The sequence below is a fragment of the Streptomyces sp. GDS52 genome (assembly GCF_052246875.1).
Taxonomy (GTDB): domain Bacteria; phylum Actinomycetota; class Actinomycetes; order Streptomycetales; family Streptomycetaceae; genus Streptomyces; species Streptomyces cathayae.
Map to the genome: position 1 here is coordinate 907,121 of NZ_CM125966.1, position 57,671 is coordinate 964,791.

At 70.7% G+C, this 57,671-nt stretch carries 44 protein-coding genes and 4 pseudogenes (2 of these 48 running past the window's edge); 23 read left to right on the top strand and 25 right to left on the bottom strand.

Annotated elements, in window-relative coordinates; all coding sequences use genetic code 11:
• From ACTWJ9_RS04130 to ACTWJ9_RS04155, 6 genes and pseudogenes are all read right to left on the bottom strand, one after another.
• Nucleotides 1–9: pseudogene (locus ACTWJ9_RS04130) on the bottom strand (IS481 family transposase); its annotated part reaches 987 nt to the left of the window's first position; the annotation flags it as partial.
• 295 nt (nt 10–304) lie between these two features.
• Nucleotides 305–1,117, bottom strand: coding sequence for an IclR family transcriptional regulator (locus ACTWJ9_RS04135; RefSeq protein ID WP_279332670.1), 813 nt, complete (start codon nt 1,115–1,117; stop codon nt 305–307).
• Nucleotides 1,114–2,196, bottom strand: coding sequence for an ABC transporter permease (locus ACTWJ9_RS04140; RefSeq protein WP_279332671.1), 1,083 nt, complete (start codon nt 2,194–2,196; stop codon nt 1,114–1,116). Before ACTWJ9_RS04140 ends, ACTWJ9_RS04135 begins: the two co-directional genes overlap by 4 nt.
• 16 nt (nt 2,197–2,212) lie before the next feature.
• Nucleotides 2,213–3,736, bottom strand: coding sequence for a sugar ABC transporter ATP-binding protein (locus ACTWJ9_RS04145; RefSeq protein WP_279332672.1), 1,524 nt, complete (start codon nt 3,734–3,736; stop codon nt 2,213–2,215).
• A gap of 2 nt (nt 3,737–3,738) precedes the next feature.
• Nucleotides 3,739–4,869, bottom strand: a complete 1,131-nt coding sequence (locus ACTWJ9_RS04150) for a sugar ABC transporter substrate-binding protein (protein ID WP_279332673.1) — start codon at nt 4,867–4,869, stop codon at nt 3,739–3,741.
• 312 nt (nt 4,870–5,181) lie between these two features.
• On the bottom strand, nt 5,182–6,039 hold the full coding sequence (locus ACTWJ9_RS04155) for an alpha/beta fold hydrolase (protein WP_279332674.1): 858 nt from the start codon (nt 6,037–6,039) through the stop codon (nt 5,182–5,184).
• 235 nt (nt 6,040–6,274) lie between these two features.
• Between ACTWJ9_RS04155 and ACTWJ9_RS04160 the strand changes: the two are divergent.
• Nucleotides 6,275–7,405: pseudogene (locus ACTWJ9_RS04160) on the top strand (IS110 family transposase).
• Between the two features lie 86 nt (nt 7,406–7,491).
• Here the strand turns inward: ACTWJ9_RS04160 and ACTWJ9_RS04165 are convergent.
• From ACTWJ9_RS04165 to ACTWJ9_RS04175, 3 genes are all read right to left on the bottom strand, one after another.
• Nucleotides 7,492–8,403 carry a VOC family protein gene (locus ACTWJ9_RS04165; protein WP_279332675.1) on the bottom strand — a complete coding sequence of 304 codons (912 nt, stop codon included), beginning with the start codon at nt 8,401–8,403 and terminating at the stop codon, nt 7,492–7,494.
• Between the two features lie 7 nt (nt 8,404–8,410).
• Entirely contained in the window at nt 8,411–9,631 is a 1,221-nt protein-coding gene (locus ACTWJ9_RS04170) for a flavin reductase (RefSeq protein WP_279332676.1), read from the bottom strand.
• A 104-nt stretch (nt 9,632–9,735) separates the two neighbouring features.
• Nucleotides 9,736–10,971, bottom strand: coding sequence for an acyl-CoA dehydrogenase family protein (locus ACTWJ9_RS04175; protein ID WP_279332677.1), 1,236 nt, complete (start codon nt 10,969–10,971; stop codon nt 9,736–9,738).
• A gap of 214 nt (nt 10,972–11,185) precedes the next feature.
• On the opposite strand from ACTWJ9_RS04175, the gene ACTWJ9_RS04180 reads away from it, so the two are divergent.
• Nucleotides 11,186–12,034: an alpha/beta fold hydrolase gene (locus tag ACTWJ9_RS04180; RefSeq protein ID WP_279332678.1), complete on the top strand. Its 849-nt coding sequence runs from the start codon at nt 11,186–11,188 to the stop codon at nt 12,032–12,034.
• 87 nt (nt 12,035–12,121) lie between these two features.
• Here the strand turns inward: ACTWJ9_RS04180 and ACTWJ9_RS04185 are convergent, their stop codons facing one another.
• From ACTWJ9_RS04185 to ACTWJ9_RS04200, 4 genes are all read right to left on the bottom strand, one after another.
• Nucleotides 12,122–13,312: a flavin reductase family protein gene (locus tag ACTWJ9_RS04185; protein WP_279332679.1), complete on the bottom strand. Its 1,191-nt coding sequence runs from the start codon at nt 13,310–13,312 to the stop codon at nt 12,122–12,124.
• Complete coding sequence (locus ACTWJ9_RS04190) at nt 13,309–14,538, bottom strand: acyl-CoA dehydrogenase family protein (RefSeq protein WP_279332680.1); 1,230 nt, start codon at nt 14,536–14,538, stop codon at nt 13,309–13,311. The genes ACTWJ9_RS04185 and ACTWJ9_RS04190 overlap by 4 nt, the downstream gene beginning before the upstream one ends.
• Before the next feature lie 38 nt (nt 14,539–14,576).
• Nucleotides 14,577–15,578, bottom strand: a complete 1,002-nt coding sequence (locus ACTWJ9_RS04195; RefSeq protein WP_443295207.1) for an alpha/beta fold hydrolase — start codon at nt 15,576–15,578, stop codon at nt 14,577–14,579.
• A 104-nt stretch (nt 15,579–15,682) separates the two neighbouring features.
• Nucleotides 15,683–16,582, bottom strand: a complete 900-nt coding sequence (locus tag ACTWJ9_RS04200) for a VOC family protein (RefSeq protein ID WP_279332682.1) — start codon at nt 16,580–16,582, stop codon at nt 15,683–15,685.
• A 352-nt stretch (nt 16,583–16,934) separates the two neighbouring features.
• On the opposite strand from ACTWJ9_RS04200, the gene ACTWJ9_RS04205 reads away from it, so the two are divergent.
• Nucleotides 16,935–17,648, top strand: coding sequence for an IS3 family transposase (locus ACTWJ9_RS04205; RefSeq protein WP_443295208.1), 714 nt, complete (start codon nt 16,935–16,937; stop codon nt 17,646–17,648).
• Nucleotides 17,649–18,441: 793 nt separating this feature from the next.
• Here ACTWJ9_RS04205 and ACTWJ9_RS04210 read toward each other — a convergent pair.
• The 6 genes and pseudogenes from ACTWJ9_RS04210 to ACTWJ9_RS04235 all read right to left on the bottom strand — a co-directional run bounded on the left by ACTWJ9_RS04210 (nt 18,442) and on the right by ACTWJ9_RS04235 (nt 25,001).
• Nucleotides 18,442–19,455 carry a TIGR03842 family LLM class F420-dependent oxidoreductase gene (locus ACTWJ9_RS04210; RefSeq protein ID WP_443295209.1) on the bottom strand — a complete coding sequence of 338 codons (1,014 nt, stop codon included), beginning with the start codon at nt 19,453–19,455 and terminating at the stop codon, nt 18,442–18,444.
• 43 nt (nt 19,456–19,498) lie between these two features.
• Nucleotides 19,499–20,890: a dihydropyrimidinase gene (hydA, locus tag ACTWJ9_RS04215; RefSeq protein WP_388705181.1), complete on the bottom strand. Its 1,392-nt coding sequence runs from the start codon at nt 20,888–20,890 to the stop codon at nt 19,499–19,501.
• A 142-nt stretch (nt 20,891–21,032) separates the two neighbouring features.
• Nucleotides 21,033–21,506: pseudogene (locus ACTWJ9_RS04220) on the bottom strand (amidohydrolase family protein); the annotation flags it as partial.
• A gap of 42 nt (nt 21,507–21,548) precedes the next feature.
• Complete coding sequence (locus ACTWJ9_RS04225; RefSeq protein WP_279332686.1) at nt 21,549–22,835, bottom strand: aspartate aminotransferase family protein; 1,287 nt, start codon at nt 22,833–22,835, stop codon at nt 21,549–21,551.
• Entirely contained in the window at nt 22,832–23,674 is an 843-nt protein-coding gene (locus tag ACTWJ9_RS04230) for a nitrilase-related carbon-nitrogen hydrolase (RefSeq protein ID WP_443295210.1), read from the bottom strand. Before ACTWJ9_RS04230 ends, ACTWJ9_RS04225 begins: the two co-directional genes overlap by 4 nt.
• Nucleotides 23,675–23,705: 31 nt before the next feature.
• Complete coding sequence (locus ACTWJ9_RS04235; protein ID WP_443295211.1) at nt 23,706–25,001, bottom strand: RNA-guided endonuclease InsQ/TnpB family protein; 1,296 nt, start codon at nt 24,999–25,001, stop codon at nt 23,706–23,708.
• 53 nt (nt 25,002–25,054) lie between these two features.
• Between ACTWJ9_RS04235 and tnpA the strand changes: the two are divergent.
• Both tnpA and ACTWJ9_RS04245 read left to right on the top strand, forming a co-directional pair.
• Nucleotides 25,055–25,497 (top strand): annotated as a pseudogene (gene tnpA / locus ACTWJ9_RS04240) (IS200/IS605 family transposase).
• 165 nt (nt 25,498–25,662) lie between these two features.
• Entirely contained in the window at nt 25,663–25,899 is a 237-nt protein-coding gene (locus ACTWJ9_RS04245; protein WP_443295212.1) for a transposase, read from the top strand.
• Nucleotides 25,900–26,217: 318 nt separating this feature from the next.
• Here ACTWJ9_RS04245 and ACTWJ9_RS04250 read toward each other — a convergent pair whose 3' ends face one another.
• Nucleotides 26,218–27,441: an RNA-guided endonuclease InsQ/TnpB family protein gene (locus tag ACTWJ9_RS04250; RefSeq protein WP_443295213.1), complete on the bottom strand. Its 1,224-nt coding sequence runs from the start codon at nt 27,439–27,441 to the stop codon at nt 26,218–26,220.
• 289 nt (nt 27,442–27,730) lie between these two features.
• On the opposite strand from ACTWJ9_RS04250, the gene ACTWJ9_RS04255 reads away from it, so the two are divergent.
• Together ACTWJ9_RS04255 and ACTWJ9_RS04260 are read left to right on the top strand one after the other, a co-directional pair.
• Nucleotides 27,731–27,892, top strand: coding sequence for a hypothetical protein (locus tag ACTWJ9_RS04255; protein ID WP_279332690.1), 162 nt, complete (start codon nt 27,731–27,733; stop codon nt 27,890–27,892).
• 78 nt (nt 27,893–27,970) lie between these two features.
• Complete coding sequence (locus tag ACTWJ9_RS04260) at nt 27,971–28,276, top strand: hypothetical protein (protein ID WP_279332691.1); 306 nt, start codon at nt 27,971–27,973, stop codon at nt 28,274–28,276.
• A gap of 90 nt (nt 28,277–28,366) precedes the next feature.
• On the opposite strand, the gene ACTWJ9_RS04265 is transcribed toward ACTWJ9_RS04260, so the two are convergent.
• Nucleotides 28,367–28,681: a helix-turn-helix domain-containing protein gene (locus ACTWJ9_RS04265; protein ID WP_279332692.1), complete on the bottom strand. Its 315-nt coding sequence runs from the start codon at nt 28,679–28,681 to the stop codon at nt 28,367–28,369.
• A gap of 32 nt (nt 28,682–28,713) precedes the next feature.
• On the opposite strand from ACTWJ9_RS04265, the gene map reads away from it, so the two are divergent.
• Together map and ACTWJ9_RS04275 are read left to right on the top strand one after the other, a co-directional pair.
• Nucleotides 28,714–29,481 (top strand): type I methionyl aminopeptidase, encoded by a 768-nt coding sequence (gene map, locus ACTWJ9_RS04270; protein ID WP_388705197.1) that lies wholly within the window; start codon nt 28,714–28,716, stop codon nt 29,479–29,481.
• Nucleotides 29,482–29,789: 308 nt separating this feature from the next.
• On the top strand, nt 29,790–32,417 hold the full coding sequence (locus ACTWJ9_RS04275) for an ATP-dependent Clp protease ATP-binding subunit (protein ID WP_443295214.1): 2,628 nt from the start codon (nt 29,790–29,792) through the stop codon (nt 32,415–32,417).
• 230 nt (nt 32,418–32,647) lie between these two features.
• Here ACTWJ9_RS04275 and ggt read toward each other — a convergent pair whose 3' ends face one another.
• From ggt to ACTWJ9_RS04290, 3 genes are all read right to left on the bottom strand, one after another.
• A complete protein-coding gene (ggt, locus tag ACTWJ9_RS04280; RefSeq protein WP_443295215.1) occupies nt 32,648–34,471 on the bottom strand; it encodes a gamma-glutamyltransferase in 1,824 nt (607 codons plus the stop codon).
• Nucleotides 34,472–34,609: 138 nt separating this feature from the next.
• Nucleotides 34,610–34,834 carry a tautomerase family protein gene (locus tag ACTWJ9_RS04285; protein ID WP_279332697.1) on the bottom strand — a complete coding sequence of 75 codons (225 nt, stop codon included), beginning with the start codon at nt 34,832–34,834 and terminating at the stop codon, nt 34,610–34,612.
• Nucleotides 34,822–38,643 (bottom strand): amino acid adenylation domain-containing protein, encoded by a 3,822-nt coding sequence (locus ACTWJ9_RS04290; RefSeq protein ID WP_443295216.1) that lies wholly within the window; start codon nt 38,641–38,643, stop codon nt 34,822–34,824. The genes ACTWJ9_RS04285 and ACTWJ9_RS04290 overlap by 13 nt, the downstream gene beginning before the upstream one ends.
• A gap of 411 nt (nt 38,644–39,054) precedes the next feature.
• Between ACTWJ9_RS04290 and ACTWJ9_RS04295 the strand changes: the two genes are divergently transcribed.
• The 14 genes from ACTWJ9_RS04295 (at nt 39,055) to ACTWJ9_RS04360 (ending at nt 57,395) form a co-directional block, all read left to right on the top strand.
• Nucleotides 39,055–39,357: a chorismate mutase family protein gene (locus ACTWJ9_RS04295; protein WP_279332699.1), complete on the top strand. Its 303-nt coding sequence runs from the start codon at nt 39,055–39,057 to the stop codon at nt 39,355–39,357.
• Nucleotides 39,354–41,489: an aminodeoxychorismate synthase component I gene (gene pabB / locus ACTWJ9_RS04300; RefSeq protein ID WP_443295217.1), complete on the top strand. Its 2,136-nt coding sequence runs from the start codon at nt 39,354–39,356 to the stop codon at nt 41,487–41,489. The genes ACTWJ9_RS04295 and pabB overlap by 4 nt, the downstream gene beginning before the upstream one ends.
• Nucleotides 41,486–42,361: a prephenate dehydrogenase/arogenate dehydrogenase family protein gene (locus tag ACTWJ9_RS04305; RefSeq protein ID WP_279332701.1), complete on the top strand. Its 876-nt coding sequence runs from the start codon at nt 41,486–41,488 to the stop codon at nt 42,359–42,361. The genes pabB and ACTWJ9_RS04305 overlap by 4 nt, the downstream gene beginning before the upstream one ends.
• A gap of 42 nt (nt 42,362–42,403) precedes the next feature.
• Nucleotides 42,404–44,077, top strand: a complete 1,674-nt coding sequence (locus ACTWJ9_RS04310; protein ID WP_443295218.1) for a class I adenylate-forming enzyme family protein — start codon at nt 42,404–42,406, stop codon at nt 44,075–44,077.
• A complete protein-coding gene (locus tag ACTWJ9_RS04315; RefSeq protein WP_388705213.1) occupies nt 44,074–44,715 on the top strand; it encodes a mycothiol-dependent nitroreductase Rv2466c family protein in 642 nt (213 codons plus the stop codon). The genes ACTWJ9_RS04310 and ACTWJ9_RS04315 overlap by 4 nt, the downstream gene beginning before the upstream one ends.
• 118 nt (nt 44,716–44,833) lie before the next feature.
• On the top strand, nt 44,834–47,437 hold the full coding sequence (locus ACTWJ9_RS04320; RefSeq protein WP_279332704.1) for an ATP-grasp domain-containing protein: 2,604 nt from the start codon (nt 44,834–44,836) through the stop codon (nt 47,435–47,437).
• Nucleotides 47,434–48,705 (top strand): MFS transporter, encoded by a 1,272-nt coding sequence (locus ACTWJ9_RS04325; protein WP_387036847.1) that lies wholly within the window; start codon nt 47,434–47,436, stop codon nt 48,703–48,705. Before ACTWJ9_RS04320 ends, ACTWJ9_RS04325 begins: the two co-directional genes overlap by 4 nt.
• The gene (locus ACTWJ9_RS04330) at nt 48,702–49,958 is read left to right on the top strand and encodes an ATP-grasp domain-containing protein (protein WP_388705217.1); all 1,257 of its coding nucleotides are present in this window, start codon (nt 48,702–48,704) and stop codon (nt 49,956–49,958) included. The genes ACTWJ9_RS04325 and ACTWJ9_RS04330 overlap by 4 nt, the downstream gene beginning before the upstream one ends.
• An 18-nt stretch (nt 49,959–49,976) precedes the next feature.
• Complete coding sequence (locus ACTWJ9_RS04335) at nt 49,977–50,954, top strand: PLP-dependent cysteine synthase family protein (RefSeq protein ID WP_279332707.1); 978 nt, start codon at nt 49,977–49,979, stop codon at nt 50,952–50,954.
• Complete coding sequence (locus ACTWJ9_RS04340) at nt 50,951–52,219, top strand: MFS transporter (protein ID WP_443295219.1); 1,269 nt, start codon at nt 50,951–50,953, stop codon at nt 52,217–52,219. Before ACTWJ9_RS04335 ends, ACTWJ9_RS04340 begins: the two co-directional genes overlap by 4 nt.
• Complete coding sequence (gene epsC / locus ACTWJ9_RS04345; protein WP_443295220.1) at nt 52,216–52,842, top strand: serine O-acetyltransferase EpsC; 627 nt, start codon at nt 52,216–52,218, stop codon at nt 52,840–52,842. Before ACTWJ9_RS04340 ends, epsC begins: the two co-directional genes overlap by 4 nt.
• A complete protein-coding gene (locus ACTWJ9_RS04350) occupies nt 52,839–55,334 on the top strand; it encodes an ATP-grasp domain-containing protein (RefSeq protein WP_279332711.1) in 2,496 nt (831 codons plus the stop codon). The genes epsC and ACTWJ9_RS04350 overlap by 4 nt, the downstream gene beginning before the upstream one ends.
• Complete coding sequence (locus tag ACTWJ9_RS04355; protein WP_443295221.1) at nt 55,331–56,125, top strand: hypothetical protein; 795 nt, start codon at nt 55,331–55,333, stop codon at nt 56,123–56,125. Before ACTWJ9_RS04350 ends, ACTWJ9_RS04355 begins: the two co-directional genes overlap by 4 nt.
• Nucleotide 56,126: 1 nt before the next feature.
• On the top strand, nt 56,127–57,395 hold the full coding sequence (locus ACTWJ9_RS04360; protein ID WP_387040256.1) for an ATP-grasp domain-containing protein: 1,269 nt from the start codon (nt 56,127–56,129) through the stop codon (nt 57,393–57,395).
• Nucleotides 57,396–57,467: 72 nt separating this feature from the next.
• Here the strand turns inward: ACTWJ9_RS04360 and ACTWJ9_RS04365 are convergent, their stop codons facing one another.
• Nucleotides 57,468–57,671, bottom strand: partial view of a histidinol-phosphate transaminase gene (locus ACTWJ9_RS04365; RefSeq protein WP_443295222.1) — the end only. 843 nt of this gene lie beyond the right edge of the window; only the last 204 of its 1,047 coding nucleotides appear in the window; the start codon falls outside the window, past its right edge; the stop codon is at nt 57,468–57,470.

Below are 57,671 nucleotides of genomic sequence, written 5' to 3' on the forward strand. Positions count from 1 at the left end.
CACGACCACCGACGGAAGCCCCCCTGCCTCACCGCCGGGCGGGAGATGGCGAACGTTCAGCCGAACGTGTCAACCATGTCCCGAGCACAAACGGTCAGGCATCTCCTGAGACCTCACACCGACAGCCGTGCCCCACCGTTGCGACACCTCGCACGCGAGCAGGGCCATCCCGGCCCCGATGCGCTGACGAGGAAGGGCCCGGCGCTGCTCGACACTGTCGATCCTGACCGAACCGGTGACGTTCCGCGGTACCCCTCGCCACTCATGGGTTGCCGCCGGCTGGGCAGCCGACAGCCCGAGCGGCTCAAGCCCTCAGCGAGATCGTGCGCTTGAGATCGCTGGAAATGAGCCGGGCCGCCCGCTGGGTCAGGTCGGCTGCTGACTCCGGCCTGAACCTGCCAGTCGACCCCGAAGCAGAGATGGCCCCAACAGGACGGCCCTCGGGGTCGAAGATGGGTGCCGCGACGCATGTCAGCCCCAGCATCGCCTCCTCACGGTCGTACGCCACTCCCGCCTCCCGGGCCTGGCGCAACTGACCGACCATCAGTTCGGGTCGCATCACCGTATAGGGCGTGGAACGAGGCCAGCCCTCGTTGAGCGCCTGGATGATGAGCTCTCGGCTGCTGTGCGCGAGCATCACCTTGCCCAGAGCGGTGGTCAGCGCAGGCACCCGGGCACCGATTCGACTCAGGAGATTGGGAGAGCGAGGCCCCCTGATGCGATCCAGATAGACGATGGAGGTGCTGTCGAGCACGGCCAGATTAACCCCGAAGCCGACGTGCTGGAACAGGGCGGCCATATGCGGAGCCGCCACATCCCGCAGGAATCCGACCGGTGAGGCATCCACACTGTTGCCCAACTCGAACACGTGCGAGCTGAGCCGGTAGTTGCGTCCGACCCGGGTCAGGAAGCCGCTCTCGGTCAACTGCGCGACCAACCTGAACGCCGTGGACTTGGGCAGCCCGACACGCCTGGCCAGCTCACTCAGCGGAAGCAGATGGTCGTCACCCATGAAGGCGTCGAGGATGCTCAGCGCGCGCCCGACCGAGATGATGGCCGAGGCCTCTCCCCGAGCCTGGGGCCCCTCACCGGCCTCACTGGTCGGCGTCGTGCTCATGCCGTGCGGGCCTTGTTTCGGGCCAGGTTCGCCAGCGTCACCGCGATGACCAGGCCCGCGCCGTAGAACACGTTCTGGATCCAGCCGGAGAAGCCCAGCAACTGCAACCCGAAGATGCCGGTGGCGAGGAAGTAGATCGCCACCAGGGTGCCGACCGGATTGAACTGGCCCGGCTGGATGACCGCCGTGCCGAGAAAGACCGCTGCCAGCGCCGGCAGGAGCAAGGTCATGGAGCTGGCGGGGTCGAATCCGCCCTGCGTGGCGACCAGGAGCATGCCGGCAACACCGGCCAGCAGTCCGCCTGCGACGTAGGAGCCTGCCCGGATCCACTCGACCCGGATGCCGGCCAGGCGCGCCACCTCCTTGCTGGAGCCCACGAACAACATGTGACGCCCCAGCGGGGTGTAGGCGTAGACGTAAGCCAGGAAGGCCACGAAGGCGATGCCGTAGTAGAACGAGATGGGCATCCCGAACACCGGCGTGAGGGCGAGGTTGGAGAAGGCCGGCTCGAAGACGGTGACGATCGTCCCGTGCGAGAACATATGGCTGAGGCCACCGATCAACGTCCCGGTGCCCAGGGTGACGACGATCGAGGACACTCCCAGGTACACGGCGAAGAACGCGTTGACCGCTCCGCAGAATGCGGCTGCCGCCAGGCCCACCAGTACGCCGACCCAGATTCTGCCGGTCTGATTCGTGACCACCGGGATCAACGTGGCAGTGATGCCCATGACGAAGGCGATGGAGAGGTCGAACTCTCCGACCGCCAGAGTCACGAGCGCGGCCATGGCCAGGAACACCAGCGTCTGCTGCGACCCGAAGATCGATGTTACGGTGCCCACCGAGCCGAACTTGGTGGGCATCAGCACGAGGTAGATGCCCGCCATCACGAACCAGCCCAGAATCAGGGCGTAACGGCTCAGAAACTCTCCGACCCAGGACGGCGCGGACTGCGCCTTGGTCGCGGGGGACTCGTCACCCGCCTCCGCCCGCACCTGAGCAGCCTCACCTGACTCAGCGGCGATGTCACGGGCACCGTCAAGGCGCTCGGCTTCGAGGCGATCGGTCTTGTGGTTCATGACTCTCCCTTGACTGCTATCGGCGGCCGGTCAGTTGGGTGGAATAGATGGCGTCGAGCACCTCATCGGGCGTGCTGCGGCCGAGCGCGGTCAGACCGCCGTTCCGGTGCACCAGGATTCGGTCGCACACCTCGGCCAGATCGGTGGGTTCGATGCTCACCAGCAGCACCCCGATACCCTCGGACGCAGCGGCCCTGACGGCGCGCAGGATCTCCGCCCGCGCGCCGACATCGACGGCTTGGGTCGGCTCGTGGAGAACGAGGACCTTCGGCCCCACCGACATCCACTTGGCGAACAGCACCTTCTGCTGATTGCCACCACTCAGTTCCTTGACGGTGGTCCGAGCCGACGGCGTCCGGATGCCGAACGAGGTGATGGCCTGGTCGGCCAGCTCGTCCTGCCACTCGCGCGACACCCACCAACGGCGACCGCGGGAGACCAGGTTGGGCAGCGCAAGGTTGTCGCGGATGCTCATCTCAAGAGCCAGACCGTCGCGGTCGCGTCGCTCGGGCACCAGGGCAATCCCGGCCCGCCGGCTTCCGGACACACTCATCCGTGCCGCGTCGAGGACAGAACCGCCGGTGACGACTCGCCCCGCCACGGCCTTGGTGGAGCCGCCCAGTACGTACGGGACATGCTCGAACCCGGAGCCGGGCAGACCCGTCAGGCCGACCACCTCGCCGGCCTCGACAGTGAAGTCGAGATTCGTGATCGATGGGGTCGTGAGGCTTTGGACCTCCAAGGCCACCTTCCCCGACGGTACGTGCGGCTCCCTGGCCTCGGCCTCGGGTACGTGCTGGCCCAGCATCAACCGTGCGATGTCGCGCTCGCTGAGGTCGCGGGTCTCGCGTCCCGCAGCAGCCAGGGACCCGTCCCGGAGCACCGTGACCCGGTCGGAGTGGTCGATGACCTCGTGGAGGTTGTGGCTGATCATCAGTACCGACGTGCCCGAGTCGACCACACGCCTGAGCAACTCGTGGAACTTCCTCAGTTCCTCGCGCGGCAGGGCTCGCGTCGCCTCGTCCAGGATGATCAGCCCAGTGCCAGGTTGCAGGTCCCGCATCGCACGGGCGATCCCCACCTCGGCCCGTCGCGTGGCGCTCAGACGACCGACCGGGGTCCGGACGTCCACGGGGACGTCGAGACGCCCCAGCACCGAGCGCGCCACCGCTTCCTGCTGGCGCCAGTCGATGCGGCGCAGGTACTTCGATCGGGTGAATCGTCCGACGCCGATGTTCTCGGCGACGGTGAGGTGGTCCAGGATCCCGAGATCCTGGTGGACCACGGACACCCCTGCCTGCTGAAGCTCCGCCCACCGGACGGGAACCCGCTGGGGGTTCCCGTCCACGGTGAGCGTCATGCCTGGGTCAGGCTGGTGGTACCCCGTGAGGATCTTGACCAACGTCGACTTGCCGGAACCGTTCTGCCCCACCAGAGCGTGGAGCTCTCCGGGACGGACGTCCAACTCCACGCCCTTGAGGACCTTGGAGTGGCCGAACGTCTTGCAGACGTTGGTCGCCTGCAACCTGGCCTCAGTCATGGTCACCGGGCACCCCAAGCCTCAAGGAACTGCTTCTTGAAGGAATCGTCGCCATACCAGGTCGGCGTGCCGTAGGCGGCGCTGGTGAGTTCCAGGTCCTTGGTGTTCTCCTTGGTGAACACGCGCACCGGGGAGTCGTAGGTTTCGGGCTGCTCACCGTTGAGGAGACGGACGAAGGCGTTCGCGACCTGCCAGGCGTCGTAGGTGACGGCGGAGCCGACGTCGCCGGCCTGCTGGCCGGACTGGACGCGCTTGAGACCATCGAGGTCGCCGAGGGCCGAGACGACCTTGACCTTCTTACCGAAGCCGGCGGCGTTGACGCCGGTCAGGGTCTGGGGCACGTAGCCGTCGACGGGCTGGACGACGACGTTGATGTCCGGGTTGGCGACCAGCGCCGCGGAGACCGCGCTGGGGAGCTTGTCCAGGGTGGCGCTGCCGAACTCGACCTCGGTCAGGGTGCACGACGGGCAACGCTCCTTGAAGCGCTCCGCCGCGGCGTCCAGGTTCGCCACGGTGGTGGCGTTGTCGGTGACCTTCAGCCAGAGGGCGTGGGTGCCCGCCCCCTCCTGGGACACGGCCACGTCGGCGAGGGTGGTGTAGATCTTCTTCAGGCGCGGGGAGGTGTCGAAGAAGGCCATGTTGTCGGCCTTGGCGAAGTCCCCGGGCTTGCCGCCCATCGAGACCAGCAGGGGTACGCCGGTCTTGGCCACGCTGTCGAAGGTGTTGCGCAGCTGCGCGTACTCGATGCTGTAGCTGATGATGCCGTCGACGTCCTGGTCGGCGGCCGCCTTCAGGCACGTCGCCACCTCCGTGGGGTTGAACTTGCCGTCGCAGGTGCGTACCTCGGCGCCCATTTGCTCCAGCGCGTCGGTGACGCCGACGCCGATGGAGCGGATGGCGGGAACCGATTCACCGATCGGCACGAAGTAGAACTTCTTGCCCTTCAGGGAAATGGGGTCGGCGATCTTGGGAACCGTTGGCCACTGGGAGACCGGCTCCGCGGCGGCCTTGATGGCCGCGGCAGCCTCGGCGACACCGGTCTCGGCCTCTTCACGGTCCTCTGCTGAAAGGCTGTCGGGCTCGCCGAGTCCGCAGCTGGTCAGGGCCAGGCTGGCGGCGGCCACAATCGCCACGAAGCCGGCACGCCCTCGGGCAGCACGTCGAATCTGCATCATTGTCGTTCCTCCGGTCTTGCCGTTGATGACGGCAGAATGAACACCCGAATCGTGTGACGACGGTTACTGCACCGGAACCAAAGTGTTCCGCACCGCGGAACGATTCCCAAGAGGCTGTGGATTTCCTCACACCGGAGCCGCTCAGCTGAGGTGATGGCTCGGCGAGTCGCCCACCAGACCCGGACACCGACAGATGCCGGCGGTGGCCAGGAACCGCACCGGGTCCTGACGTCCTCTCCAGGCTCTGCGAGCCTGGAGAGGACGAACGGCTCAATCGCGCGTGATGAAGTCCACCAACAACCGGTTGAACCTGTCCGCGTGCTCCAGCTGGGCCCAGTGCCCGCATTTGTTGAGCAGCACCAGGCGGGCGTCCTGGAGCACCGGCAGCAGGCGGAGCGAGTGCTCGTGGCTGACCACCCGGTCGTCACGGCCGTGGATCAGCAGCGCGGGCGCGGAGATCGCAGTCACGTCCTTGAGCGCAGCCCGCGTCTGCACGGGTCCGCCCGTCGCCAGGCCCTCGACGAAGTTGGCGAGGTGCTTCGGGTGGGCCAGCGCGTTGTCCAGCCGCTCCTGGGCCAGCTGCTCCGCGTCCTCCACTTGGCCGTACGTCATGACGTCGACGAGTCGACGCATGTTCTCGAGGGTTGGCCGGCGGTAGGTCTCGAAGAGCAGCTTGAGGCCCTCCGAGGGCCCGTCGCTGGCTCCGTAGACGGTGGGGAACTCCGTCAGCGCCACCACGCCCATGGTGGCCAGGTGGCTCACGCGCTCCGGATAACGCGCCGCGAACGTCACTGCCGTCGACCCGCCCATGGAGTTGCCCACCAGGGCGGCACGCTCGATCCCCAGCGCGTCGAGCAGCTCCAGCACGGCGTTGGGGTGGTCGTACGTGGCGGGGAGTCCCGGGTCGGAGGCACCCCATCCGGGGGCGTCGAGCGCGATCACGCGGAAGTGCTCGGCCAGCGCCGGGATGTTGGGAGCGAAGTTGCTCCACCCCGTGGCCCCGGGGCCGCTGCCGTGCAGCAGCACCACCGGGTGGCCCTTGCCGGCCTCGTTGTAGTGGAGCCGCCACGAGGGCGTCCGGAGGGTGCGGCTCGTGCTCTGCTCGGTCAGGGTGTCGGTGCTGGTCATGGGCCGTCCTGTCTATTGATGTGGGCCTGAACTGGTCACTCGTACGATCGGCGAGGCCCAGGGGCCGGGGTATGGCTGTCATGGCTGAGCCGCTGGATGGCTTGAAGGACATGGCCACCCCGGGCCCCGCGACGACTCGACCGCCAATGGGGAGAAGCGACTCGATCGCTGCATAGGACAACGTCGGCGAGTTCGTCTGCTGGGTTGCCGCAACGACGAACTCGCGGAAGCGACCGTGCCCGAGATCTGGGCCGGAGTGGACATCGGCAAGACGCACCACCATGCGATGGTGATCAACGGAGACGGCGAACGACTGCTGTCCCGATGCGTACTGAACGACGAGTCCGAGCTGCTGGGGCTGATCGGTGATGTCCTGGCGATATCCACCGACGCGCTGTGGGCGGTCGACCTCAACCGCGGCGGCGCTGCCCTGCTGATCGGATTGCTGCTGTCGCATGGCCAGCCCATGACCTACCTCACCGGTCTTGCCGTGCACCGGGCCTCGGCGTCTTATCGAGGTGAGGGAAAGCCGGACGAGCGCGATGCCTTCGTCATCGCGGACCAGGCTCGTGTCCGCCGCGATCTGGGGATGTTGCGGCCCGGGGACGAGTTGCCTGTCGATCTGCGCACGCTGACCACCCGGCGCCTGGACGTCGTCTTCGACCGCACTCGGCAGATCAACCGCCTCAGGGCACAACTCCTTGAGATCTTCCCGGCGTTGGAGCGTTCGGTAGGCCTCATGAAGAAGGGGCGCGGCGCGCTGCTGACGGGCTACCAGGCTCCAGCCGCGATCCGCAGCGCGGGCATCAAGCGGATCGAGACTTGGCTGAAAAATCGCAAGGTCCGCAGTGCCGCCGCCATCGCAAGGATGGCCGTGGAAGCTGCCCAGGCTCAGATGACCGCGCTGCCCGGCGAGACGCCGGCCGCCGCGATGATGGCCCGTCTCGCGAAGGGGGTGATGACCCTCGACGAGGAGATCGCCGAACCTGACGCCCTCATCGAGGCCGGGTTTCGCGAGCATCCGCACGCCGAGGTGATCCTCAGCCTGCCCGGGACGGGTCCCGAACTCGGGGCCGAGTTCATCGCCACGACCGGCAAAGACATGGACGCCTTCGGCAGCGCTGACCGCCTGGCCGGGTTCGCTGGCCCGGCTCCGCAACCTCGTGACTCCGGCCGCGTCAGCGGCGACCTGCGCAGACCCCGCCGCTATCACCGCGGGCCGCTGCGGGCCGTATACCTCTCGGCGATGGCCAGCCTGCCGGCGTGCCCGGCCTCCAAGGCGTACTACCGGCGCAAGCGGAGTGAGGGGAAAGGGTGCAAGTAGGCCCTGCTCGCTCTCGCACGCCGACGCCTCAACGTCCTGTGAGCCATGACCCGTGACGGAGCGTGCTGTCACGCTTCACCTTCCGTCACGGCTGCGGCTTGACAACACGATTGGGATGTCCTTCCCGCTCAGGCCCCGACGGCTTCGGTGCGACGCAGGATTCCCGGCGTCCGCCCCGCGGGGTCGTCGGTCATCTTGTGGCCCCACGTGCTGGCCCGGCGGTATGTGGCCGGCACCCAGTCGTCGTCGACATCGAGGGCTCCGAAGCCGTACTCGAGGTGGAACGACGAGGGCGTGGTCAGGTAGAAGGAGATCATCTGGTCGTTGGTGTGCCGGCCCAGCTCCTTGCGCAGGGGCACGCCCCTGGCACGGCACAGGTCCAGTGCCGTGCCGACGTCGTCGATGTTGTGCAGCTGCAGCATTATGTGGTTCAGGCCGACGGCGCCGGGGACCTGGGCCAGCGCCAGCGAGTGGTGCCGCCCGTTGCAGTGGTAGAAGTGCGACTGGGTGCCGTCGGGACGGGCGATCTTGTCGGAGAGCCGGAAGCCCATCACCTCGGTGAAGAAGGCGTGCCCGGCCTCGACGTCGGGCAGAAGCAGCACAGCATGGCCCAGGCCCTGCTTGCCGGTCACGAACCCGCTCACCGGTCGTCCGGGACGGAAGGAGCTGGGCTCCACGACCTGGCCCCAGACGACCTCGTGGCGGAAGGCCCAGGGGTCCTCGAACCAGATCAGCTGGTCGACCGAGCGCTTCTCGGCCAGCCCGCGGTCACCGGTGTGCACGGTGAGGCCGGCGGCCCTCAAACGCTCGGCGAAGGCGGGCAGCATGCCCTCTTCGCTCACGGCCCAACCGAAGTAGGCCACCTCGTCGGTCTCCCCGGGGTGGATCTGGATGCGCCACTCGGCGTCGTCGATCCGTACACGGACGCTGCCGTCCTCGCCGTCCTCCCCCAGCATGCAGCCGAGGATGTCGGGGGCGAAGGTGCGCCACTGGTCGGAGTTCGGGGAGCGGAATCCGAGATAGGCCAGCGAGCTGAGCATGTTTCTCCTAGGTGAGAGCCTGTCGGGAGGTGATGGGTCGGGGCTCCAGCAGCGCCTCGACCGAGCGTGCGGTGTCGAGGAGCATCGAGAGCCAGAGGAGGACCTCCGATCCGGTGACCTGGGGCGGCAGGCCGAGAAGCCTCAGCACGGCGAGGGCCGCTCCACTGGGCGAGCGCACCGGGACGCTCATGGCGATGACGTCGTAGACCTCGTCGGAGAGGATCTCCTCGGGCTCGTGGTACGCCGCCATCGAGCGGATGGCGTCGACGAGCGCCGAGGTGTGCTCCGGGATGTCGGAGGACTCGCTGTAGGCACCCACGAGCTCGTCGAGCTCGGGAACGCTGAGGGGACCGCTGAGGGTGATCGACCAACCGCGTTCACGCACCCGGGCCAGTTGGGCGCGTACGAGGTCGACCTCCGGCGCGTCGGCGTCACCGAGCTTCGCGAGCCACTCGTCCTCGCTGATCCCCGAACCGGGGTTCGCGGCGAAGTGGATGCCCAGGGGCGGCACCACCGGGATGCGGGAGCCCAGCCGGGTACGACGTGCGGAGGACGAGTGGTTGGCCACGGCCACGGCCACGGCATGATCCTCCTCGTAGGTGATCACGCTGCACTCGACACCGAGGTCCCGCGCCAACACCTCGATCGGCTCGCGGGCCAGTTCGACCACCCGCTGTGCCGCCGCAGCCCCCACGGACTCCAGCGACGACAGGCGACCGGGAACGAACTGGCCGAACCCGCCCTGGTAGCGCAGCATCGGCCGCCGGTTCTCCGCGAGGCCGGCGTCGATGGCCTCGGCCACCACGACCACGGTGTCCGAGGTCTCGTGCGTCTGCAGGACGCGGCAGTCGAGCCAGCCCGCCACGCCGTCCAGGACCGGGGATCCCTGCGGCGTGACCCGCCACTCCACCGAGCCCAGGCCGCCGGGAAGCGACAGCGCCCGCAGCAGCGCGTCCTGGTCCTCGGAGAGCACTGCCACCGAGCACCGTCCGCTCCTCCGGACGTCCTCGACGCCCGGAGCATCCTTCAGCACCACGAGAACCAGCGACGGGGGCGCCTGCGACACCGGGGTGAAACCGGTGAGCAGGGTGCCGACCGGCTCCTGCTGCCGGTTCCACGCCGCCATGACGCACGCGCCCGAAGGCACCTGCGACGTCACCTCGAGGAAGTCCTCGGCTTCCAGGGCGCGGGGTGAAGCCGCGTCCTCGTTCGCATCCTTGTCCGTCATTGCGTCTCGCGCTGAACCCATGATCGACACCTATGGACTTCCTTCGAATCGGTCCGCTGACCTCAATAGGTTGATGCAGCGTAGAGCGCGGGGGTACGAGCGGCTCAGATGTAGCACTTGGCCTGGGCACGCAGTCGTGCGGCCTCACGCTGGTCGGCCGGCGGGAACAGCAGGTGGCCGCCGGCGAGACCCAGGTCGATCATCGCCAGGGGCTCTGCCTGGGCATCGCCGTTGGAGGTGCCGTGCTCGCGCGCCACGATGAGGTCGCGGTAAAGGCGCTGCATGATGTTGGAGCTGTACACCGCGTTGGGACGCAGGGCCGGGAAGAGGCTGCTCACCACCGACATGCCGGCCTTGCCGTTCTGTGCGATGTCGTACATCGCCTGGGCGATCTCGAGCGTGCTGAGCTCCTCGCCACGGCAGGCGGCGTCGTAGGCCTCCTGTAGCCGGGCCACGGTGACGGTCTGCGCGGCGGAGAGGGCGCCGCGGGCCTCGGCCAGGCGGACGAGCATCAGCCGGTCGCCCTCGAGCGAGCGCGAGACCGTCTTGGAAACGCCATACGCGGACTTGAACTCCTCCAGGAACCGCCAACCGGTTCCGAGAGCGGGGGCGGCCGAGACCATCGTGTAGATGTGGGCGTGGGGCAGGCGGTAGAGCGGCGCGGTGAACTCCCGCAGTCCGGGCCCGAAACCGCCGTACAGGATGCCGCGGTCGATGGCGCGGTGCTCCGGGATGAAGATGTCGTCCACGACCACCGTGCGGCTGCCGGTGCCGTTGAGACCCAGGGTGTACCAGTCGTCGACGACCTTGGCGTCCTCGATCGGGAAGAAAAAGTTGTAGGGGACGACCTCGCCGGGCACGTCCGCGCCGACCACAACCCACTTGGCGTGGTGGATGCCGCTGGAGGAGCGCCAGGTTCCCGACAGCCGGAACCCGCCCTCGACACGGGTCGCCTTGTTGCCCTGCATGTTATAGGACGAGGAGATCAGGGCCTCGGGGTCCGCCCCGAAGATCTCGTCGTTGAGCTCCTTCGACATGTGGGCCAGCTCCCAGGAGTGCACGCCCAGGAGCATCATGATCCACCCGGTCGACGCGCAGGCCTTGCTGATCTCCGTGGCCGCGAGGAAGAACTCCGCGGGGTTCGCCTCCTCGCCGCCGTACACCTTGGCCTGCAGCGCCCGTGCGAGACCGGAGTCGGCGAGGTCCTTGAGGCTGTCCTCGTGCACGTGACGCATCTTCTCGGTCTCTGACGCCCGCTCAGCGATGCCGGGCACCAACAGCCGGGCCCGCTCCACCAGTGTCGGACGATCCGCCTGGGGGCGGGCAGCGGTTGCTGACATCGTGGGACTCCTTTTGGTGTGCATGTGCGCTGGTCGTCGACGTGTCGAACGACGTATGTGGGATCACTCTCCGCGTCCGCAGTCACAGCCGAAAGGTTGATGTGCCGCATACCGGAACGCTGACGGAACACCGTCTCCGGCTCGGGGGCGATGATGCCGGTTCAGACCCTCGGAGCGAGCGCTCCTGCCTCACACGCCTCACGAAAGGGCTCTCATGACGCCTCCACTCCCCACCGAGACCGGGGCCACCAGCCGCCACGTTCAGGTGGACGGCACCGTCGTCCACGTCCACGAGGCCGGGTCCGGGCCGACCCTGCTGTGCATCCACGGGGGCGCGCCCGGCGCGACCGGCTGGGCGAACTTCGGCCAGAACGTCGCCACGTGGGCCCGTGGCTTCCGCGTGCTCGTGGTCGACCTGCCCGGCTTCGGCGAGTCCGACTGGGTCGAGGCTTCCGACGGCAAGCACCGCGCGCACGCGAACCTCTTCGTCGGGCTCCTGGACGAGCTGGGGATCAGCGGTCCGGTCCACGTGGTGGCCCTGGCCACGGGCGGCGCGGTGGCGATGCGCATGGCCATCGACCACCCCGACCGGGTGGCACGGCTGGTCCTCGTGAGCTCGGCCGGCGGCCTCTCCCTCTTCGACGCCTCCCCCACCGAGGGCGAACGGGCGATCCGTGAGTACTACTCCGGGACGGGCCCCTCGCTCGAGAAAATGCGCCACTACCTCGCCCTCACGGTGAGCGACCCCGCCCTGGTCACCGACGAGCTCGTCGAGGCCCGCCACCAGAACAGCATCACCCCCCAGGCCCTCGAGGGCTCCCGGCACCGCGGGCGCCCCCACCCCAGCGACGCGGTGTGGCAGGAGGCCCCCTCGATCCGGGCCCGCACCCTGATCGTGTGGGGCCGCGACAACCGCGTGAAGGGCTACGACAACGGGCTCTTCCTGCTCAACCGCATCCCGGACAGCGAGCTGCACATCTACTCGGGCGCCGGTCTGTGGGTGCCGTTCGAGCGTGCTGCCCGGTTCGAGCGGCTGGTGTCGGACTTCCTGCTGACCGACTGACCCCCTCGGGGCGCTGCCCCCGTATGCGACGAGGTCCCCGTCCCGAGCATCGGCTCGGCACGGGGACCTCGCGGTTGTGGCGGTCGGTCAGGCCCAGAGTGCTGCGTCCTCGGCGCACTCGCGGGCGGCGTCCTGCAGGCGGGAGACCCACCGCAGAATCTCGCGGCCCTCGGCCTGCTCGGGCAGCTGGCTCAGCTTGAGCGTCAGGACCACCTCACCGTGCACGTCGACGACCGGCACCGCGAGGTACAGCACGTCGTACCGGGCATCCAAGTCGATCTTCTCCGGCTCGCGCACCGACGACATCCGGCCCATGCTCTCGACGAACTCGCGGTCCCCGGTGGGGGTGCGGGGGCTGTCGGCGAACCGCTGCATCGCGTGGTCCATCTCGGCCTCGCACGTGCCGCCCTTCAGCACGAGCGACCAGCCGCGCTCGCGCACGCGCTCCAGCTGCGCCTCGGCCGAGCGCCGGAGCTCCTCGTCGAGACGGCCCAGGGAGAACCAGGCGTCCTCGGGAACGGCACAGTTGCCGGTGACGAACAGGGGCTGCAGCGGCGCCACTATCGGGATCCGGGCACCCAGGAGGGATCCCACCCGGCCCAGCGCCTGGTTGGCGCTGGCCACCAGCACTCCCTCCCCGCCGTCGCGGACCAGCACGTCGCACTGGGCGCCCAGGTCGTGGGCCACGTCCTCGATGCGGGCTCGCAGGGTCTCTGCGAGCCGCACCGAACGGATGAACGACGGACCGCCGGGCATCAGGAGCGAGCCGTGGCTGAAGCTCCCGTAGCCACCCTGGAAGAACAGGAGCGGAAGGTCCGGGTTCTGCACGCCCAGGGCGGTGGTGTCGCCCAGGACGATGTAGTGGTCGCCGACGTCGAGGGTCTCCCGCTGTCGGCACTCGATCCACGCGACGGCACCGGGCAGGATCGGGGCCCCTGCCGGCGAAGGGGTCCAGTCGAGCCCCTCGAACTTCTCATCGTCGCTCTTCGCGAACTGGCGGCACAGGTGCTCCTGGTCGGCGCTGAGCACATTGACGCAGAAGACCTCCGCCTCGCTGAGGCGCACGTAGCTCTTCGAGCTCTTCGACGGCAGGTACGCCACCACCGGGGGCTCCAGCGACACCGAGGTGAACGACCCGATCACCATGCCGGCGGGCCGGCCGTCGGAGGCGATGCCGGTCACCACCACCACGCCGGTGGGGAAGTGACCCATGACGTTCCTGAACGCCCGCGGGTCGGGGGCGTTGCTCACTGCCTTGTGAGCCGCGACGGTACTCACAGGTACCCCAGCTTCTCGGCGCGCTCGCACGCGGCAGCACGACGCTCGGGCGGCAGGAACATGGTGTGCTCGCCGGGCAGACCCAGGTCGACCATGGCCATGGCTTGGCCGCGCTCGTCGATGTTGGCGGTGCCGTGGCTGCGCGCCACCAGGATGTCGCGGTAGAGGCGCTGCATGATGTTGGAGCTGTACACCGCGTTGGGTCGCAACGTCGGGAACAGCGAGGCGGCGATGTCGAAGATGAGCTTGCCGTTGCGGGAGATGTCGTACATCGCCTGCGCCACCTGCAGGTCGCTCTGCTCGCGCCCCTCGCACGCGGCGTCGTACGCCTCCTGCAGACGGATGCGCGGCACGGTGCCCGCGACCGACAGGTTGCCACGCGCCTCCGCCAGGCGGGTCAGCATCAGGCGGTCGTCGCCGAGGGACCGGCTGACGGTCTTGGAGACGCCGTAGGCCGTCTTGAACTCCTCGTAGAACCGCCACCCGGCACCGAGCGCGGGAGCCGAGGACACCGAGGTGTAGATCAGCGACTGGGGCACCCGGTACAGGGGCGCGTCGGTGTGCTTGAGCCCGGGCCCGAAGCCGCTGCGCAGGACGTCGCGGTCGATCGCCCGGTGCTCGGGGATGAACACGTCCTCGACCACCACGCTGCGGCTGCCGGTCCCGGCGAGGCCGAGTACGTGCCAGTCGTCGATGCTCTTGACGTCCTTGACGGGGATGACGAAGTTGTACGGTGCCGGCTCGCCCTCGACGTTGGCGCCCAGGGCCACCCACGAGGAGTGGAGGATCCCGCTCGACGACTTCCACGAGCCGGTGAGACGGTAGCCACCGGGGACCTTGGTGGCCACGTTGCCCTGCATGTTGTAGGACGACGAGATCAGAGTGGTGGGGTCGTCACCGAAGAGCTCGTCGTTGAGCTCCTTGGACATGTGCGCCATCTCCCAGGTGTGGACACCGAGCACCATCAGGATCCACCCGGTGGACGTGCACGCCTTCGCGATCTCGGAGACCGCCTGGTAGAACTCGGCCGGGTTGGCCTCGGCGCCGCCGTACGCAGCCGACTGGAGACCGCGGGTCAGGCCCGCGTCGATCATCTCGTCGATGCTGTCCGGGTGGACGTAGCGCTGCTTCTCGACGTCCGCCGCCCGTTCTGCGATGGAAGGGTAGAGCCTGCGAGCGCGCTGCACGAGCGGCGGTTCGGTGGCGCTCGCCTCGGTGCTGGTCATGGTGAAGTTCCTCCTGGAGGTGGGATCTGGTTCGGGCTCTACTCGGCGGCGGAGCCGGCGGGAGTCTCGACGAGGGAAGGAATGGGCGGACGCCGGTCCGAGATCCCGGCGCGCACACTCGTCTTCCACGAGACACGTCCGTCACGGAAGAACTCGAGGAAGACCTGGTTGAAGAGGTCGGGCTGGTCGGTCTGACCCTGGTGCCCGGTCTCGTCGGGGTAGAAGAACTGGACGTTGGGGAGTGCGTCTTCCTGCAGGTAGCCCGCCTCGACGCGGAACACCACGTCCTGGCGGCCGTACAGGTAGATGCCCGGGATGGTGACCTTGTCGAGACGTCCGCGCGTGGTCAGGCGGGCGAGCTCGTTGGGGTCGCTGCTGCCGTCCTGCGGACCGAACACGCGGGCAAGGTTCTTCGCGTAGGTGTCGGCGTGCTTGCTGGCCGCGAGAGTGCGCATGGCAACCACGTCGTCGGTGACCTTGGAGGGGTCGTACGTGATGCTCGTGAGCACCGCCCGCATGCTCTCCTCGGTGCCGTCGAAGGCAACGTGCGGCAGCTCCTTCGGCCCACGTCCGTCCGCTCGGCGGATGTCCTCGAGCGAGACGAGGTCACCGATGCGGCCGGCGATCAACGCGAAGCTGAGGACCTGCTCGGGGTGGGTCACCACGTACTGGGCGGTGATGCTGCAGCCCATCGAGTTGCCTGCCAGGTGGAACTCGTCCACGCCCACCTGCCGCACGAAGTCGTGCACGAAGTCGACATGACCGCCCAGGCCGTACCCGTAGTGGTTGGTCGGGTCCTCGGTGAGTCCGTAGGACGGCAGGTCGGGGGCGTAGACCCGGAAGCCGCACGCCCCGAGGTAGGGGGCCATGAAGCGCCAGCCGGCCGTTCCGGACGAGCCGTTGATCCCGCCGTGGAGGAGGACCACTGCCGGCCCGGTCTCGCCGGAGGTCATGTAGTGGACCTTCGCGCCCATGGAGAGGCGGACCCACCGGCTGAGCATGCCCGGGACGTGGACGATTCCCTCTTCGGTCAGTGCCATCGTTGACTTCCCATCGCGTGTGTTCGTCAGAGCAACCGTCGTCCAGTGATCAGAGTCACGACAACCCAGTTGTTCCGCGGTCCGGCACAAGTCCTTCCAACGGTTCAGCCGAGGCGTCGGACGATGCCGGGGGACGGCTTGGGGTTGTCCTCGTGGACGGTGTGACCCCAGATGCTGCTCTTGTCGAAGGTCTTGGGGGTCCAGTCCTCGTCGATCTCGACGCCGCCGTAGCCGTACTCGATGTTGAAGGCGGACGGCGTGGTCAGGTAGAACGACACCATCCGGTCGTTGGCGTGGCGCCCGAGCACCTTCGAGATCGGCACACCGCGCTCGAGGCAGAGGTCGTAACCACGCCCGACGTCGTCGATGGCCTCCAGCTGGAGCATGAGGTGGTTGAAGCCCACCACGCCCTCCGGCAGGCGACCCAGCGCCAGGGAGTGGTGACGGCCGTTGACGTGGTAGAAGTGCGCCTCGAGCTTGTCGGTGATGATCTTGTCGGACAGCTCGAAGCCGAGGACCCGCGTGAAGAAGTCATGGGCACGCTCGAGGTCGGGCATACCGACCACCACGTGTCCCAGGCCCTGCTGGCCGGTGATGAACCGGCTGATGGCACGACCGGGGCGGAACGACGAGGGCCGGATGATCTGGCCCCAGATCAGCTCGTGACGGTATCCCCACGGGTCCACGAACCAGCGGATTCGGTTGACGGCACGAGCAGCCGCCAGCTCGGCGTCACCCTCGTGCACCTCGACCCCCTCCGCCTCGAGGCGGCCCTGGAGCTCGTCGAGGCTGGCCTCGTCGGTGACGGCCCAGCCGAAGTAGTCGACCGCGTCGACCTCTCCCGGGTGGATCTGGATGCGCCACAGCGCGTCGTCGACGCGCAGCCGCACGGCGCCGTCCGGGCCCGGCTCGGCCAGCATGCATCCGAGCACCTCCGTGGCGAAGGTAGGCCATTCGTCGACTGCCGGGGAGGAGATGCCGAGGTAGGCGAGGGAATGGAGCATTGCTGATTCCTTTCGGCCGCGTGTGCGGATCTCGGCGGGGCGGGTCCTGGCGCAGGGTGTGGGCCCACCATCGGCGCGTCCCGATCCGGAGGGAAGGAAAAGGTTCCGGCACGCGGCACGGCCCACTCTCCGACGGGCAAGGACTGCGGGCGACCGTGGATGGTCAGGTCCGGTGCCGGTGCGGCGGTGGCGTCGGGCTTGGTCAGCGACCGGTGGCGGCGTCGGGTGGCGTCGACGATGCCGCGCTCACGCATGATCCGCTCGGCCCGCTCGCTGATGTAGTGGGTGGCCGAATCCAGCGAACCGTCACATCGTTATCCATCTACATCAAGGGCTGCCTGTAAGCCTCGGTGTGGGAGGTGAGCTGAACCGGCAGGGCCACCGTGTGGCCCGCTGCACCGTCGAACGCCTGATGCACGAGCTCGGCATCGCCGGAGCGGTCCGTGGCAAACGCGTGATCACCACGATGCCCGGCGGGCAGGTCGAGCGGGCCCCGGACCTTCTGGACCGCGACGTTGTCGCCGGCGCCCCGAACCGCTGCTGGGTCGCGGACTTCACCCACGTGAAAACCTGGGCCGGTGTCGTCTACGTCGCCTTCGTCGTGGACACCTTCTCCCGCCGGATCGTCGGCTGGTCCGCAGCCACCGTGAGGGAAACGGTCTTCGTGCTGGATACCCTGGAGATGGCGCTCTGGCAACGCGACCGCGACCAACACCCGATTCGGCCAGGTGAGTTGATTCATCACTCGGACGCCGGGTCGCCGTACACGAGTTTCCGGCTCGCTGAGCATCTGGATGCCGCCGGCATCGCCGCTTCGATCGGATCCGTCGGCGACGCCTACGACAATGCCCTGATGGAGAGCATGATCGGGCTGTTCAAGACCGAGCTGATCAAGCCCCGACGGCCATGGAAGACGCTGTCCGACGTCGAGCTCGCCACCGCCGAGTACGTCGGCTGGTACAACCACCGCCGACTCCACGGCGAGATAGGCCACGTCCCGCCCGTCGAATACGAGAACAACCACTACCTCGCAACCACGAAACCCCAGGTCACAACCAACGACTGAGATCTCTATCGAACCCGGAACGGTTCATCTCTCCCTCTGACATCACCTACGAACTGCCCGAGGGCTGGATTTTCGGCATGACCAGCCGTGGTTACACGGTGTCGGGCACCGAACTCGCCGTAGGTGAAGGGATACCGACTCGTCTCTGACTTCCCAGCAGTTGGCGGACGCCGAGGAAGTTGTGTTCAAGAAGCTCCAGACCTACGGCGGCGGCCGCATCGACCGCTGGGCCGGCATGGACGAATCGGGAGACAACGGACACGGGCGCGGACACCCCGCAACGGCACTGGACCTGACGCCCGCCGAGCCCGGCGCAACACCGGTCAGCCCGAGCCCTACAGAGAAGGCCACCACACCGGCCCCCTCCGACCCCCACCGACTGAGTAGTCGGACCCGCCGACGACGTCTTCCGCACAGGCGGGCCGGACCGGGTGGGCACGGATCGGACCGCGTGCGAGGAATACCTGACGCGCCATCAGTACGAGCGTCAGGCGAGCGTCATGATGGCCACCGGTGGTTCGCACGAAAGTCACGATCCGATGCGCGGCACCATGCCAGCCACTGGTCGAACCGCAGGTCGGATGCCATCCCGAGCATACGGCGAGACTTAACATCATGTAGCCATGGAAAGAGGTCGGCCGGGTCGTACGGACACTCGTATTCGAGACGAACTAGCAGGTCAGAGCTCCTTCATGCGGACTCCAAGACCGCCACGCACTCCACGTGCGACGTCATCGGGAACAGGTGGATGGCCGCCGTTCAGCTGCATCGGCGCCTGGACCTAACAACTTCGTCAGCGAAGGGCGGGGATGATGTCGGTGCCGTAGGCGTCGATGGTGGCTTCGCGGTTGTCGTGCATGTCGTAGACGGCGAACTGGTCGACGCCCAGGTCCTTGAGGTGCCGGAGCTTGTCGATGTGGGCCTCGGTGGGGCCGAGGAGGCAGAAGCGGTCGACGATCTCGTCGGGGACGAAGTCGGTGGACGGGTTGTCGGCGCGGCCGTGGTGGCTGTAGTCGTAGCCGTGGCGGTCCTTGATGTACGTGGTGAGCTCGTCGGGGACCATGGCGGAGTGCTCGCCGTACTTGGCGACGAGGTCGGCGACGTGGTTGCCGACCATGCCGCCGAACCACCGGCACTGGTCCCGGGCGTGCGCCAGGGCATCGGGCGAGTCGTCGGCCGTGACATATGCGGGCGCGGCGACGCAGATCGTGAGGGCGCCGGGGTCCCGGCCGGAGTCCTGGGCCGCCTTCCGTACCGCCTTGACCATCCATTCGGTGAGGAAGGGGTCGGCGAGCTGGAGGATGAAGCCGTCGGCCTTCTGGCCGGCGAGCGCCAGCGCCTTCGGGCCGTACGCGGCCATCCAGACCGGCAGCCTGCCGTTCTTGATCCACGGGATGCGGACCGGGTTGCCGTCGACCAGCGCCTCCCGGCCCTCGGCGAGGTCGCGGATGACGTCGATCGCCTCGCCCAGGCGGGCCAGGGTGTTGGGCCTGCGGCCGGCGACCCGCATCGCGGAGTCGCCGCGGCCGATGCCGCAGACGGTCCGGTTGCCGTACATGTCGTTGAGGGTGGCGAAGGTGGAGGCCGTGACCTCCCAGGTGCGGGTGCCGGGATTCGTCACCATCGGACCCACGTGCAGCTTCGTGGTGTGTTCCAGGATCCGGCTGTAGATGACGAAGGGCTCCTGCCACAGCACGGCCGAGTCGAAGGTCCAGCCGTAGCGGAAGCCGTTGCGCTCCGCCCGGCGCATCAGCCCGACGACCTGCGACGCCGGCGGGTCGGTCTGCAGGACGAGTCCGAAGTCCAACGCGGGACCTCCAGTTCGAATCGGTGCGGGGAGGTCCTGGGGGTCAGCCCAGGTACTGGCAGGTGGAGCGCGGGACGAACGTGCCGTGGCCGGCGTGACCGACGTACTTGCGCTGGTCGATGACGACCTCACCCCGCGAGAGCACGGTCTCGACCTGGCCGGTCACCGTCTTCCCCTCGTACGCCGAATAGTCGACGTTCATGTGGTGAGTCTCGGCCGAGAGCGTCTGGGTGACGTGCGGGTCGTAGATCACCACGTCGGCGTCGGCGCCCGGCGCGATCGTGCCCTTCTGCGGGTAGAGGCCGAACATCCGGGCCGGGGTCGCACAGGCGATCTCGATCCAGCGGCGGCGTGAGATGTGCCCTTCGACGACAGCCTGGTGCAGCAGGTCCATCCTGTTCTCGACGCCAGGCAGGCCATTGGGGATCTTCGAGAAGTCGCCCCGGCCCAGCTCCTTCTGGCCCACGAAGCAGAACGGGCAGTGATCCGTCGACACCACCTGGAGGTCGTTCGTCCGCAGACCCCGCCACAGCGCCGCCTGATGCTCCTTCGGCCTCAGCGGCGTCGAGCACACGTACTTGGCGCCCTCGAAGTCCGGCTCCGCCAGATTGTCCGTCGACAGGAACAGGTACTGCGGGCAGGTCTCGCCGAACACCGGCAGCCCCATGTCCCTCGCCGCCGCCAGCTCCGCCACCGCCTCCTGGGCCGAGACGTGGACGACGTAGAGCGGCGCGCCGGCCACCCGGGCGAGCTGGATCGCCCGGTGGGTCGCCTCCGCCTCAAGGAGCGTCTTGCGGACCTCCCCGTGATGGCGCGGATCGGTCTCGCCGCGGGCCAGGGCCTGCTCCACCAGGACGTCGATCGCGATGCCGTTCTCCGCGTGCATCATGATCAGACCGGCCGTGTCACCAGCAACCTGCATCGCCCGCAGGATCTGGCCGTCATCCGAATAAAAGACCCCCGGATAGGCCATAAACAATTTGAACGAGGAAATGCCATGCTCGATGAGCTTCGGCATCTCCTTGAGCGTCGCCTCGTTCACGTCCGACATGATCATGTGGAACGCGTAGTCGATCGCGCACTTCCCGTCCGCCTTCTCCAGCCAGGCATCCAGGCCGGCCTGCAGCGAACGGCCCTTTGACTGCACCGCGAAATCAACGATCGTCGTCGTCCCGCCCCACGCCGCCGCCCGCGTCCCCGTCTCGAACGTGTCCGAAGCGAACGTCCCACCGAACGGCAGCTCCATATGCGTGTGCGCGTCGACCCCGCCCGGGATCACGTACTTCTGCGACGCGTCGATAACACGGTCAGCCGTCCACTCCTGCGTCCCCGGCGCCGCCAACGCCACCACCCGGCCGTGCTCGATCAGCACATCCGCGTGCACCTCGTCCGCGGCCGTGATCACAAGACCACCGGTAATCAGAGTCCGAGTCATTTCCCAGCCATCCCTTCATACCCGCCGACCACGCCACCACTGACACAGGCCGGGACCACGCCCCGGCCCACCCGCCCCCTCACGCCGCCATCTCGCACGGCACACGGCCTACTCCGCTAGAAAACCCCTGGTCACGCGGCCGAATGAAACTCTTGAATGACGTGATCCCTTCTTCCACCAGAAGGTCCATTTCCTTCAGTGTCTTCGGGTTCACGTCGGAGACGATCATGTGGAAGCCGTAGTCGACGGCGCAGTTGCCCTCGGCCTTGGCGTGCCAGGCGTCCAGCCCTTCGCGCAGGGAGCGGCCGACGCTCTGCACCGCGAAGTCGACGACGGTGGTGGTGCCGCCCCAGGCGGCGGCCCGGGTGCCGGTCTCGAAGGTGTCGGAGGCGAAGGTTCCGCCGAACGGCAGCTCCATGTGGGTGTGGGCGTCGACACCGCCCGGGATGACGTACTTGCCGGTGGCGTCGATGACCCGGCCGTCGGTGAACGCGGCGGCGGCCGGGGTGCCGGAGGCGGCGAGGGCGGCGATGCGGCCGCCCTCGATCAGGACGTCGGCGTGGATCTCGTCGGAGGCGGTGATGACGAGGCCGCCACGGATGACGGTACGGCTCATGCGGTGACCCTCCGCTGGACGGTGGTGGAGAGGTGCGGGTCGCTACGGTGCGCTCCGCAGCGCGTGCTCGAGGATCGCGGCCCCCTCCTCGGCCTCCGCCACGTTGAGGGAGAGCGGTGGGGCGATGCGCAGGGCGCTGGTGTTGTGGCCGCCGCCCTTGCCGATGAGCAGTCCGCCCCGGCGGGCGGCCTCCAGCACGGCGGAGGCGGCCCGCGGGTCGGCCTCGTCGGTGCCCGGTTTCGTCAGCTCGACGCCGATCATCAGCCCGCGCCCGCGCACCTCCCGTACCCCGGGCACCTGGGCGGCGACGGCCCGCAGGCGTTCCAGGAGCATGCCGCCGACCCGCCGGGCGTTGCCCTGCAGGTCGTGCTCCAGCAGGTAGGTGAGGTTGGCCAGGCCGGCCGCCATGGTGACCTGGGTGCCGCCGAACGTCGAGATGCTGTTGGCGTCCAGGCAGTTCATGATCTCGGCGCGGGCGATGACACCGCCGATGGACATGCCGTTGCCGATGCCCTTGGCGAAGGTCACGATGTCGGGCGGGCCGCTGCGCGCGTGGGCCTGCCAGCCCCAGAAGTGCTCGCCGGTGCGGCCCCAGCCGGTCTGCACCTCGTCGGAGATCCACAGGATGCCGTGTGCGTTCAGCACCTCGCGGAACGCCGCGTACAGCCCGTCGGGCGGTGAGGTGAAGCCGCCGACGCCCTGGATCGGCTCGGCGATCAGCGCCGCGGGCGGGCGGGTGTGGCCGAGCAGGTCCTTGAGGTCGTCGACGCAGGCCGCGATGAAGTCGTCGTCGCCGAGCGAGGCGTACGGGCCCCGGGTGCGCACGCCGCCGTGCACGTACAGGGTCTGCAGCGGGGACAGCGAGGTCGGGGACCAGCCCCGGTTGCCGGTGACGCCGACCGCGCTGAAGGAGCGGCCGTGGTAGCTGTTGCGCATCGCCAGGACCGAGTTGCCGCGCCGGTAGGTGGTGGCGAGCAGCAGGGCGGTGTCGTTGGCCTCGGTGCCGGAGGTGGTGAAGAAGACCCGGGCATCCGGGATGCCGCTCAACTGGGCTACTCGTTCGGCGAGTTCGACCATCTGCCGGTCGAGGTAGAGGGTGGAGGAGTGGATGATCCGCCCGGCCTGCTCGGCGACCGCCTTCGTCACCTCGGGCAGGGCGTGGGCGGTCATGGTGGTGAGGATGCCGCCGAAGAAGTCGAGGTACCGGTTGCCCGCGGAGTCCCAGACGTGGCGGCCCTCGCCGTGGGTGATCTCGATGGGCTCCTCGTAGTAGAGGGCGAGCCAGTCGGGGAGCACGGAGCGGTGGCGGCCCAGCAGGTCGTCGGTCACGGCCGCACCAGCCCCTCGTAGGCGTCGGGGCGGCGGTCGCGGTAGAACGCCCACTGCTGCCGTACGTCCTCGATGAGGTCGAAGTCGAGGTCCCGGACCACGAGTTCCTCCTTGCTGTCGTCGGCGACGTCGCCGACGAACTGGCCGCGGGGGTCGACGAAGTACGAGGTTCCGTAGAAGTCGTTGTCCCCGTACTCCTCCTGGCCCACCCGGTTGATCGCGGCGACGAAGTACTCGTTGGCGACGGCCGCGGCCGGCTGCTCCAGCTGCCAGAGGTGGGCCGAGAGGCCGCGGTGCGTGGCCGACGGGTTGTAGACCAACTGGGCTCCGTTCAGCCCGAGTTGCCGCCAGCCCTCCGGGAAGTGGCGGTCGTAGCAGATGTAGACGCCGACCTTGCCGACGGCGGTGTCGAAGACGGGCCAGCCGAGGTTGCCGGGCTTGAAGTAGAACTTCTCCCAGAACCCCTTGACCTGGGGGATGTGGTGCTTGCGGTACTTGCCGAGGACGGTGCCGTCGGCGTCGATCACGACCGCGGTGTTGTAGTAGAACCCCGACTGCTCGACCTCGAACACCGGCACGACGATCACCATGCCGGTCTCGCGGGCCAGTTCCCGCATCCGGCGGACGGTCGGCCCGTCGGGCACGGGTTCGGCCCAGCGGTAGTGCTCGGCGTCCTGGACCTGGCAGAAGTAGGGGGCGTTGAAGACCTCCTGGAACCCGATGATCTTCGCACCCTGTCGAGCCGCCTCGCGGGCGTGCTCCTCGTGTTTCGCCACCATGGACTCCGTGTCGCCGGTCCAGGTGGCCTGGACCAGGGCGGCACGTACGACGTGTGCCATGAGCTACTCCTTCGACGCGACGTCAGCGCCTCTACACCCGTAGAAACGGTCGTAGAGGGACGAACTTGACGTGCTCCCTGGCCTGAAGTCCAGGGATTCCGGCCTGGGCCGTCCGGCCCTTCCGGGGGCTTCCTGCTTCACCGCGCTGTGCGGGCACGGGTGCCCGTCTTACCGGCGCTCCACAGGCGTTTGGTGTCTCCGCCCGTCCGGCGGCGACGATACGGCGTCCTTCGAAGAGGACGTTGCGGGCTGCGTTGTGGTCGCGGTCGTGCACCGTGCCGCACTTGCTGCACGTCCACTGCCGGACGTGGAGAGGCTTCGGCCCGTCCCGAAATCCACAGGCCGAGCAGACCTGGGAGGACGGGAAAGCCCGGCCCACCCTGGCGAAGGTACGGCCGTGCTTGACCGCCTTGTACTCCAGCATGCCGACGAACGCGGACCATCCCGCGTCGTGCACCGACTTGGCGAGCCGGGTGCGTGCGAGACCGGACACCGCGAGGTCTTCCACGTACACCGCTTGGTTGTCGCGGATGATCTGAGTGGAGGCCTGGTGGTGGAAGTCCCGGCGCCGGTCGGCCACCCTGGCGTGCTGGCGTGCGACCCTGCTGCGGGCCTTGGCCCGGTTCTTCGACCCTTTCTGCGTGCGGGACAGCTCCCGCTGAAGCCGCTTGAGCTTCTTCTCCGCCCGGCGCAGAAACCTCAGGGAGACGATCTTGCGCCCGTCGGACAGCACGGCGAAGGCGGACAGGCCGAGATCAATCCCGGCTTCGGTCTCCACGTCCGGGAGGATGTCCGGTGCGGTGTCCACGACGAAGCTGAGGAAGTACCGGCCACAGCTGTCCCGGGTGACGGTCAGGGACGTGGGCGCGGCCGGAAGCCGGCGTGACCATGTGACCTTGAGATGGCCGACCTTGGCCACATACACCGTACCGTTCTCCTGCAGGGAGAAGGCGTTGGTGTTGAGGCGGATCGACTGCCGGGTGTCCTTCTTCGACTTGTAGCGGGGCGGCCCGGCCTTGCGGCCCCGCCGCTTACCGGTGAGCGAGTCGAAGAAGTTCCGGTAGGCGGCATCCAGGTCCCGCAGGGACTGCTGCAGGACGACCGCGGAGACGTCGGCGAGCCAGGCCCGTTCCCCGGTGCGCTTGGCCTGCGTGATGCGCAGCCGGGACAGCTCGGCCGACGTCACGTACGGCAGCCCCGCCGCGTGCGCTTCCCTGCGGTCGCGCAGGCAGTCGTTCCACACCACCCGGGCGCATCCGAACGCCCGCGCCAGCGCATGGCGCTGGGCGGCGTCGGGGTAGGCGCGGTAGTTGTAGCGAAGCTGCATAAACCATGACGCTACTACGATTCGTCTCATCAAGGGGTGGAACGGCCAAAAGCCTGGCAGGCGCGGAGTGCGGGCGTGGCCGAAAGGTGGTTTCGGCGCTGCATGCGCGCTTGGTCTTCGTGACGGAGGACCGGCGCGGGGTGTTCGACGACGAGATGCCGGCGCGTTGCGAAGAGATCATGCGCAAGGTGCGCGAGGACTTCGAGGCGGAGCCGAAGGAGTTCAACGGCGAACGTGATCACGTCCACCTCCTGGTGCACTATCCGCCCAGGGTCGCCGTCTCCAAGCTGGTCAACAGCCTCGAAGGCGTCTTAGCTCGCCGGATACGGCTGGGGACACCTCCCAGCCGCAGGCCGGGGGAGAGTTCACCGGCCACATTAACCGCGCCGTCCTGCACGGGCACCTGTGGTCACCCTCGTATTTCTCCGCGTCGTGCGATGGGGCGCCGTTGGCGATCGTCCGTCAGCACATGGAGCAGCAGAAACGTCCGCTCTGAAGTGCACCTCAGAACGGCCCTGAGATGCATTCATCCCCGGCGTGAACGACACCGTTGGGAAATCCGTAAACCGGCCTCGTTGACTCGTTGAAGTCGGCATGATCGTTCTGTTCGTCGGAGCGAAAGGTGGGCTGGGTGTCGTTGGAGTCGTGGGATGACTGTGGGGTGCCGAAGCTGACCGCTCGGGTGGTGCGGGCGTCGTTCCCCAAGGGCTCGCTCGCGGTGCGGGTGCGGGAAGCTCTCGGCCCGCTGTTCGAGGACGGGTCCTTCGCCGAGGCGTTCGCAACACGGGGGCGTCCGGCCGTGCCGCCCGGTGCGCTGGCGCTGGTTTCGGTCCTGCGATATGCCGAGGGCCTCACTGACCGGCAGGCCGCTGGCCAGGTGCGGGCCCGCATGGACTGAAAATACCTCCTCGGCCTTGAGTTGGACGACCCCGGGTTCGATTTCTCCGTCCTGAGCGGCTTCCGTACCCGGCTGATCGCGCACGGTCTGGAGGCGAAGGTTCTGGACTTGGTACTGGAGCGGATCCCCGCGTTGGGGCTGCTGCGGTCCAAAGGACGTCAGCGCACCGACTCCACACACGCGCTGGCGAACGCCGGCTCTCCTCGCCCTACGGCCCCGACGCCCGCTACGGCCTCAAGCGAGGCTCGGGCTGGTGCGGCTACAAAACCCACCTCATTGACATCCTCCCCCTCCTGGAGAAGGAGGGGGATTCCTGGCTCAGGCTGCCGCCGGGAGCAGCGCTCCCGGCGGTCTTGTGCCCTCGGCACCAGCCGGGTTGAGACCAGCCCGGACCAGCATCACGCGTGCGGAGTTCTTGTCTCTGGGGGAGACGGCCTGGCAGGCGGTGCAGGTGTAGGTACGTTCCGAGAGAGGAAGTGCGTGCTTGGTTCTCGCTCCGCACGACGCACAGTCCATGGTGGTGTGCGCGGGGTGCACCAGGCGGACGTCCCGCCCGTGCTTGCGGCCCATCTCGATCAGGGCCTGTTTGGTGGCGCCGATCGCGGCGTCGGCGGCCTTGCGGGCCATGGTGGTGCGGGCGAGGAACTTCGGCCGGAAGTCCTCGACGGCGACGGCGTCGTGGTCGGTCACGACGCGTTTGGCCCACTTGCGGGCGGTGTCCTGCCGCTGCCGGGCCACCTTCTTGTGCAGTCTCGCGGCCTGGGCCTGCGCCCGCCGGTAACCCTTGGACGCGGCCTGCCCGCGGGCGGGCTTGCGGCGGGCCATCATCCGCTGATAGCGGGCGAGGCGCTGCGCGGCCCGCTTGCCGTGTTCGGCGTGCGGCAGGTCGTGCGCGTCGGACGTGGTGGTCGCAGTCTGCTGGACGCCCCAGTCCACGCCGATCACAGCGCCCGTGGCCGGGAGCGGCTGGGCTTCGGTGGCGACGACGAACGACGCGTACCAGTGGCCGACGCTGTCCCGGTACACCCGCACCGACGAGGGTGCGCAGGGCAGGTCCCGCGACCACACCACCGTCAGGGCGATCTTGCCTGCCAGGTGCAGACGGCCGTCCTTCAGGCGTAAGCCCCGGGTGGTGTAGTTCAGGCTCGGGGCGGCCTCGCGCTTCTTCTTGTGGCGCGGCATTCCCGCACGTCGCTTCACCGGGAGACGCTTGTCGATGTCCTTCAGCGCCTTGGAACGAGCCGTGGCGAAGTCCCGGACGGTCTGCTGCTGGGGGACGCTCGCGCCGTCGCGGAGCCATGGCGTACGGGCACGGGCCTCGGTCAGCATCTTGTCGAGCCGGGCCGGACCGCACGTCAGCCCATCGTCCGGGTGCACCTTGTTGTGGGCGTGCACCTGGCGGGACTTGGCCACGCATTCGTTCCACACCCAGCGGCAGCGGTCCCACTCGGCGAGCAGGGCGGTGCGGGCGGTCGACGACACCCGCAGCCGGTAGGTGTACCGGGCATGCCCCGTCCTGTCGGCCCCTGCTGCGTGCGCCACACCCTCACCCCCTCCCGCATTCCGGCCGCGCCGACCCTGCGAGGCGACCGTACGCACGAGATCCGCACACCCGCACCCCTCTCCCGCCCCGACCACCCCCACCAGCGAACACCGGCACACACGTTCGCCTGCCCCGGTCCCACCGGGCAAGCCACAGCGGCACTCCATGCTCAGAGGGGGCAGGACGCCGCGACGTCCCGCGCCGCTGTCGCGGAATGCGATTCTCCCCCGCAAGCGGGAGGTGCCCCCACCCCGGCGTGAACGCCGGGGCCTCCTCGCAAGAGACCAGGTGATCACCGCCGATGCCCTGCACACCCAGCACGCCCACGCCACCTACCTCCGCGAACGCGGCGCCCACTACATCGCCCAGGTCAAGGCCAACCACCCCACCCTGTTCGACCGCGTCCGCTGCCTGCCCCGGCGCGAGATCACGCTCGACCACCACGAGTGAACCCGGACCCACCACCGCCTGAAGACCGCTGCCTTCGCGCACATCGACCATCCCGACGCCCACCAGGCCCTCCAGGTCGTGCGCCGGCGCAAGGACTTCAGCAGCGGAAAGCTCACCATCGAGCGCGTCTACCTGCTCACCAGCCTGCCGCCGGGAGCCGTGAGCGGCGCTCAGCTCGCCGCGTGGATCAGAGGGCACTGGAAGATCGAAAATCTTCTGCACCACGTCCGGGACCGCACCTTCCGCGAGGACGACTCCAAGATCCATATCGGCCGGCTCCCGCGCGTCATGGCCGGCCCGCGCAACAACGCCGCCCACACGGCCGATTCACGGATTTCCCAACGGAGTCCTTCACGCCGGGGCTTTCTGCAAGGAACCCGGTAAGCCTCTCGGGCGGCCTTGCCAAGACCATCGTCGCCAACCCGCGGGGTCGATCATGATTCGCACTCCGGTGGGCGAGTCCCGGCCCCGGGCTCAGGCGGCGACCGGCGGCGGCACGGCGGGCGGCGGGACGGAGGGCACGGCCGCCGGCCCGGCGGGCGGTGCGGCCGGGGCGCAGCGGTTCACCAGTTCGTCCATCGACAGGTCGAGCGCGCGGGCGAGGGCGGCCACCGTGAAGAACGCCGGGGTGGGGGCCCGCCCGGTCTCGATCTTCCGGAGGGTCTCCGGGGAGATGCCCGCGCTCGCCGCGACCCGCGTCATGCTCCGGTCGCCGCGCGCCTCCCGCAGCAGCCGGCCGAGCCGCTCGCCGCGTTCACGTTCTTCGGGGGTGAGAGGGGTGCGCACCATGCCGTCATTCTAATACCGGTATAGTAATTGGCATGGTGGAGCTGAAGACCGACAGGTCGATCGACGCGATGTACGAGGCGGGCCAGGTCGTCGCGGACGCCCTGAAGGCCGTGCGGAAGGCCGCCGGGGTGGGGGTGTCCCTGCTGGAACTGGACGAGGTGGCCCGGGAGGTGCTGCGCGGGGCGGGTGCGGGTTCGCCCTTCCTGGGCTACCGGCCGTCCTTCGCCCCGACCCCGTTCCCCGCCGTCATCTGCGCGTCGGTCAACGACGCGATCGTGCACGGCGTCCCGGACGGCTACCGGCTGCGTGACGGCGACCTGGTGTCCGTGGACTTCGGTGCCGAACTGGGCGGCTGGGTCGGCGACTCGGCGATCAGTTTCCTCGTGGGCACCCCCCGTGCGGACGACGTGAGGCTGGTCGAGACCGCCGAGCGGGCCCTGGCGGCGGGCATCGGGGCCGCCGTCGTCGGCAACCGGATCGGGGACATCGCGCACGCGATCGGCACGGTGTGCCGCGCGGCGGGCTACGGCATCCTGGACGGCTTCGGCGGGCACGGCATCGGCCGTCGTATGCACGAGGACCCGCCCGTCCCCAACGAGGGCCGGCCGGGCCGGGGCATGCCGCTGCGGCACGGCATGGTGCTGGCGATCGAGCCCATGCTCATCGGCGGCGGCACCGACGGCTTTCGCACCGCGCCCGACGGCTGGACCCTGCGCACCGTCGACGGCTCGCGCGCCGCCCACGCCGAACACACCGTCGCGATCACCACCGCCGGCCCCCGCGTCCTGACGGCCCGGTGAAACCGGCTGCCGCAAGGCCCCGCGGGCGTGCCGCGGACCTGCTCCGCCCGGCCCGCTTCCGAAGTGCTGCGCCGAAGCGATCGTGCGAAGGTGTTCTACGAGCGCGACGCAGGCAGCACACACGCCACACGCACACCTGCGGGCACCCTGCGCACCGCGGGAACACGCACGGGTGTAACCGGGAGACGGCCGGGCACCCGCGTCCGGACCGACCGTACGTCGAGCAGTGAGCGCGCCCCGGGGCTCCTTCGGGTTCCCGGTTCCGCCCGGCCCAGGGGGATCCCGCGGGGGCGCCGGAACGGATGTCCATGAGCAGCGGGTTCACGGGTCCGCAGGGCTACGGCTCGGACCCCTTCGGAGAATTCCTCGCACGCTTCTTCGGCGGGCCGCGCCCCCGGCAGATCGACATCGGCCGGCTGCTGAGCCAGCCGGCCAGGGAACTGGTGCGCGGCGCCGCGCAGTACGCCGCCGAGCACGGCAGCCGGGACCTGGACACCCAGCACCTGCTGCGCGCCGCGCTCGCCACCGATCCGACCCGCGACCTGATCAGTCGGACGGGCACGGATCCCGACTCGCTGGCGGCGGAGATCGACGAACGGTCCGGGCCCGTCCAGCACGGGCCGGACGACGCCCCGCCGCCGACGTCGCTCTCGCTGACCCCCGCCGTCAAACGGGCGCTGCTGGACGCCCACGAGATGGCCCGGTCGACCGGGGCCGGCTACATCGGCCCGGAGCACGTCCTCAGCGCCCTGGCCGCCAACCCCGACTCGGCCGCCGGGCACATCCTGAACTCGGCCCACTTCACCTCCGCCGGGATGCCGCTGCCGGACGCCGCGCCGGACGCCGCACCGCCGCGCACCGAGCGGCCCCGCCCCGCGACGGGCACGCCGACGCTGGACAAGTACGGCCGTGACCTGACCGAGCTGGCCCATGAGGGCCGGATCGACCCGGTGATCGGGCGGGAGGAGGAGATCGAGCAGACCGTCGAGGTGCTCTCCCGGCGCGGCAAGAACAATCCGGTGCTGATCGGTGACGCGGGCGTCGGCAAGACCGCCGTGGTGGAGGGTCTGGCGCAGCGGATCGCCGACGGGGACGTGCCCGATGTGCTCATGACCCGGCGGGTGGTCTCCCTGGACCTGCCGGGCGTGGTCGCCGGTACCCGCTACCGGGGAGACTTCGAGGAGCGGCTGAACACCATCGTCGACGAGATCCGCGCCCACTCCGACCGGCTGATCGTCTTCATCGACGAGCTGCACACCGTCGTGGGCGCCGGAGGCGGCGGCGAGGGCGGTTCGATGGACGCCGGCAACATCCTCAAGCCGGCGCTGGCCCGCGGTGAGCTGCACATCGTGGGCGCGACCACGCTGGAGGAGTACCGGCGGATCGAGAAGGACGCGGCACTGGCCCGCCGCTTCCAGCCGGTCATGGTGCCGGAACCCACGCCTGCGGACACGGTCGCGATCCTGCGCGGACTGCGCGACCGGTACGAGGCCCACCACCAGGTCCGCTACACCGACGAGGCGCTGGTGGCGGCCGTGGAGCTGTCCGACCGCTACCTCAGCGAGCGCCGCCTGCCGGACAAGGCGATCGACCTGATCGACCAGGCCGGCGCCCGGATTCGGCTGCGGGCCCGGACCAAGGGCACGGACGTACGCGCCATGGAGCGGGAGCTGGAGCAGCTGACCTACGACAAGGACCAGGCCGTCGCCGACGAGAAGTACGAGCAGGCGACGCAGTTGCGCGACCGCATCGGCGTGCTGAAGGAGCGGATCGCCGAGGCCGGCGGTGAGGGCCGGGTCGACGAGGGACAGAGTCTGGTGGTGGACGCCGAGGCGATCGCGGAGGTGGTCTCCCGGCAGACCGGCGTCCCGGTCAGCAGGCTCACCGAGGAGGAGAAGGACCGGCTGCTGGGCCTCGAGGAGCACCTGCACCAGCGGGTCGTCGGCCAGGACGAGGCGGTGCGGGTGGTCTCGGACGCGGTGCTGCGCTCCCGGGCCGGGCTCGCCAGCCCCGACCGGCCGATCGGCAGCTTCCTGTTCCTCGGGCCGACCGGCGTCGGCAAGACGGAGCTGGCCCGGGCGCTGGCCGAGGCCCTGTTCGGCAGCGAGGACCGGATGGTCCGCCTCGACATGAGCGAGTACCAGGAGCGGCACACGGTCAGCCGGCTGGTCGGTGCCCCGCCCGGGTACGTCGGCCACGAGGAGGCGGGGCAGCTGACCGAGGTGGTGCGCAGGCATCCGTACTCGCTGCTGCTCCTCGACGAGGTGGAGAAGGCGCACCCCGACGTCTTCAACATCCTGCTCCAGGTCCTGGACGACGGCCGGCTGACCGATTCCCAGGGCCGGACGGTCGACTTCAGCAACACCGTCATCGTGATGACCAGCAACCTCGGTTCCGAGGCGATCACCCGCCGCGGTGCCACGCTGGGCTTCGCGACGGGCGGCGCGGAGGCGGACGAGGAGGCGCGGCGCGAGCAGATCCTGCGGCCGCTGCGGGAGCACTTCCGGCCCGAGTTCCTCAACCGGATCGACGAGGTGGTGGTGTTCCGCCAGCTCACCGCCGGGGAGCTGCGGCAGATCACCGATCTGCTGCTGGAGGGGACGCGGCGCGGCCTGCGGGGCCAGGGCGTCACGGTCGAGTTCACCGACTCCGCCGTGGACTGGCTGGCGCGGCGCGGCCATCAGCCCGAGTACGGGGCCCGGCCGCTGCGCCGCACCATCCAGCGCGAGGTCGACAACCAGCTCTCCCGGCTGCTGCTGGACGGCAGTGTCCGGGGCGGCGACCGGGTGACGGTGGACACGGCGGACGGGAACCTCATGTTCCGGACCGGGGCGAGGGCCGGCACCGAGCCCGAGGGAACCGGAACCGAGGCAGGGGCGGCCCCGGACTCAGGGGCCGGGCCCTGGCGCGGGGAGCCGCAGGCTCCCGAACAGTGAGCGGACAGGAGCCTCACGTTCCGGACGGGGCCGGGTCCAGCGGACGAGAGCGGACCCGGCACCGGAACCGAGGCAGGGCAGGCCCGGACACAGGGGCCGGGCCCTGGCCCGGAGAGGCGCCGGCTTCCGGGCGGTGAGGGTGGCGGGACGGCCCTCCGGCCCTCGCTCACCGTGCCGGAGGGCGCCGTTCCCGGCCCGCGGGCCGCATCACCGGTCACCGCGTCACCGCGTCAGCGGTGCTCCGGGTGTACGACCATCGCGGAACCGCCGCCGCGGCGGGTCTGCTCCGCCGCGGCGAGCCATCGGCCGTCCGGCAGCCGCTGTACGGCGGTGGCCGCGCCGATCTCCGGGTTCTCCTGGAACGAGTGCCCGATCGCCTCCAGCTTCTGCCGCAGCGCGCTGTCGTACAAGCCGGGTTCGAGGTCCGTGCGGGCCGTGTTGCGCTGGCTGGCGCGCGGCGCGGCGATCGCGTCGACCAGCGGCAGGCCTCGGTCGAGGAACCCGGTGAGGGTGTGCAGCACGGTGGTGATGATGGTCGAACCGCCGGGCGAACCGAGCGCCACGACCGGCCGGTCGTGCCGGTCGAGCACGATCGTCGGAGCGATCGAGGACCGGGGCCGCTTGCCGGGGCTCGGCAGGTTCGGGTCGTGCACGGCCGGGTTCGCCGGGGCGAAGGAGAAGTCCGTCAGCTCGTTGTTGAGCAGGAACCCGCGGCCGGGCACGGTGATGCCGCTGCCGCCGGTCTGCTCGATGGTGAGGGTGTAGGCGACGACGTTGCCCCACCGGTCGGCGGTGGTCAGGTGCGTGGTGCTCTCGCCCTCGTACGTCGTCGGCGCCGCGGTGCCCCCCGTCGCGCAGGGTGCGGGATCGCGCGGGTCGCCGGGGGCGAGCGGGCTGGTGAGGACCGCGTCGTCCTCGATGAGGCACTCGCGGGAGTCGGCGTACCGCTGGGAGAGCAGTTCCTTCGTGGGGACGTCCTCGAAGGCGGGGTCGCCGAGCCAGCGCCCCCGGTCCGCGAACGCGATGCGGCTCGCCTCGATGAGGCGGTGCAGGTAGCGGGTGTCGTCGGCCCGGGTGAGGTCGGTGCGCTCCAGGATGTTGAGGGCCTCGCCGACCGTGGTGCCGCCGGAGGAGGAGGGCGCGATGGAGTAGACGTCCAGGCCGCGGTACGCCGTCTTCGTGGGCGGCTGGGATATGGCCCGGTACGCCGCGAGGTCCCGGGGGGACAGCTCGCCGGGGCGGGCGTTCCAGCCGGAGCCCGGGTCCACGGGCGGCTTGTTGACCGTGTTCACGATGTCCCGGCCGATGCCGCCCCGGTACAGCGCGTCGACACCCTTGCGGCGCAACTCCGCGTAGGTGCGGGCGAGGTCGGGGTTCTTGAAGGTGGAGCCGACCACCGGGAGCCGGCCGCCCGGCAGGAACAGCTCGGCGGTGGCGGGGAAGTGGCGGAAGCGGGTCTCGTTGGCGGCGGTCTGCGCGCGGAAGGTCTCGTCGACGGTGAAACCGTCGCGGGCGAGCCGCTCGGCGGGCTCCAGGACCGTGTCGAGCCGTTTGCTGCCCCACTGGTCCAGCGCCCGCTGCCAGGTGGCCGGCGTGCCGGGGGTGCCGACGCCGAGGCCGCTGCTGACGGCCTCGGCGAAGGGGATCGGCGTGCCGTTCTCCAGGAAGAGGCCGGAGTCGGCGGTCAGCGGGGCTCTCTCGCGTCCGTCGATCGTGTGCACGGTGCGGGAGCGGGCGTCGTAGTGGACGAAGTAGCCGCCTCCGCCGATGCCGGCCGAGTAGGGCTCGGTGACGCCGAGCGCGGCGGCGACGGCGACGGCCGCGTCGACGGCGTTCCCGCCCTTCCTGAGGACCTCGATCCCGGCGGCGGTGGCGTCGGCGTCGACGCTGGAGACCGCGCCGCCGTGTCCGACCGCCACGGGTGTCTTGGGGGCGGGCCCGCCGGACCCGCCGTGCGCGGCGGGGGGCGGGGCGGCCGCTCCGACCGACGCCACGACGGCGGAGGCCGTCAGGACTGCCAGGAGCACCGGTTTCCGTACGACAGGACAACGCATCCGCACCTCCGTTGAAGAGCCCTCCGCGCAGCCTCATTCAACGCCATGTTCGCGTCAGAAGCATGCGGGGCGTGCCGTCACAACTCCTCCCGGCGGCCTTTCCCCCGGGGTCCCGGACACCGGCCGGTGGGCCGGGGTTCAGTAAGCGGGCTGCTTGACCAGCAGTTCGGGGCGGGCCGCGATCTCCGGCCGGTACACCTCCTCGTCCCAGGCCTCGGGCGCCACCGGGCGGAGCGCGATGGAGACCACGTCCTCCTCCACCTCGAAGGCGTCGCGGACCGCCTCGGTGAGGCGGGTGACGAGACGTTCCCGTCCGGCCTCGTCGAGGTCCTTCGGGAAGTGGCTGATGGTCACGTGCGGCACGGGATCCTCCTCGATTCTCGGTGAATGGTCTTGCTGAGTTCGTCCACGCCCGGGTCGCGCAGGGCGCCGTAGTGGTCGGCGTCGAGGCGGACGGCGGTCGTGGGCGTACCGGTGCGGGCGAGCAGCCGCTCCAGGTGGGACTCCTCGTCGCCGCGGGCCGTGAGGACGGTGACCGGTGCCGTGATGCGCCGGTCGGCCGGCAGCCAGTCGTAGGTGCGGCGGACGAGGCGGATGATGCGGCGGACGGTGCCGGGGTCGAGCCGGCGCAGGCGGCGGGCGACGAAGTCGGCGAAGGACTCCTGGTCCGTCGCGTGGCGCAGGCACTCCTCCAGCAGCGGTCCGTCGGTGCCGGCCGCGAAGACGGAGTAGAGGATGGTGCGGAAGGTGCGGTCCGTGAAGTCCGTCACCGGGTCGCCGTCTCCCCCGGAGACCGCCGCCCCTGCCGGGCTCGGCGGGGCGGTCCGCGGGAGCCGGGGGGACCCCGGGGCGATGAGCAGCAGGTGGTCCACCTCCTCGCCCGCCTGCTCGAGCAGCCAGGCCGCCTCGAAGGCGACGCGGGCGCCGAAGGAGTAGCCCCACAGGGTGTAGGGGCCGGTGGGCTGGACGGCCCGGATGGCCGCCACGTCGGCCGCGGCCGTCTCCGGCAGGCTGCCGTGCGGGGTCTCGCCGGGGTTCAGTCCGTGTGCCTGGACGCCGTGGAACGGCCGGTCGCCGGCCGTTCGGGTGGCGAGCAGCCGCAGGTTCATGGCGTAGCCACCGAGGCCGGGCCAGCAGAAGACGGGCCGGCCGCCGTCCGTGGTGTGCAGCGGGACGAGGCGGGAGGCGCCCTGCCCTCCGGCGGTGTCGACACGCTGGGCGAGCCGTTCCACGGTGGGCGCCTCGAAGACCACCTGGAGCGGCAGCCGGGTGCCGAACTCCCGGTTGATGCGGTGGACGAGGGCGACGGCGACGATCGAGTTGCCGCCGCAGGCGAAGAGGTCGTCGCGGACGGACACCGTGTCCCGCTTCAGCGCGGCCTTCCACAGTTCGCACAGCCGTGTCTCGGTGCGGGTGCGGGGCGGGACGAGCGGGCGGTCGTCCCGGGCGAGGGCCTCGTCGACGCGGGCGGCGAGGGCGGTGGCGTCGACCTTGCCGTTGGCGGTGAGCGGGAGCCGGTCGAGCACCAGGATCCGGTGGGGCAGCATGAAGTCGGGCAGCAGCCCGCCGAGATCATCCTTGATCATCTCAGCGGGGCCCTTCATGTGGACACTGTCCTCGTCCATGCCCTCGTGGGCCCGCTGGTGTTCGCTGATCCGGCCGCCGACGGCGAAGTAGCACGGGCCGGTGGGCCGTCCGCTCTCCTCCAGGAGGGCGGTGATCCGGCGGGCGGCGGGCAGGTCGTGTCCGGTGCGGGAGCTGTACCCGCAGGACATGAGCCCGAGGCCGGACTCGTTGTGCTGGAGCCGCTGGAGCGCGCGGCCCAGGTCGATGGAGCGGCGCCACTGTGGGCCGGTGCGGCTGACCAGGGTCACGCCGAAGCAGGCACGCTCGTAGACACCCTGGTTGATGGCGATGACGTGCCGTTTGAGGACCAGCCCGGCACCGAGGCGCCGCCAGCCGCCGTCCTCGTACAGGTACTGGCCGGTGGGCAGGCCCATGGTGCTGCCGGGGTGGACCTGCAGGTACACGTCGACCGGGTCGGGGCCGGTGGGGGCGGTGTGCGGGGCGAGCGCGAAGGAGCCCAGGTAGTGGTCGCCGTCGGCGCCGTCGAGCTGCCGGGTGACGGCCGCGTCGTACGGCAGGTCGTGCAGGGTGAGACCGTACCCGGGCAGGATCTCGTCGAGGAGGCCGAGCATGTGGCCGGTCTCGAGTTCCAGGACTTCCTGGATGTTCCGCTTGTAGACGGGCTCGATGGCCGTGCGCCGGCCCAGGAAGTGCAGCCGGACGCCGGGCTCCTGGCGCGTGGTGCCGCCGGTCCGGACCAGGTGGTGGCGCTGCGGGTGGAAGTAGTACGTGCCGGGGGCGAGGCCGGCGATGCCGGTGGCCTCCACCAGGAGCTGGGTGGCGTAGAGCGAACCCGGTGATGCGTAGGCGTACTTGGCGAGGAGGCGTTCGGGGCTGCGGTGGGGGCCGAAGTTCCGGAGCAGACGGCCGAGTTCGGCGAGGGTCAGGTCCTCGGGACGGCGGGGTGCGGCAGCCGGTGCCCGGCGGGTGAGGGCGGTGCGGACGTCGTCGGCGGTGGCGGTGCCGCCCTGGTAGAAGCGGTAGGTCTTGCGGGCGAAGGCACGGCGGCGCTGCTCGGCGTCGGCCGTGGCCCCGGGGAGTTCCACGACGGGCCGTCCGGTGAGTTCGGTGTCGTCGCGGGTGCCGGGGTCGGAGAGCTGGGCTCTGACCTGGAGCTTGGACTCCTTGGAGCGGTGGTGGTCGCCGGCGTCGCTCTGGTCCATCAACGCGGCCTCGCGGGGGCTGAGTTCGATGCAGGCGACCAGGTTCTGGAAGCCGGTGCGGTGGTCGTCGCGGACGAGGACGGCGGCGTTGCGGACCCAGTCGTGGGCCTCGACGGCGAGGCGTATCTCGTCGAGTTCGATGCGGAAGCCGCGGAGCTTGACCTGGTTGTCGGCGCGTCCGGTGAACTGCACGGTGCCGTCGGGGTTGTGGTGGGCGAGGTCGCCGGTGCGGTAGAGCCGGTCGTGCGGTGCCGGGTCGCCGAACGGGCTGTCGATGAAGCGTTCAGCCGTGAGGTCGGGGCGGTGCAGATAGCCGCGGGCGAGCTGCACGCCGCTGATGTGGAGCTCGCCGGTCTCCCCCGGTGCCACGGGCCGCAGGCCGGGGCCGAGGATGTGGTAGCGGGTTCCGGCCACCGGTGTACCGATGGTCACCGCGTGGGCGCCGTCGCCGAGGTCGGCCGGGTCCACGGTGCGGGCCGAGGTGTTGATGGTGCACTCGGTGGGCCCGTAGAGGTTCACCAGCGTGCAGCCCGGAAGTATTCCGAGGAATGTCCCGGCCAGGGAACGGGAAAGCGCCTCACCGCCGCTGAAAAGGTGTCGCAGGGAAACGCAGCGGTGGAGTTCGTCGGTGTCGACGAGCGCTTGGAGCAGTGTGGGGACGCACTGCAGGACGGTCACTCCGCGCTGTTCCACCGTTTCGACGATGCGGACCGGGTCGCGGTGAATTCCGGAGGTTCCGACGACGATGCGCGCACCGTGCGCGACGGCCAGGATCTCCCATTGCGCGGCGTCGAAACTCATCGGTGTCTTCTGCAGGACGACGGCGTCCGCACCGAGCCCGTACGTGGTCGCGAGCCACCTCATCTGGTGGACGACGGACCGATGCTCGATCATGACTCCCTTGGGCTTTCCGGTGCTTCCCGAGGTGTAGACGACATAAGCGAGATCGCACGGGCGGGGCTGCTCCAGGGGAGGGTCCCCCTGATCGTCCCCATGATTCTTGAGGAATTCCGAGACGTCGCCCGGGGTGATGATCCGGAGTTCCGCCGGAGCGATTTCCGTGAGCCGTCCACGGATTTCCTCCTGAGCGAAAATCACACGCACACCGGATTGCTCCAGCATGAAGCGCAGACGCTCATCGGGATAGTCGGGGGACAGCGGAAGATATCCGCCCCCCGAGTAGAGGACCCCCCAGACGCCGACCATCAGGGCGAGTGACGGCTCGGCGAACACGCCGACCGTCCGGTCGCCCGTCACACCGAGTCCGCGCAGGCAGCGGGCCAGGTCGGTGGCGGCGTCATGGAGCTCGCGAAAGGTCAGGCTGTCGCCTTCGTGGAGCACGGCGACGTGGTCCGGACGAGCGGCGGCCTGTGCCGCCAGCATTTCACCAAGGCTGGTCTCCGCGATCTCCCCGCAGTCCGGCGCACACATTTCTCCCCCTGAATCAGATGCTTTTTCTTCCTCCGAGATCGCAGGAAACTATGGGAGCAGATCGGCACGGTTGGCAAGCTTCGGCCAGCGAATGGCCAATAAGAAGTCATGTATGTGCCGGTTCATCTGCCTTTGCCGGTGCGGAACCGTGATGTTTCCGGCCGTTTCCTCCCCGGGGAGGCCGGCCCGGCCGGGTCGGCGCCCGGTCTCCGGACGCGAGTAGAGCTGCCGGTATGTCATGGTTCGCGCCGGTACACACCCCTGCATTCTGTGCAGTGCGGGGACCCGACCCATCGAACGTATGGCGGGGCGTCCCACGCTTTGGGCAGAGTTCGGGCGTGGAATGGACGGGAGGGGCTATCCATGCACACGCACCAGGAATCCACAGTCACCCTGGAAGAGCTGCGGTCCGATCTCGACGAGATCGACGCCCGTTTCCTCGAGGTGATACGCGAGCGCATCCAGAAGTGCGTCGACATCGGGCACTTCAAACGAGAGCACGACGTTCCGATGATGCAGCCGCACCGAATCGGCGTGGTGCAGGAACGCGCGGCACGGTTCGGTGAACTGCACGGCGTCGACCCGGAATTCCTCCGCAGGCTCTACGACCTGGTCATCGAGGAGACCTGCCGGGTGGAGAACCAGGTGATCGGGGACTCCGTATGAGAACTCTGCTCATCGACAACTACGACTCGTTCACCTACAACCTCTACCAGCTCCTCGGCGAGGTGAACGGCCGCCCGCCGGTCGTCGTCCGCAACGACACCGACTGGGAAAGCCTGGGGCTCGACGAGTACGACGCGATCGTCGTCTCCCCCGGCCCCGGCCGGCCCGACCGGGAGCGCGACTTCGGCATCAGCGCCCGGGCGATCCTGGAGAGCGGGCTGCCGGTCCTGGGGGTGTGTCTCGGCCACCAGGGCATCACGCGCCTCTTCGGCGGCGAGGTGGGGCTCGCGCCGCAGCCCATGCACGGACGGGTCTCCGCCGTGCGGCACACCGGCGCCGACCTCTTCGAGGGCCTGCCCAGCCCCTTCGACGTGGTCCGCTACCACTCCCTGGCCGCCGGCGACCTGCCCGACGTGCTGGAAGCCGTCGCCTGGACGGACGACGACGTGGTGATGGGCGTACGGCACCGCACCCTGCCGGTCTGGGGCGTGCAGTTCCACCCGGAGTCCATCAGCAGCGAGTACGGCCGCGAACTCCTTGCGAACTTCCGCGACCTGGCACTGGCCCACGGCCGCCGTGCCGTGCCCGGCACGGCCGGTACGTCCGACGCGTCCCGGGCCACCGCCCCGTACACGGTGCACGTGCGCACGGTCGGCACGCGTCCCGACACCGAGGCCGCCTACCGCGAGCTGTTCGCCGGCGGCAGCCACGGCTTCTGGCTCGACAGCAGCCGCGTCATCGAGGGCCTGTCCCGCTTCTCCTTCCTCGGGAACGGCGGAGGTCCCCTCGCCGAGTACGTCACGTACCGCTCCTCCGACGGCTTCGTCACGGTCGAGACGCCGGGGCGGCCCGACCGTGACGACGAGATCGTCGAACAGGGCTTCTTCGACTACCTGGACGCGCAGGTGCGGCTGCGCGCCGTCCCCACTCCGGACGGCCTGCCCTTCGACTTCAACCTCGGCTACCTCGGCTACCTCGGCTACGAACTCAAGGCCGAGACCGGTGCGGAGACCGCGTACAAGGCGGAAACCCCGGACGCCGCACTGCTGTTCGTCGACCGCATGCTCGCCGTCGATCACGTCGAGGGGGTCTGCCACCTGCTGGCCCTGTCCCAGGGCGGCGAGGACGCGGACGCCCGGCGCTGGCTGGACGACACGGAGAAGCGCCTGCGCCTGCTGCCCGCGCCCGCGACGGACGCCGGCCCCGTCCGGTTCTCCGGCACCGGCATGACCGACCCGGCGGCGGCCGGCACCGCCCGGCTGCGGCACGACCGCGAGGCCTACCTCGACCGGATCGCCCACAGCATGGAGGAGATACGCCAGGGCGAGACGTACGAGGTGTGCCTGACCAACACGGTCACCCTGCAGGCCTCCATCGACCCGCTCACCACCTACGCGCACCTGAGGCGCATCAGCCCGGTGCCGTACGGCGCGCTGCTCGACTACCCCGGGGTGGCGGTACTGAGCGCGTCGCCGGAGCGGTTCCTGACGGTCGGCACCGACCGGGTCGCCGAGTCGAAGCCGATCAAGGGCACCCGGCCGCGCGGCAGCACCCCGGAGGAGGACGAGGCGCTGCGGCGCGACCTCATGAGCCAGGAGAAGGACCGCGCCGAGAACCTGATGATCGTGGACCTGATCCGCAACGACCTCAACGTGGTCTCCGAGGTCGGTTCGGTGCACGTGCCGCGGCTGTTCCACGTCGAGACGTACGCGCCCGTGCACCAGCTGGTGTCCACGATCCGCGGCACGCTGCGGTCCGACGAGACGGCCGTCACCTGCGTGCGTGCCGCCTTCCCCGGCGGCTCCATGACCGGCGCGCCGAAGCGCCGCACGATGGAGATCATCGACCGGCTGGAGGAGGGCCCGCGCGGCGTCTACTCCGGCTCGCTGGGGTGGTTCTCGCTCAGCGGCGCGGCCGACCTCAGCATCGTCATCCGCACGCTGGTGGCCACGGCGGACCGGGTCAGCTTCGGTGTCGGCGGTGCCATCGTGGCCCTGTCCGACGCGGAGGAGGAGTTCGAGGAGACGGTGGTGAAGTCGCGGGCCATGGTCACCGCGGTCCTCGCCACCGCCCGGGACGCCGCCCCTGGTGAGCCCGTGGCGCCCGGGAGCGGTCACGGAGGCGCCTCGTGATCAGACGTGCCGTGGTGGTCGGCGGGGCCGGAGCGGTCGGCCGGCTCTTCACCGACCGGCTGCTCGCCTCCGGCGTCCAGGTGACGGTCGTCGACACCGCCGAGCCGGACGGGAGCACCGGGCGGGCCGCCCGTCTGCGGGGCGACGTCACCGCCGTCGACTTCCGCCTGGCCGCCGAACTCGGCCACGCCGACCTGGTGGTCCTCGCCGTGCCGGAACCGGTGGCGCTCAAGGCGATCCGCGGCCTCGCCGCGGAACTGCGGCCCGACGCCCTCCTCGTGGACACCCTGTCCGTCAAGGGCCCGGTGGCCCGGGCCGTCCGGGCCGAGGCCCCGGGGGTACAGGCAGTCGGCCTGAACCCGATGTTCGCCCCGTCCCTCGGCTTCGAGGGCCGCCCGGTGGCCGCCGTCGTGGTCCACGCCGGTACCCGCACGGAGGAACTGCTCGCCCTCGTGGAGACCTGGGGCGCCACCGTCGTCCGGCTCGACGAACAGCGGCACGACCGGCTGGCCGCCGCCTCGCAGACCCTCGTGCACGCCGCGGTGCTCTCCTTCGGCCTCGCCCTCACCCGGCTGGACGTCCCCGCCGAGGACCTGCGGGCCGCCGCGCCGCCACCCGCGAACGCCCTGCTCGCGCTGCTCGCCCGGATCGCCTCCGGCACACCCGAGGTGTACTGGGACGTCCAGCACGGCAACCCCGAGGCGGCCCCGGCCCGCAAGGCCCTGGCCGACGCCGTCCGCCGGCTGGCGGAGACCGTCGAGCACGGCACGCAGGCCGACTTCACCGATCTCCTCACCGAACTCCGCACCCACCTCGGCACCGACCTCGCCCACCACCGGGACACCTGCGCCGCGCTGTTCGCGCGGATCTGAGCCGGGTCACGTCCTCACCCGACACTTCCTGGAAGGCATTCCATGAGCACCTTCGCTCCGACCGTCCTGACTCCCGAGCAGCGCACGGCCGTCGCCGCCGATCCCGGCATCGGAGGCGGCAACCTGCTGCGGTCGGCACTCGCCGTGAACCCGGCGCCCGGCGTGCCGTTCATCCACTCCACCCGCCCCATCGCCACCCCGGACGGCGAATCCCGGCAGGCTTTCAGCCTCGCCGAGTTCGACGCGCTCGCGCAGAGCTGGTCGGCCTGGTACCTGGAGCGCGGGGTACGGCCCCGGGACCGTGTGACGGTCTGGTTCGAGGACTCCGTCAGCTACTCGCTGCACTTCCACGCCCTCGCCCAGATCGGCGCGGTCGCCCTGCTCATCAACTCCAACGCGTCGCGGACCATCGCCACCTCCCTGATCGAGCAGACCACGCCCGTCGGCCTGTACGCCGACCGCGCCCGCCTGGAACTGCTCGGCGACACCTCGGCCCTCGGCCTCCGGTGGATACAGGCGGCCGAGGAGCTCCCGGCCCCGCCGGCCGCGACGCTCACCGGGGACCAGTACTGGAACCACCACGACGACGACCCGGTCACGATCCTGCACTCGTCCGGCACCACGGGACGTCCCAAGCCGACCATCCACACGCACAAGTCGATCGTGTCGGGCCCCAAGTTCCGCCTCGTCGACCACACCGAGCAGCCGGGCGCCCTGATGATGACCGCCCTGCCGCAGTCCCACCTCGGCTGCATCGCCTACACGCTGTACGCGGTCCTCGGTGGCACCCCGATCGTGGCGCCCTGCGACCTCGACGGCGCCGAACTCGCCGCCAACGTCGAGAAGTACCGGCCCACCGCGGTCATGTCGTTCTCCCACGGCTACGCCGAGTTGGCCTGTGCCGAGGTGGAGCCGGGCTCGCTCGACTCGGTCGATGTGTGGGTGTCCATCGGTGACGCCGTCCACCAGTCCCACATCACCAAGGTGCTGTCGCTGCGCGGCCCGGACCGGGAACCCGCGGCGTTCTTCGACCGGCTCGGCACCACCGAGCTCGGCTGGGGTGTGCTGCTGAAGGTCCGCACCCTCGAGTCCGAGCGCAACGACCGCTGCGCCGGCAAGCCGGTCGGCGTCGCCGAGGTCACCGTCCTGCGCGGCGACGGCAGCCACGCCGCCGACGACGAGGTCGGCCACCTGGCCGCCAAGGGGCCTGCCGTCACGCCCGGTTACTGGTCGGACTCCGGCACCACCTACCAGCACAAGCTGGCCGGATACTGGCTGCCCGGCGACATGGCCTACCGCGACTCCCAGGGCGACTTCTTCCTGGTGGACCGCGCCGTCGACGCCATCCACACCAAGGGCGGCACCGGCTACTCGGTGTTCATGGAGGAAGTCGTCCTCAACGACGTGTCCGGCCTGGGCGACGTCGCGGTGATCGCCGGGCGGAAGGACGGCGAGGTCGTCCCCGTCGCCGTCGTCACCACGGACGCGGCCCCGGAGCCGGAGAAGCTGCTGGCCCTCGCCAACGAGTCCCTCGATGCCGCCGGTCACCCGCGGTTGGGCTTCCTGGAGATCGTGTACGACAAGGCAGACTTCCCGGTCGGTGTCACCGGTAAGGTTCTCAAGCGTCAACTGCGCGAAAAGTACGCCGATTTGGCAACTTACGTGAAGGACGCCGAGGGCAAGTCGTTCGCCACCACCCCGGAGGTCTCCGCGTGAAGAACCCCAGCACCGCGCCCGCAGCCGGCGACCCGTCCCGCGCCGAGGTCGACTTCTACTTCGACCCGGCCTGCCCGTTCGCCTGGATCACCTCCCGCTGGATCCTCGAGGTGGCCGCGCTCCGCGACATCGCGCTGCGGTTCCGTGTGATGAGCCTGTACGTCCTCAACGAGGGCCGGGAACTGCCCGACTGGTACCGCACCCTCGTGGACGACTCGCTCGCGCTCACCCGGATCTGCACGGCGGTCGCCGAACAGCACGGCGAGGAGGCGCTGCCCGGCCTGTACACGGCCCTCGGCACGCGCATCCACAACGGCGGCAACAAGGACTATCTCGCCGTCGCGGCCGAGGCGTTGGAGGAGACCGGTCTGCCCGTGTCGCTCCTCGAGGCCGCGCACAGCGACGCGTACGACGAGTCGCTGCGCAAGAGCCACCACGAGGGCATGGACCCGGTCGGTGAGGACGTGGGCACGCCCACCCTCCACATCGACGGCGTCGCCTTCTTCGGTCCGGTCCTGAACTCGATCCCGCGCGGGGAGGAGGCCGCGCGCATCTTCGACGGGGCGCGTGCCCTCGCGAACTACCCCGACTTCTTCGAGCTGAAGCGAACCCGCACCGGCAAGCTCCGGTTCGACTGAGCGCCCGCCGTCCGGGCCGCTCCCACCGGACGGGAGCGGCCCGGCGCACACCACAGCCCCGCACCCCGCACCTGCCCGGACCCGATGCCCGTACGACCGACCGAGGAAAGCCGGACCCATGGACACGTTGCAGCCCGCCGGAGCGCGCCCGGACGCCTTTGTGCTCACCGGATCCTTCCTGGTCGTGTGCCGGGCGCCCCTCTACCTCTCGGAGCTCGCCCGCCGCGGCCTGAAGGTCCTCCTCGTCACCCCGTCCGTCTGGCGCGAGGAGGCCCTGCGGGCCAGGCAGGACCCCGGCCACCCCGCCTCCGCCATCGACGACCTCGCGTTCGTCGACGGCGACGTGACCCTCGAGAACTCCTATCTGCCCGGCGTCGTCTCCGCGGTCCGCCGCTGGCGCGACGCCTACACCGTCGTGGGCGCCTACGCCGTGGGCGAGACGCAGGTCGAGCCGACCGGTGTCGTCACCGACGCGCTCGGCCTGCCCACCCCGGGGCTGCGCGCCACCCGTGCCTGCCGCAGCAAGTACCTCCAGCGCTGGTACCTGCCGGAGTTCAGCCCCCGCAGCCTCACCGTCCCGGGCGGCGAACGCGACACCGCCGACCTCTCCGCCGTCCGCTACCCGGCCGTGGTCAAGCCCGCCGGCCGCCACTCCAGCTCCGGGGTGGAGACCGTCGGGACCGCCGGGGAGCTGCGGCAGCGGCTCGGCGCCTACCCGGCGCACGAGACGGTGCTCGTCGAGGAGAAGGTCATCGGCCAGGAGTACTCCGTCGAGTCACTGGTGCAGCACGGCCGGATCCTGTTCGCGTCCGCCACCCGCAAGGACACCACCGACAGCCACGCCCGGACCTTCGTCGAGCTGTCCCACACCGTGCCCAGCGACCGTCCGGAGCACGACCGCGCCCTCCTCGACGCCAACGCCCGCATGCTGGAACAGCTCGGCTTCCGCGACGGCATCGCGCACGCCGAGTGGCGTGTCGACGCCACCGACCGTCCCGTGCTCATGGAGGTCGCCGCCCGCACGCCCGGCGACGGTCTGTGCGTGCTGTACGAACTCGCCACCGGTGCCCCGCTCGAGCCCGAGATCATGCGCATCGCCCTGGGCGAGCCCGCCTCGTACCCGGCGCCCGCCCGGGTCGCCCGCCAGGTCTACCTGGAGCACGGGGCGGGCGTGCTGCGGGACGTCACCGTCGACGGCTTCGACGTCACGCCCGCCTGGGTCGGCGAGGGCGGTCTGTGGCCGCGTATCGCACCGGGCGCACCCCAGGACGCGCCGGCGCTGCGTGCCGTCCTCGTCCACCGGGACCGCGGCACGGTCCTCGGCGAACTGCGCAGCTCGGAGGACCGTGCCCTGTCCTTCTTCATCGACGCGCCCACCGTCGCCGAGCTCGACGCGCTCGAGGCGCGGGTGCGCGGGGCCGTCACCCTCCACCTCACGCCCGTCCCGCCGCCGGTGCCCGACACCGTCACCCACGTCCTGGTCGGCTACAGCCCCGTCATGCTCGGCAAGCTGGACGGCCGGCTGCCCGCGGGGTCGGTGCTGGTGCTGGAGGAGCCGGCGGTCATCGCGGCCCGGGGCATCGCCGGGCTCGCCGACGAGCACCCGAGCGTGGCGGCGCTGCTGCCGGCCCCCTCGCAGGACGAGCGGAACCCGGAGCGGATCGGCTCCACGGTGCCCCGGCCGCCCCGCGTCCGCGCCGTGGTGCCGGTCGTCGAGTACGGCGTGGTCGTCGCCGCCGCCCTCGCCGAGGAGTGGGGCCTGCCCGGTGCCGGCCCCAAGGCCGCCCGTGTGCTGCGTGACAAGGGCCTGCTGCGGGAGGCCCTGGCGGGCAGCGGCGTCGACCAGCCCGCCTGGGCCCTCGTCGCGGGGCCGGAGGAGGTCGCCGCGTTCCGGGACGCGCACGGCGGCGAGGCCGTCCTCAAGCCCGCCGGCCGGCAGGCCAGCCTCGGGGTGCAGCTCCTCGGTCCCGGCGACGACGTGACCGCGGCCTGGCGGCACACCACCACGGCCGACGAGCCCACGCTGCGCGCCCAGTACCCGGGCACCGCCCGCTATCTGGTCGAACAGCGCCTGTACGGGCCCGAGGTGAGCGTGGAGGCCGTCGTGCACGACGGCGTCGTCGGCTTCACCAACATCACCGCGAAGAGCGTGCTGGACTCCCGGTACCCGGTGGAGACCGGCCATGCGGTGCCGGCCCCGCTGGACGCGGCCACCGCCGACGCCCTGCGCGACGCGCTCACCGGGCTGGCCGCCGCCGTCGGTTTCGGCTCCGGTGTCCTGCACTCCGAGTGGATCCTCGTCGGCGACGACCGCCGCCCGCACCTGGTGGAGTGCGCCGGCCGGCTTCCCGGCGGGGGCATCACGGTCCTGATCGACCTCGCCCACGACACCGACATCCTCCGCGATCTGCTGTGCGTCCTGGAGGGGCGCGGACCGGTCGGCCCGCTGCCGGTGCGGCGCGGTGCCGCCGTGCGGTTCCTGACGGCCGAGCCGGGCCGGGTCGAGTCGGTCACCGGCGCCGAGGAGGCGCGGGCCGCGGAGGGGGTGCACGAGCTGCACCTGACCGTCGCCCCCGGGGCCGTCGTCCGTGCCACCACCAGCTCGTGGGAGCGGGCCGGTTTCGCCGTCGCGACCGGCCCGGACGTGTCCGCGGCCGTCCGCCGGGCCGAGCACGCGGTGTCCCTCGTCTCCGTCCGCACCGACCCTCAGGGGCAGCAGTGAGATCCATCAGCTGGCGGGATTACGTCCCGGCGACGCCGGCCGGCCGCACCTTCGCGGTCATCTCCCTGGTCAACGCCATCGGCACGGGCCTCTATCTGGCCGCGTCCGCGGTGTTCTTCGTCCGCTCGGTGGGCCTGACCCCGGCCCAGGTGGGCTTCGCGCTCGCGGTGGCGGGGGTCGCCGGATTCCTCACGACCGTGCCGATCGGTGCGGCCGGTGACCGGTTCGGTGCCCAGCGCACCCTGATCGCGCTGCAGGTGTGGCGGGCGGGCGGCTTCGTCGCCCTGTGCTTCGCCGAGGGCCTGGCCCTGTTCACCGTCGTGTCGTGCTGCCTGGCCGCCGCCGAGGCGGCCACCCAGCCGATGACGCAGGCCGTGGCGTCCGCGACCGTGGCCGGCAGCGACCGCACCCGCACCATGGCCATCATCCGCACCGTGCGCAATGCCGGGTTCTCGCTGGGAGCGTTGCTGGCCACCCCGCTCATCGCCGCCGACAGCGTGTGGGCGTACCGGGGCATCGTCCTCGGCACGGCCGCCGCGTTCGTCGTCTCGGCCCTCATGCTGACCCGGCTGCGCATCGCCGGTGCCGACACGCCGCAGCGGAAGGTGAGCGCGTTCACGGCCGTACGGCAGTTCCGCAACTGGCGGTACGGGCTGCTGACGGTCCTCAACGGCGTGCTCAACCTGCACGTCACGATCCTGTCCGTGGGCATCCCGCTGTGGGTGCTGGAGGCCACCGAGGTGCCGGCCGCCCTGCTGCCCGGCCTGGTGCTGGTCAACACGTTGCTGTCGATCGCGCTCCAGGTGCCCGTCGCCAAGGCCGCCGAACGCGAGGGCGGAGCCGTCCGCGCCCTGCGCCTCGGCGGTGTCGCCATGGTGCTGTGCTGCGTGGCCCTCGCGGTCGCCGCCGGACCGGACTCCGCCTGGGCCGCGGCGGTGGCGCTCGTCGTGGCGTGCGTCCTGCTGACGTTCGGCGAGATGTGGCAGGCCACCGGCGGCTGGGAGCTCAGTTACGACCACGCGCCCGAGGACCGCAAGGGCGTCTACCTGTCCGTGTTCAGCCTCGGCAACACCGCACAGCGCATCGCCGGACCCGCCCTGATCACGTCCGTGGTGATGGCCGCCGGGCCGGCCGGGTGGATCGGACTGGCCGCCGTGTTCGCCGTGGCCGCCCTGTTCGTCACGCCCGTCACCCGCGCCCTGGCGAACGCCCCCGTGCCGCCCGCCCCCGCCCTGTCCGCCGAGACCGCCGAAGGGACCGCGCGATGACCGACGCGCACGACCCGCACCGCACGGCCGCGACGCCCGCACCGCACCGCACGGCCGGCGATCCGCCGGACCTGCTTCTCGTCGGTGTGGGCACCATGGGCCGCCCCTACCTGGACGCCGCCGCCCGCCTCGGCGTGCGGGTCCGGGCCGTGGAGTCGGCGGCGGCGTGGGACAGCCGCCCCACGCACCTCGCCGCCTCCTTCCACCGTGTGGAGGGCCACGGCGACGAGGCGTGGGTGGGCGCCGTGGCGCGGGCGGCCGCGGAGCGCGCCCCCGACGGCCTGATCGCGTTCGCCGAACCGCACGTCCTCGCCGGGGCGCTCACGCAGGAGCGGCTCGGTCTGCCCGGACCGTCCCTGCACGCGGCCGTCATCTCCCGCAACAAGGCCCTGCAGCGCGCCACGTTCGCCGCGTACGGCGTGTCCCAGCCGGAGCACCTGCACGTGGCGGGCATCGCCGACGGCGCCGCGTGGATGCAAGGCCGGCTGCCCGTCGTCGTGAAGCCGCTGACCCTCGCGGGCAGCGAGGGCGTGGAGCTCGTCCGGGACGCCGCCGGTGTCGACGAGGCCGTGGCCCGCCGTGCCGGGGAAGGACCGGTGCTGGTCGAGGAGGCGGTGCAGGGCCCCGAGTACAGCTGGGAGGCGCTGGTCCGCGACGGCGAGGTGCTGTTCGAGAACGTCACCGCCAAGGACACGACCTCGCCGCCGTACTTCGTCGAGCTCGCCCACCGCTGCGGTCACGCGTTCGCGCCCGGCCCGGACGCGCGGGTGCGCGAGCTGACCCGGGGCGTGCTCACGGCGATCGGCATGCGCACCGGTCTCGTCCACCTGGAGTTCAAGGTGGGGGCCCGGGGCCCCGCGCTGATGGAGGTCGCCGTCCGCACGCCGGGCGACTACCTGCCCGACGCGATCGGCCTCACCTACGGCTTCGACGTGTACGAGGCCGTGGTGCGGCTCGCCCTCGGCCTGCCGCTGCCCGATCTACCGAAAGCGCCCGTGCGCCACGCCGCCACCGTCTTCCCCACCGCCGCGCCCGGCACCATCCGCGAGATCCGCGGGGTCGCCGAGGTGGAGGCCCACCCCGCCGTCGTCCGCGTGCGGCTCCGCAAGGCCGCCGGGGACACCGTGCGGCCCCTCACCTCTTCGTCGCAGCGCATGGGTCATGTGCTCGTCGACGCGGCCTCGCCCGCCGAACGGGAGGACGCCCTGGCGTTCGTACGCGAGAACCTGCGCGTCCTCGTCGAGCCGAACTGAACCGGAGGAACCGGCCCCATGCACCAGACTCGCGAAGGCGGCGTCGCCACCTCGTTGGAAGACCTCGTCGGGAACACGCCGATGCTGCGGCTCCGTCTCGACGGACTGCCCCCCACCGCCGACGTCCTCGCCAAGCTCGAGGCGGCCAATCCGCTGTCCAGCGTCAAGGACCGCGCCGCCCTGTCGATGCTGCGCGCCGCCGTGGCGTCCGGCGAGCTCACCCCCGGCGCCACCGTCATCGAGTCGACGTCCGGCAACACCGGCATCGCGCTCGCGGCGCTGGCCGTCGCCCGCGGCTACCGCTGCCTCATCGTGCTGCCGGACAACGCTTCCCGGGAACGCGTCCTGACGCTGCGTATGCTCGGTGCGGCCGTCGAGTTCACGGACCACGCCCTCGGCTTCGCCGGCTGCGTCGAACGGGCCGAGAAACTCCACGCCGACCTGCCCGGTTCCTGGTACGCACGGCAGCACGAGAACCCCGCCAACGTCCTCGCCCACTACGAGTCCACCGGGCCGGAGATCTGGCGGGACACCGGGGGCCGCGTCGACTACCTGGTGTGCGGGGTGGGCACCGGCGGCACCCTCACCGGCACCGCCCGCCACCTGCGGGAGCGCAACCCGGACCTGACCGTCGTGGCGGTGGAGCCGGCCGGTTCGCCGCTGCTGTCCGGCGGTGAACCGGGCCCGCACCGCATCCCCGGTCTGAACGGCGGGTTCACCAGTCCCGTCACCGACGTCTCCCTCATCGACGAGATCGTGACCGTCACCGACGAGGACGCGGCCGCCGCGTCCCGCGCCGTCACCGCCGGCACCGGGCTGCTGGTCGGGGTGTCCGCCGGCGCGGCGGCCCACGCCTGCGCCGAACTGGTCCGCCGCCACGACCTGTCGGGCAGGACCGTGGTCACCGTCTTCCCCGACAGCGGTGAGCGCTACCTCAGCTGGTGGCCGGAGGAACCGGACGCCGCGGCGGGCCCCGCGCAGGAGGACGCGGCGTGAGATTCCGCGATCTGCATCCGAATCTGCGGCTGCGCATCGGCGTCGGCTTCGTCCAGCGGTGCTTCGACATCATGCTCGTGCCGCTGATGGTCATCCACTTCTCCGGCCTGTACGGCACCGCCACCGCCGGTGTGATGACCCTCGGCGCGGCCCTCGCCACGATCGCCTGCAACCTGATCGGCGGACACCTGTCCGACACCTGGGGCCGTCGTCCGGTGCTGCTCGTCGGTGAACTCGGGGCGTTCCTGTCGTACGCGGGACTCGCCCTGGTCGCCTCACCGCTGGTCGGTGGCAACGGCATCGCCTTGTACATGCTGTACCTGACCGCCGGCTGCCTCGCCGGGATCGCGCTGCCCGCGAGCGAGACGATGATCGTCGACGTCTCGACGCCCGAGTCACGCACGGCCGTTTACACCATCAACTACTGGTCGGTGAACCTGGCGTTCATGCTCGGCTCGCTCATCGGCGGTTTCCTGTACGGCGGTTACTTCTTCCAGCTGCTGCTGGCCGCCGCCGTCGGCACGGGCCTCATCCTCCTCGTCACGTACTTCCGCATCACCGAGACCGCGCCCGCGGGCACCGTGGAGAATCCGCGCGGGGTCCGCTCGGCCCTCAGCGGCTATGTGCAGGTGTGCAGCGACCGGGTGTTCCTGCGGCTCGCCTGCGCCGCCCTGCTCATCCGCTCCGTCGAGGTGCAGATCTCCTCGTCCATCGCCGTCCGCCTGGGCAACGACTTCGACCCGCAGCGGCTGTTCCACGTCGGCTCGTGGCAGGTCACGGTGGACGGCGTCAACATGCTGGGCATCATGCGGGCGGTCAACACCCTGCTGGTGGTGTGCTGCGCCCTCTGGGTCGGCAGACTCCTCGGCAGGATGGACGAACGCCGCCGGCTCACCTACGGCATCGTCGTCTTCACCGCCGGCTACGCGGTGTGGACGGTCAGCGGCGACGCCTGGACCCTGATCGCCGCCACCTTCGTCGTCACGGCCGGTGAGCTGATGAACGCCCCGGTCAAGCAGACCCTGCTCGCCAACCTGGTGCCGGAGGAGTCCCGCACCAAGTACATGGCCGCGTACGGGCTCCAGGTGCGGCTCGGGCTTCTCGTCGGCTCCCTGTGCGTCACGCTGAGCGCCGTCGCGAACGTGTGGACCATGGCCGGCGTGTTCACCCTGTTCGGCGTGGTCGCGATCGTGCTGTACCGGTCGCTGTTCCGGGTGCTGGACGCCCGTCGCGCGGACGCGGAGAAGACGGCGGCCGCCGCGTGACCGGCCCGGAGGGACGGCGGCCGCTGCACCGCAGGGCCGCCGAGACCCTGGACGTCGTCCTGGCGCGCGATCCGTCCGTACGCACGAGGGGCGAGGCGCTCCTGCACCCCACGGTCATCGCGCTGGCCTGCCACCGCGCAGGCCACCGCCTCCACCGGCGGTGTCACTACCGTTCGGCCCGGCTGGTCTCCACGGTGGCCAAGGTCCTCACCGGGGGCATCGAGATCCATCCCGGGGCCCGCATCGGCCGGCGGTTCTTCGTCGACCACGGCAGCGGGGTCGTGATCGGCGAGACGGCCGTGATCGGGGACGACGTCTCCCTCTTCCACCAGGTGACCCTCGGTTCCACCGGCTGGTGGCACGACGGCCCCGGGGAGCGGGACCGGACCGCGCGCCGTCACCCGCGCCTCGGCAACGGTGTCACCGTGGGCGCCGGCGCCACCCTGCTCGGTCCGATCACCGTCGGCGACAACGCCCTGATCGGGGCGATGTCCCTCGTGACCTCGGACGTGCCCGACAAGTCCCGCGTACGGGCCGTGCCCGCGTCGATTCCCTCTCCCGGCACCACGTCACCAGCACATGAGCCCCCCACGGGGCCCGCAGGAAAGAAGACGCACCGATGACCGCCGAGCACCGCATCCTCATGGTCATGCCGTACCGGCAACTCGTCGAGAAGGCCGTGGCCGCCGGGTTCCGGGTGTGGTCGATCTGGGACCCGGAACTGCAGTCCCGGGACTATCTCCGCGACGTGGCGGCCCACTCGGCCGAGCTGCTGCTCTGCGACTTCGACGACGAGGCCGGGCTGCGCCGGCTGGTCCGCGAGACGGCCCTCGCCCACGACGTGGCACACGTGCTGCACCTCGGCAGGGAGACGACCATGCTGCCGGTCGCGGAGGAGGCGCACGCGCTCGGGCTGGCACCCAACCCGCCCCAGGCCGTGCGCCGCCTCAACGACAAGGCGGCGCTGCGCGAACTGCTCGCCGGGCACGGCCTCTCCCCCGTTCGCTGCGTCGCCCTCGACAGCCCCGCACAAGCCGCCGCGGCGCTCGCGGAGTTCGGCTACCCGGCCGTGGTGAAGCCGGCCGGACTCGCCGGCAGCACCGGCGTCCGGCTGGTCCAGGACCGCGGGGAACTCGACCGGTGGGCCGCCCAGTTGGCCGCCCTCGGCCACGACGGGCCCGTCCTCGTCGAGGAGTACCTGCGCGGTCCCGAGTACAGCGTGGAGACGCTCAGCGCCGGGGGCCGCCACCAGGTCGTCGGCATCACCGCCAAACGCACCACGCCCGCACCGCTGTTCGTGGAGACCGGCCAGCTCTTCCCGGCACCGCTGCCCTCCGGCACGGCGGCCGCCGTGGAGAAGGAGGTCCTCGCCCTCCTCGACGCGGCCGGACACCGCTTCGGCCCCGCCCACACCGAGGTCATCCTCACCGACGACGGCCCCCGCATCGTCGAGTCCCAGGCCCGCCTGGGCGGCGACCGCATCCCCGCCCTGATCCGCATCGCCACCGGCTTCGACATCGAGGCCGCCCTCTTCGACCTCCTCGCCGGCCGCGCCGCCGCTCCCGGCCCCGCGGTCCGCAGCGGCGCCATCCGCTTCTTCCAGTTCGAACCCGGCACCGTGGAGAGCGTCGACGGGCTCGACGCCGTCCGCGCCCTGCCCTACGTGGAGGAGGTGTCCTTCCGGTTCGCGCCGGGCGACGAACTGCCCGCCACCGTCCACTCCGCGAGCCGGCACGGCTACGTCGTCCTGGAGGCCGACGACGCCGAGCAGGCCGACCGGCGCGCCGGTGAGGCCGCCGCGCTGCTGCGCGTGCGCACCCGCGCCCCGCTCGTCAACGCGGTCACCGCCGCACCGCGCGAGCCGATGGTGCCCGAACGCACCCTGCTGCTCCTCGGCCACGCCGCCGAACCGATCCGCCGGGCCAAGGCGCTGGGCCTGAACGTCATCCTCATCCAGCACAAGGACAAGTTCACCCCCGAGCAGGCGCGGCTCGCCGACGTGACGTTCGTCGCCGACTTCACCGACTGGAGCGTGGTGGAACCCCTCGCGCGTGCCGCCCACGAAGTCTGGGGTTTCACGGCCTCGTTGTCGCTCACCGAGCCGGGCCTGGAGATCGCCGGCCGGGTCAACGACCTGTTCGGGCTGGGCGGGACCGGGTACGAACCGGCGCGCCTGTTGCGCGACAAGCTGGCCATGCGGCGGCATCTCGCCGCCGGCGCGCCGCGGTTCGCGGTGGCGGCGGAACCGCTCGGCGACCGTGCCTCGCTCGACGCGTTCGGTGCCGCCCACGGCCACCCGTTCGTCGTGAAGCCCGTCGATCTCACCGCCGGCTTCGGTGTCCTGCTGGTCCGTGGGCCCGAGGACGCCGACACGGCGTGGGAACGGATCACCGCCGTGCGCGAGGAGGGCGTCGACCGCGGCACCACTCTGTACCGGGTCACGGACTTCCTCATGGAGGAGTACATCCCGGGCCCGGAGTTCAGCGTCGAGTCGTTCAGCTTCGACGGCCGCCACGTCGTCGTCGCCCTCACCGAGAAACTCGTCGACGAGACCCACTTCGCCGAACTGGGCCACGCCGTCCCCGCCCGGCTCACGGCCGACGACGAGCGGCAGCTCACCGAGGCCACCGCCGCGTTCCTGGACGCCGTCGGGATCCAGGACGGTCCCGCACACACCGAGCTGAGGCTCTCGCCGCGCGGTCCCCTGGTCATCGAGGGCCACAACCGCAACGGCGGGGGCCACATCCAGGAACTCGTCGCGGCCGCGTACGGCATCGACCTCGTGCACTACTCCCTGGCCTGGCCGTTCCGCCTCGTCGAGCCGCTCGCCGAACGCCCCCGCCCCACCGCCGCCGGCTGTGCCCGCGGCATCCTGGCGCGGCCCGGCCGGGTCGCCGCCGTCGAGGGCGTCGAGGAGTTGCGGCTGCACCCCGCGGTGCTCGCCGTCGACATCGCGGCCCGCCCCGGGTCCGTGGTCCGCGAGACCAGGGACAACTGGGACCGGCTCGGCATGGTCGCGGTCACCGCGCCGGACACCGACGAGGCCGTGCGGCTGTGCGAGGAACTCGTCGCGACCCGCCTGACGGTCCGCATGGAAGGGGACGCTGCCCGATGACCGCCGTCGTCCTTCACCGGAGCGGCACCGGCACGCTGCCGCCCTGTCCCGAGTGGCTCGCCGTCCTCGGCCGTGACCCGGTGCTCGTCACCGACGTCCCCGGCACCGGTGTCCCCGGCGCCCCGGCCGGTTACTCCGAGGTCCGGCACGTCGGCCGGTACGCGTCCGCCGACGCCGAGACCACCGTGCTCGACCTGGCCCGGCACCGCACCGTCACCGCCGTCCTGGCGCTGCACCCCGCCGACCAGGTCCACGCCGGCGCGCTGCGCGACGCCCTCGGCCTGCCGGGCCAGACCCGTGACGAGGCCCTGGTCCTCGTCGACGCGGTGGCCGCTCACGCCCTCCTCGACCGGGCCGGCGTACCGGTCACGGAGCGCGCGGACGTCCGCCGCATCCTCGACCTGTACCGGGCGGCGCACGTCTGGGGCTATCCGCTCGCGGTGCGCCGCCGCCGTACCCCCGGGCGGGAGGTCGTGGCCGTGCTCCGCGACGAGACGGGGCTGCGCGCGTTCGCCCGTGGCGGCCTCACCGACGGCCCCGTCGCCGCCGTGCCCGGCCTCATGGTGGAGCCGTACGGCGCGCAAGAGCGGCACGAGGGCCCCGGCCTGCCGGTCACCGACGCCGTGTCGGCCGTTCTGCCCCCGGACCCGGGGCACCCCTACGTCGTGGAGGCGGTGCGCCGGCCCTGCGGGGCGTGGCGTGTCGACGGCGTCCGGTACCGGCCCGGTGACCCGCGGGCCCAGGTCCGCGCCCAGGCCGCCGCGGCCGCCCGCGCCGTGGAGGTGGCGTGACATGAGCGTGCTCGTCCTGCATCAGATCGGTTCCCTGCGCGGCTCCCCGTACCACGAGTGGCTCGACGGCCACGACGGCGACGTGCTGCTGCTGACCTGCGCGGAGAACCTGAGGCTGGTCGCGGAGGAACTGCCACCGCCCGGCTCCGGTTACGCCCATGCCGAGGCCCTCGACGGGTACGACGGCAGCGGACTGCTGGAGGAGCGCGCGCTCGACCTGGCCCGTGAGCGCGGGGTCCGGCACGTGGTGGCCTGCCACGAGCGGGACCTGGAACGGGCGGCCGTCCTGCGGGAGATCCTCTCCCTGCCCGGTCAGCGGATGGACACCGTCGAACCGTTCCGGGACAAGACGCTGATGAAGCGTATCGCCGCGGACGCGGGCCTGGCGGTGGCGCCCTGGCGGGAGGTGGAGTGCGCGGCCGACATCGCCGCCCATGCCGGGCGGCACGGCTTCCCGGTGGTGGTGAAGCCCCACGACAGCGCCGGCTCGATGGGGCTGAGCGTCCTGCACTCCGAGGGGGAGCTCAGGGCGTATCTCGCCGATGACGCCGCCCATGGACTGTACGGACCGGACCGGCCGGGCCTGCTCGTCGAGGCGTACGTGCCGGGCCGCATGTGCCATGTGGACGGCATGGTGGTGAACGGGCGGACCGTGTTCGCCTGGCCGTCGCAGTACCAGTACGCGCTGGCCACCTTCCGGACCGACACCGGCCCCCGCATGGATCTCACCCTCGACGTGGACGATCCGCTGGCGGGCAGGCTCCTGGAGTTCACCGGGCGGCTGCTGGCGGCCATGCCCCAGCCGGAGCAGTTCACCTTCCACGCCGAGGTGTTCCACACCCCCGACGACGAGCTGGTGCTGTGCGAGATCGCGTGCCGCACAGGCGGCGCCGCCATCCGCGACATCGTGCGGATCATGTACGGCGTCGATCCGACGGAGGCGTGGGTGCGCGCGCAGCTGGGACTGCCGCTGCCGGAGCACCTGGGCGACGGCCCGGGGCCGCCGCGCCGGATGGCCGGGCAGATGGTGCTGATGAAGCGTCCGGGGCGTGTGGTGTCGGTGCCGCGGGAGGCGCCGGGCTTTCCGTGGCTCGAGCGCTTCACCACGTTCGTGAAGCCCGGTCAGGTGATGGGCCCGGCGACCGCGTCCTCCGACTTCCTGGTGATGGCACTGGTGAGCGGCGGGACCCGCGCCGAGTGCGTGGAGCGGCTGCGGCGGGTCGAGGAGTGGTTCCTGGGCGAGCTGGTGCTCGAACCGGCCGACGGCTGAGGCCCGTGGCGGCGACGGCCGCCGTTCCGCGAGGGGCGGGCCCCGGGAACGGCGGCCGTCGTGTGCGTGGGGCTACCGCGCCGCGGTGCGGGCGAAGCCCGCGGCGACCCGCAGCACGATGTCGTTGGCCTCCGTCTCCCCGAGGGACACCCGGGCCCCTTCCCCGGGGAACGCGCGGACGGTGACGCCCTCGTCCGCGCAGGTGTCGGCGAACGCCGAGGTGCGCTCCCCGAGGGGCAGCCACAGGAAGTTGGCCTCCGAGGGCGGCACGTCGAG

What these genes read in the sequence shown, in the direction of transcription:
- ACTWJ9_RS04135 (WP_279332670.1), bottom strand. Translation starts at nt 1,117, where the DNA reads ATGAGCACGACGCCGACCAGTGAGGCCGGTGAGGGGCCCCAGGCTCGG.
- ACTWJ9_RS04140 (WP_279332671.1), bottom strand. Translation starts at nt 2,196, where the DNA reads ATGAACCACAAGACCGATCGCCTCGAAGCCGAGCGCCTTGACGGTGCC.
- ACTWJ9_RS04145 (WP_279332672.1), bottom strand. Translation starts at nt 3,736, where the DNA reads ATGACTGAGGCCAGGTTGCAGGCGACCAACGTCTGCAAGACGTTCGGC.
- ACTWJ9_RS04155 (WP_279332674.1), bottom strand. Translation starts at nt 6,039, where the DNA reads ATGACCAGCACCGACACCCTGACCGAGCAGAGCACGAGCCGCACCCTC.
- ACTWJ9_RS04165 (WP_279332675.1), bottom strand. Translation starts at nt 8,403, where the DNA reads ATGCTCAGCTCGCTGGCCTATCTCGGATTCCGCTCCCCGAACTCCGAC.
- ACTWJ9_RS04170 (WP_279332676.1), bottom strand. Translation starts at nt 9,631, where the DNA reads ATGACGGACAAGGATGCGAACGAGGACGCGGCTTCACCCCGCGCCCTG.
- ACTWJ9_RS04175 (WP_279332677.1), bottom strand. Translation starts at nt 10,971, where the DNA reads ATGTCAGCAACCGCTGCCCGCCCCCAGGCGGATCGTCCGACACTGGTG.
- ACTWJ9_RS04180 (WP_279332678.1), top strand. Translation starts at nt 11,186, where the DNA reads ATGACGCCTCCACTCCCCACCGAGACCGGGGCCACCAGCCGCCACGTT.
- ACTWJ9_RS04190 (WP_279332680.1), bottom strand. Translation starts at nt 14,538, where the DNA reads ATGACCAGCACCGAGGCGAGCGCCACCGAACCGCCGCTCGTGCAGCGC.
- ACTWJ9_RS04195 (WP_443295207.1), bottom strand. Translation starts at nt 15,578, where the DNA reads ATGGCACTGACCGAAGAGGGAATCGTCCACGTCCCGGGCATGCTCAGC.
- ACTWJ9_RS04200 (WP_279332682.1), bottom strand. Translation starts at nt 16,582, where the DNA reads ATGCTCCATTCCCTCGCCTACCTCGGCATCTCCTCCCCGGCAGTCGAC.
- hydA (WP_388705181.1), bottom strand. Translation starts at nt 20,890, where the DNA reads ATGACTCGGACTCTGATTACCGGTGGTCTTGTGATCACGGCCGCGGAC.
- ACTWJ9_RS04230 (WP_443295210.1), bottom strand. Translation starts at nt 23,674, where the DNA reads ATGGCACACGTCGTACGTGCCGCCCTGGTCCAGGCCACCTGGACCGGC.
- ACTWJ9_RS04235 (WP_443295211.1), bottom strand. Translation starts at nt 25,001, where the DNA reads ATGCAGCTTCGCTACAACTACCGCGCCTACCCCGACGCCGCCCAGCGC.
- ACTWJ9_RS04265 (WP_279332692.1), bottom strand. Translation starts at nt 28,681, where the DNA reads ATGGTGCGCACCCCTCTCACCCCCGAAGAACGTGAACGCGGCGAGCGG.
- map (WP_388705197.1), top strand. Translation starts at nt 28,714, where the DNA reads ATGGTGGAGCTGAAGACCGACAGGTCGATCGACGCGATGTACGAGGCG.
- ACTWJ9_RS04275 (WP_443295214.1), top strand. Translation starts at nt 29,790, where the DNA reads ATGAGCAGCGGGTTCACGGGTCCGCAGGGCTACGGCTCGGACCCCTTC.
- ggt (WP_443295215.1), bottom strand. Translation starts at nt 34,471, where the DNA reads ATGCGTTGTCCTGTCGTACGGAAACCGGTGCTCCTGGCAGTCCTGACG.
- ACTWJ9_RS04290 (WP_443295216.1), bottom strand. Translation starts at nt 38,643, where the DNA reads ATGCTGGCGGCACAGGCCGCCGCTCGTCCGGACCACGTCGCCGTGCTC.
- ACTWJ9_RS04295 (WP_279332699.1), top strand. Translation starts at nt 39,055, where the DNA reads ATGCACACGCACCAGGAATCCACAGTCACCCTGGAAGAGCTGCGGTCC.
- pabB (WP_443295217.1), top strand. Translation starts at nt 39,354, where the DNA reads ATGAGAACTCTGCTCATCGACAACTACGACTCGTTCACCTACAACCTC.
- ACTWJ9_RS04310 (WP_443295218.1), top strand. Translation starts at nt 42,404, where the DNA reads ATGAGCACCTTCGCTCCGACCGTCCTGACTCCCGAGCAGCGCACGGCC.
- ACTWJ9_RS04320 (WP_279332704.1), top strand. Translation starts at nt 44,834, where the DNA reads ATGGACACGTTGCAGCCCGCCGGAGCGCGCCCGGACGCCTTTGTGCTC.
- ACTWJ9_RS04330 (WP_388705217.1), top strand. Translation starts at nt 48,702, where the DNA reads ATGACCGACGCGCACGACCCGCACCGCACGGCCGCGACGCCCGCACCG.
- ACTWJ9_RS04335 (WP_279332707.1), top strand. Translation starts at nt 49,977, where the DNA reads ATGCACCAGACTCGCGAAGGCGGCGTCGCCACCTCGTTGGAAGACCTC.
- ACTWJ9_RS04350 (WP_279332711.1), top strand. Translation starts at nt 52,839, where the DNA reads ATGACCGCCGAGCACCGCATCCTCATGGTCATGCCGTACCGGCAACTC.
- ACTWJ9_RS04355 (WP_443295221.1), top strand. Translation starts at nt 55,331, where the DNA reads ATGACCGCCGTCGTCCTTCACCGGAGCGGCACCGGCACGCTGCCGCCC.
- ACTWJ9_RS04360 (WP_387040256.1), top strand. Translation starts at nt 56,127, where the DNA reads ATGAGCGTGCTCGTCCTGCATCAGATCGGTTCCCTGCGCGGCTCCCCG.